The following is a 53,534-nucleotide window of genomic DNA, read 5'->3' as shown; positions in this document are numbered from 1 at the left end:
ACTGCCCCTTGGCGATTGAATCTCAGGAGGGATAGGCCATGACGGCAATCGAAACGCCCTCTCCGGGAACGTATCCCGGTCGCTACTGGCATTTCCTGGACGACGGCCGCATGCAGTGCGACCTGTGTCCGCGCCACTGCCGCCTGCATGACGAGCAGCGTGGCGCCTGCTTCGTGCGTCAGCGGCTTGGCGACCGGATGCTGCTGACCGCCTATGGCCGCTCATCCGGCTTCTGCATCGACCCGATCGAAAAGAAGCCGCTCAACCACTTCTACCCGGGCAGCGCCGTCCTGTCGTTCGGCACCGCAGGCTGCAACCTGGCCTGCAAGTTCTGCCAGAACTGGGACATCAGCAAGTCGCGTGAAATGGAAACACTTGCCGTGGCAGCCATGCCCGAAGCCATTGCCGAAGCGGCTGCGGCCCACCACTGCAAGAGCGTGGCTTTCACTTATAACGACCCGGTGATTTTCGCCGAATACGCGATGGACGTTGCCGATGCCTGCCGCGAACTGGGCATCCTGGCGGTGGCGGTGACGGCCGGGTATATGGGCGAGCAGGCAAGACGAGATTTCTATAGCAGGATGGACGCGGCAAACGTCGACCTGAAGGGCTTTACCGACGCGTTCTATGTTGCATTCACCGGCGCGCATCTGCAGCCGGTGCTGGATACGCTCCTGTACCTGAAGCACGCAACCAAAGTCTGGTTCGAGATCACGACGCTGCTGATTCCCGGCAAGAACGACAGCGATGAGGAGATCCGCGCAGAGGCACAGTGGATCGCGAGGGAACTTGGCACCGACATCCCGCTGCACCTTACAGGGTTTCATCCCGACTACAAGATGCGCGACGTGCCGCCGACGCCGTTCTCCACGCTCGCGCATGCCCGCAAGCTCGCGATCGATGAGGGGCTGCGTTACGTGTACACCGGCAACGTCCACGACACCGAAGGCGCAACCACCTACTGCCCCGGCTGTGGTGCACCACTGATCGTGCGCGACTGGCATGCGATCGAGAGCTATCGCCTCACGCCTACCGGAACCTGCCCCGACTGCTTTGAACCGGTTGCCGGCTGCTTCGGGCATTTCGAGCAACACTTCGGGCGGCGCCGGATTCCTGTGCACATCGGAACGTAAGCCAATGGTGCAGCGCTGACGCGCCCATGCCAGCAAACCTCACTCCCGAGTACAAGCAGGCCGAACAAGCCTATCGGCTGGCACGCCAGCCGCACGAGCAGCTCGAATGCCTGAAGGAGATGCTCCGTGTCATCCCCAAGCACAAGGGGACGGAGCGCCTGCAAGCCGATATCAAGTCGCGGATCAGGGAACTGACCCAGGAATCTGCGGGCCACGCGAAGGCCGCTCACAGGGGGCCGCCACATGCAGTGCATCCCGAAGGCGCGGCCCAGCTCTGCCTGATCGGCCCGTCCGGCGCGGGAAAATCTAGCCTGCACGCGCGGCTGACAGGATCGGGCAATGAGGTCGGGCCCTACCCCCACCCGACCCAGTCACCGGTTCCCGGCATGTTGCCGTTCGAGGACATTGCATTTCAGCTGGTGGATCTGCCACCTGTCTCAGCCGAGTTCATGCAACCCGGGCTCACCGACATCGTGCGGGTGACAGACGGCGTACTGCTCGTGGTCGATCTGAGCGCGCCGGACTGTACAGAACAGCTGGCGCTGATTCTCCGGCGACTCGCCGAAGCAAGGATTAACCTGTCGGAGCGCTGGCCGGGTCAGGCCGACAGCCCTGCGGCATCGGCAGCATCGGCGGCGGCTGACCCGTTCAGTGTTCACCTCCCTGCCCTGCTGCTGGCCAACAAGGCCGATCTCGCCAACCCGGAGGACGCGGCCGTGCTCGAAGAGCTGCTCGGTGTACATTTTCCGGTGCTCGCGACCTCGGCAACCCGCGGACAAGGACTGGCCGAGATCGGTCCGTTTCTTTTCAGGGCCCTGAGCATCGTGCGTGTCTACACCAAGGCACCCGGGAAGCCCGTCGACCAGAGTCGGCCTTTTACACTGCGCCGCGGCGATACCGTACTGGATGTCGCATTGCGGGTGCACCCGGATCTCGCGCGTACGTTCAAATTCGCCCGCATTTGGGGGAGCGGCAAGTTCAGCGGGCAGCAGGTGGGCGCCGATCATCCGGTAGCCGATCGAGACGTGGTGGAACTGCATGTGTAGACGCATCGCTGGCCAGCGAGCACCGATGACATAGACTAAATGACCGTCTGTCGCGTGCCCGGTGCCGCTTTGAAACCATGCAACGTCCCTGACAACCGTTGACGCAGGCGAATGGCGATGGCAGACGCGCCACTACGCTTCTGCATAACGCGCGGCGGTTGCTCCTGCATGACTGCGGTGCGGGATTGCAGAGCAATTTCTTGCACGGAGGTATGCCATGACTACGTACGTCATCCTCAGCCGTCTCGCTCCTGACGCATTCACGGATCCCAAGGACATGAAGAAACTCGCCGCCACGGTGGCCGAGAAAGTCAAGACCGAATGCCCTGCCGTCACCTGGAAAGGCAGCTATCTGACACTCGGGCGCTTTGACGTGGTGGACATTGTCGAGACGGACGACCTGAAACAACTGGAGCGTGCGGCATTGATCATCCGAGGTTACGGACACGCCGCGACCGAGACGCTGCAAGCGACGCCGTGGGACGAGTTCATCGCGTCCCTGTAGCGGAGATCGATGGATCAGGCTGCTTGCGCGGCAGGCGGCACAGCCCCGGATTCAGGTTGACCTGCTCGTCGGCCGCCCTATAATCAAAGTGCTGGCTGAGACACGCTCTAGTAAAGCGAAGGTAGGTCAGCGAAACGATCATGTTTCCCAGACGGTTTACTGGTTGAAGCGTGACCGTGCAGGCGACATATGCCTGCAAGTCCGAGCCGGATCATGAGTTGCTGACCCGGTTCGGACGCCCCCGATGGCTGGAAGCACTGAGCACCTGTAGCAGGTGCTTTTTTGTTGGGTGCCCACTAGATATCGGGAGCGAGCAGGAGTCCGCTTTTCACTGTGTGGATCAGCGCAAGGCGATCTTCGACCGCCTTGCGCAAGACTTCTCGTCCCCTGAACGGATCCGTCAGGTAACTGGCGTACTGGCTTGCCCGGATCTGCACCTTGAGGCTCATCATCGTCGATCCGCTCTCCGGCCATGTCACCATGAACGCCGGATGGCTGTCTGCGCATTCCACGAAAGCCGTGTCAGGCGACGCAAAACAGGAGTCAGCGCCCTGGGCCAGGAACTGGAGATCCTTGTCCTTGAACTCGTAAGTTGCCATGTCTTTCTCCCATCGCGCGGAAGATCGTGGCGCGGGCGTCATCAGCGCGGTTGGCAGCCCGCATCTGCTCATTCCCATGTTAGCCGTTGGAAGGACACGAAGCTGGCGTCAGCAGATCGCCAATGCAACATGCCACACGGGCTTCCGTGCGGCATCTTGGGTTACCTGCGTGCGCTGGCCGCGGCGGCGCGGGATCAGTCGGCCTCGACCTTCATCGTCTTCAGCAGCGGCTGCCACTTGTCGCTTTCGGCCTTGAGCCAGGTCTTCAGTCCCTCCGGCGTCTGCTTGTCGGCGGGCACAATCTCCGCGCCCAGGTCATCGAGGCGCCTGGCCACTACCGGATCCTTCAGCGCCTGCTGCAATGCCTTGGTCAGCCGTGCCACCACCGCCGTGGGCGTGCCCTTAGGCGCGTAGACGCCATGCCAGACCTTCATCGAAAAGCCCTTCAGCCCGCCTTCCTGCAGCGTCGGCGCATTGGGCAGAGCCTTGATGCGATTGGGGGTGGTCACGCCATACAGCTTGACGCGGCTGGCGTTGATATGCGGCAACGTCGAGGTGGTCTGGTCGCACAGCAGGTCGACCTGGCCGCCCAGCAGAGCCGTCATCGCGGGACCCGTTCCCTGATATGGGACAGAGGTCATCTTGACGTTCACCGCTTCCTCGAACAAGAGACCGCACAACTGCGACACCGCGCCGAGTCCGGCATTGGCCAGCGACACCTTGTCCTTGTTCTGCGATACGTACTTCACCAGTTCAGCCGCATTGGCCGGCGGCAGATCCTTGCGGCCAAGCAACGTCATCGGCACATCGGCAACCTGGCCGATATACTCATAATCCGTCAGCGGGCTGTACGACAGCTTCTTGTACAGCGCCGGCGCGGTGGCCATGCCGTTGTGATGGATCAGGATGGTGTAGCCATCGGGCTGCGCGCGCGCCACGAACGCCGCCGCGACGGTCCCGCCGGCGCCCAGGCGGTTTTCCACCACCACGCTCTGGCCCAGGTCTTTGGCCATCGCCTGGCCGAGTGCGCGCGACACGACATCGGTGGGCCCGCCCGCCGAGAACGGCACCACCAGCGTGACTGGCTTGGACGGATAGGCATCCGCAGCCTGCGCCCCGCCGGCGAGCGCCAGGCCCAGCGCTCCGACCACCATCCATTGCCAACCCTTGCCCTGCACTGCTTGCGTCACCATCGTTGCCGGTCTCCATGATGCCGGCACCTGTGCGCCGGTCTGTTATCGATCGGCGCCAGATTGCAGGACAAGGATACGGCTGGCTATCCGGATTTCCCGAACGGAGCGTACGGCAAAACTGAATGCCCGGCGGAGATCGAGAGGACTGGCAGGGCATGCCGCGGCGGCAAGCCGTGCATGGCAAGGCGTCACCGGCAGGCGCGAGTCTCTTTCGCGCGGATGCGCCCGAGCGCCTTGAGGAAACGGTAACCCTGGAGCGTGACCTGCGGCCGGCTGACGCTGGGCCCGACCCGTTCCAGCGTAATCAGCTGGTGCGCGAGCAGCGCTTCCACATCAGTCCGGTCCAGCTCGGGTGGGTCGCTGCTGTCGTTGACAAGGACCAGGGTGGCAAACTCGTGATGACTCAGCACAGGCGTCTCCTCGGCAAACATGGGTAGTGTGTTGCAACGGGACTGCGCTAGCGCCCTCTGAGGTGCGGCAGGTCTGGTGGTGCAGACCCTGTTGTCTGGGGCGCTTAAGATTGGCTGGCGGCGCTTACCGGTTGCGCCGCGAAAGTCCATCTTAGTCGGTCACCCGGGACTGTTCAATGCGGAAGGAAGAGCCGCTGCATTATCCTCACATTGCCCTGCCAGGCCGGCGCTCGCGCGTCGCGGTGCAACATGGAGATGCGGCGGCAATGTCCGACCGGTTGGTCGGTATGCTTCCCTGCCGCACCCGCAGAGCGCCGGCGGCCAGGGCTCATGACAGACAGCAGCTCAGGCGGGCTTGAGGTGCCCGGCGTGAGGGAACCCGGTTACTGGGACTTCCTGTATTTCAGTTTCACGCCGGGCATGAATTTCCAGACGTCGGACATCACCATCCACGGCGCGCATATGCGCAAAGTGGTGCTGGCGCACTGCATGGCTGCGTTCCTGTTCAACATGGGGATCCTGGCGTTCACCGTTAACGCCCTCGGCGGCTTGTAGCACGGAGCACGGGCCGGCCAACCTTCATCTGTCTGACATATACGCCCGCCAGAATTCGTGACGTCATTCAAGCCACGGAGTCGACATGACCCACACAATTGAAGTCCGCGGGCTTTCCAAATCGTTCCGCGCGGACCGCAAGGCGCTTGACGAGGTCACGCTGAGCGTTGCCCCCGGCGAAATGGTTGCACTGCTGGGTGCCTCGGGATCGGGCAAGTCAACGCTCCTGCGCCATATGGCCGGCTTCGTCACCGCCGATGCCGGCGAGATCCTGGTCAACGGCCGCCCGGTGCAGCGCAATGGCCGCCTCGCCCGCAACGTACGCCATGTGCGCGGCGAGATCGGCTTCGTCTTCCAGCAATTCAACCTGGTGGGCCGGCTGCCGGTCATCACCAATGTCCTGGTCGGCATGCTGGCCCGCATCCCGAAATGGCGCAGCCTGTTCCGCATCTTCAAGGCCGATGAGCTGCGCGCCGGTATCGATGCGCTTGCCCAGGTTGGTATAGACGACTATGCGTTTCAGCGCGCCTCGACGCTGTCGGGCGGCCAGCAGCAGCGTGCGGCGATCGCCCGCACGCTGGTACAGAACGCGCGCGTGATCCTCGCCGACGAGCCGATCGCCTCGCTCGACCCGGAGTCGTCGCGCCGCGTGATGTCGCTGCTCACTCAGATCAACCGCACGCGCAAAGTGGCGGTGGTGGTGTCGCTGCACCAGGTGGACGTGGCCATGCGCTATTGCCCGCGCGTGGTGGCGCTGCGCCACGGCAAAGTCGTCTATGACGGCCCTTCGGCGGCGCTGACGCCTGCCATGCTGCGCGACCTGTACGGCACCGAGGCCGACGAGCTGCTGCACGATGCCGCAACAGATGCGGACGAACCCGCCGCGACAATGCCCGCGCCGGTGATGGTCACGATGAACCTGGCGGCGGCCTGAGCGCGCCACCCCTCCCGCAGTCTCCTCCCACGCTTTCCCAATCGGAGTTATCCATGCTTCGCAGAACCTTTGTCGCCGTCGTCGTCGCTTCAGGCCTCGCCGTCCTGCCGGCACTTCCCGCTTTTGCCCAGGACGCCAAGAGCCTGAGCATCGGCTTTATCTCGACGGAATCGTCGTCGAACCTGAAGACCGCCTGGCAGCCGCTGATCGACGATCTCAGCAAGACGCTGGGCGTGACGGTCAAGCCGTTCTTCGCCTCGGACTATGCCGGCATCATCGAAGGCATGCGCTTCAACAAGGTCCAGATCGCCTGGTTCGGCAACAAGTCCGCAATGGAAGCAGTGGACCGTGCCAACGGCGAAGTGTTCGCCTCGGTGATCGACAAGGACGGCAACCCGGGCTACTGGTCGCTGCTGATCGTCAACAAGGACAGCGACCTGAAGAGCGTCGAGGACGTGATCAAGCGCGGCAAGGAGCTGAGCTACGGCGCCGGCGACCCCAACTCGACCTCGGGCACCGCGGTGCCGGGTTACTACCTGTGGACCGCCAACAAGGTCGAGCCGAAGACGCTGTTCAAGGCCGTGCGCATCGGCAACCATGAAACCAATCTGCTGTCGGTGCTGAACAAGCAGGTGGACGTGGCGGTGAACAACACCGAAAACATGGAGCGCTACCGCATCAACACGGGCAAGAATCCGTTTGACCAGGTGCGCGTGCTGTGGAAATCGCCGCTGATCCCGGCCGACCCGATGGTCTACCGCAAGGACCTGTCGCCCGAGCTGAAGAAGAAGATCCAGACCTTCTTCGTCAACTACGGCAAGGGCGCCGACGCCGCACGCGAGAAGCAGGTGCTGGCCGGGCTGACCTACCAGGGCTTCCGCCCTTCCAGCGACGCGCAGCTGGTGCCGATCCGCCAGATCGAGCTGGCCCGCGAGAAGGCCAAGATCGAGACCGACACGACGCTGGCTGCTGCCGACAAGGACAAGCGCCTGGCCGACGTCTCGCGCCGCCTGGCCGAACTGGACAAGGCCGCCGCGGCCACCAGCGCGCAATAAGGCGCGCATTGCAGGGGCCGGCCTGTCGCCGGTCCCCTGCCGTTCCCTCACACCCTGCTTCAAACCGGATTGCCCATGACCGTCACCGCCACGCCCGGCCTGCCCCCGTCGTCTCAAAACCCTGTCCGGCCGCCGCGCACGTCCCTCGCCATGATGCTGACCTGGGCGGTCGTGCTGGCGTTGCTCGGCCTGTCCTGGCAAGGCGCCGACATGCGCCCCCTGGACCTGCTGCGCGATTCCGACAACATGGCGAAATTCGCCGCCGAATTCTTCCCGCCTGATTTCCGCGACTGGCGTCACTACCTGGACGAGATGCTGGTCACCGTGCAGATCGCGCTGTGGGGCACCGCCATGGCGGTCGCGATGGCGGTGCCGCTGGGCTTGCTGTGCTCGGCCAATATCGTGCCCGCGTGGGTCTACCAGCCGGCGCGTCGCATCATGGATGCCTGTCGCGCCATCAATGAGATGGTATTTGCGATGCTGTTTATCGTCGCCGTCGGACTGGGGCCGTTCGCGGGTGTGCTGGCAATCTGGATCCACACTACCGGCGTGCTGGCCAAGCTGTTTGCCGAAGCGGTCGAGGCGATCGACCCGCGGCCGGTTGAAGGCGTGCGGGCCACGGGTGCGGGTCCGATCGACGAGATCGTCTATGGCGTGATTCCGCAGGTGCTGCCGTTGTGGTTATCGTTTGCGCTGTATCGCTTCGAGTCGAATGTGCGATCGGCGTCGGTGGTGGGCATTGTCGGCGCCGGGGGTATCGGCACCGTGTTGTGGGAAATCATTCGCAGTTTCCAGTATGGGCAGACCTGTGCGGTGATGATCATCATCATTCTGTTTGTGTCGGCCATCGATATTATTTCTGCCCAGATTCGCAAGGTGCTGGTGTGACACTATGCTGATGCGTTCCCGCACTGAAGGCGGCTCCACCGCTCCTGCCCTTGCCTTGCGCGAAGTACGCGGTTCCGATGCGGAGTTGCGGCATCTTTCCGCCCTGCTTGCCGCCATGGATGGCGAGACGCCCTTGTCGCTGGAGACGATGCGCGAGCGGTATGCGACCATGCGGCGCTATCCGGACTATCGTTGCTACATGATGGTCGATGCTGATGAGATACCGCTGGGCACGTTCAGCCTGCTGGTGTTTCCTGTGATGGTTCATGATGGGCGGCCCGAGGCCATCGTCGAGGCCGTCGTGGTCGCGCCGCACGCGCGCGGCATGGGCGTTGGCAAGGCGATGATGCGGGAGGCCATGCGGCTGGCGCGGGAGGCTGGGGCGGGGAAGCTGGCGTTGTCGTCAAATGCGCGGAGGCTGCAGGCCCATCGGTTTTATCGGGGGCTTGGGTTTATTGAGCATGGGGTTAGTTTTAGTATCGGGCTTTGAAGTGCCGTTGTCGCTGTGGGTGACATGCTGTCGGCCGTTGAAGCGCCGTTATCGCTGTGGGTGACATGCTGTCGGCCGTTGAAGCGCCGTTATCGCTGTGCTGTCGGCCGTTGAAGCGCCTGGTTCCGCCCTCCTGGGCGGGTCACTTTTTGGCCGAGCGCCAAAAAGTAACCAAAAAGCGCGTCGCCTGAGCGGCTGGCTATCAATTTCGTGGCGGCAGTGGATCGGGCGGCTTTGGTCTCCAATTCGTGTGGGTGCCCGTTCGACCCTGCTACGCTCCCGGGAGGGTGCCTGCGTCGAAGGGTTGTTGAACGAACCCGAAGCAGGGTGGTGGCCGCCTGCTAACGACCGCATCGGTGGGACGCCTTCGGCTGCGCTACGCGCCGGCCCTAACGTGGCAGAGCTGCCGCCCAAGTCCGGGCTCCCGCTTCGGGCCCAACGTCGCACGCGATAACGCTGTGCGAGCGCAGCGACGCACTCCGTGCCTGGGCACCCGACCTACGATACTGAGCGCGCGCAGCGCAGCCGAAGGCGTCCCACCGATAACGCGCTTAGCAGGCTGCCAATCCCCTGCTTCGGGTTCGTTCAACAGTCCGTGGAAGCAGGCACAGACAGGGTGCGTAGCAGGCCCGAACCACCATCCCGATCAAACGGAAATCACCACCGCCCGAACCACCCACGCCGCCAAATTGATAGCCAGCCGCTCAGGCGACGCGTTTTTTGGTTACTTTTTGCCGCTCGGGCAAAAAGTGACCCGCCCAGGAGGGCGGAACCAGGCGGTTCAAGGGCCGATAGCATGTCACCAACAGCGACCACAACGCTTCAAAGGCCGACAGCATGCCATCAACAGCGACCACCGCGGCGAAGGCTCAGCTATCCACCCCCACCCCCACCCCCACCACCCGCGCCAAATCATCCGCCGATACCTGTAGCGCCCCACTGTTGTCGATCTCCACCAACAAACACCCATCCGGAACATCAAACGCCTGCCCCGCCCGCGCCAGCCGCCGCGCGATCGCCTCCTCTGACTCACGCCCACGCTGACGCAGGCGCGCCGCCAGCACCTCTGGCTTGACCCGTACGTGGATAGCGCAAAGCTTCGGATAGCGCGCCACTGCCTGCGGCAGGTACTCCCGCGAGCCATTGACGATCACCGTCAACCCTGCAGCCAGCCACTGCTCGATCTCGACGCCAATGCCATAGTGCAGCCCATGGCTGTGCCAGTTCAGCGCCAGGCACCCAAGCGCCTGGCGGCGCTGGAACTCATCGGGTGTCAGGGCCACCGACGCTTCGTTGGCATCGGCCTCGCGCGTGATATAGCGATGCGCCACCACCACGCGATCGTCGGGCCTCAATCGCTCGCGCAGCGCGCGCAGCAGCGAATCCTTCCCGCTGCCGGACGGCCCCATTACATAAAACAGGCCGCTGCCGTCCGTCTTGATCTGCGTGCTCATGCGTCCAGGTACGCCGCACCGGCGCCATCGTTGATACTGCCATCGAAGCCATAGTGGCGCCCGACGATAAAGTCGTCGCCAGCCTGCGGCTGCACGAATACGCTGATGCCATCGACATGCAGCGGCGTTTCCAGCAGCTTGCCGCCATCCGCCGACAGCCGTGCCAGCGCTGCCGCCTCGCTGGCGGCATCGAGCATGCCGGTCAGCGTGATATGGAAGACAAAGGTCTCGAACACATACGGATAGCCCCAGGCATCGAGCATATGGCGCTGTGCAGCGCTCAGCTGCTCAAGCCTGCGTCGTGCCAGTTCGGCCGCGGCCGGCGCCGCCCGGAAGCGCTCGAATGCCACCACGCTGGCATCGGCCAACGCCTGCATCGGCGGTGACGCTTCGGCCAGGCACCATGCGACAAAGCCCCGCAGCGAACGCAAAGCCAGCGGCGGGTCGAAAGCTTTGCGGCCCCGCGCAAACTCTCGGGCCGCGGCGTCGAGTTGCGCGCCGTCCGTGCCCTCGGCAAGCCGGAACGGCGGCTTCAGCGTGGCATGCAGGCCATAGTGGGCCGGCGCCCGCACCCACTCGGAGGGCGGCGCGGTGAACTCGGACGGCATGGGCGCGGCCGCGCCGGTATCGGCATTGCGGCCAAGCCACTGGTTGCCGAAGGTACGGAACGGCTCGGCCGGAGCCAGGTAGATCGCGTAACGGTGAGCATGCATGGTCATGCAGCCAGTGTACCGGCGTCGGCAAGATCGACCAACGGCGGCATCGCCGCGGCATGCTTCAGTTCGCCATTGACGATGGTGGCGCAGACGCGCGGCGCACCCGGCCGTCTGTCGTCGACCAGGATGGCGTCGGCGCGCAGGCCCGCGGCCAGCGTGCCGCGGTCGCGCAGTCCGGCCGCACGCGCGGGATTGCGCGACACGAGGTGCCACGCACCCTGCAAATCGAGCACGCCCAACTGCGCCAGGCGCAGCGCCGCCTGCAGTGGCGCGGGGTAGTAGTAGTCGGAAGCGAGCACCGTGCACAGGCCGGCGGCCACCATCTCGGTCGCGTTGGGCGCGCCGGTGTGGCTGGTGCCGCGCACCACGTTGGGCGCGCCGAACACGATGTCGTCGCCCAGCTGGCGCGCCAGCGTCGCGGCGTCGATGGTCAGCGGAAACTCGGCGATACGGCAGCCGCGGCGGTGGTAGTGCTGGCGCGTGGCAACGTCGGGGTCGTCATGCGAAGCCACCGGCAGCCCGGCCGCGCGCGCCGCGGCAATCAGACGCGCCATCGCCTCCGGCACTTCCTGCGCATTGGCGCTGGCCGCGCGCAGGCGCCGGCGGAAGGTCTCGACGTCGCACTCGGCGCGTTCGGCGTATTGCCGCAGCTTGCCTTCGTCGGCCATGCGGCGTGCCATCATCGGCAAGTGGTCGTTGATGGCAAGCAGGCCAATACGCCCATCGGCGATCCAGGCCAGTGCGGTATCGACGCCGGCGAGGTGGAATGCCTCGAAGCGCAGATGCACCTTGTGCTCGGCGCCAAGCATGGGGCTCAGTTGCGCGAGCGCTTCGAACATGCGCAGCGCATACGCTTCGCCGCGCAGCCCGCCCTCCCATGACAGGGTCACGCCATGGAACTCGGTGGTGATGCCGTTTGCCAGCAGCTGGCGGTCCACGTCGAGCAGCGCACCCGCGTACGGGAAACTGACGCCCGGACGCGGCATGACAGCGCGCTCGAATGCGTCGCCATGGATATCGACGATGCCGGGCAGCACCAGCAGGTCGCCCGCGTCCAGCCACAAGCCGGATGCTGGCGCATGCTGGACCAGAGTGCCGTCGCGCCAGCCCAGCGTAGCCGGCCCCAAGCCCGCCGCGCCAAGCACGCGGCGCCCCGTGATGCCGCTCAGCTGCGGCGCTTGGGTAGGAATGATCGTATGCATGGACAGGACGTTAGCGCCGGCAAATGACAAGCAGATGTCTAGACCAATACGCGCGGCGTCCGCGCAACGTCAGTCGCTGTCCGAAACCGTCAGCTGCACCCAATCCCCGGCAAAGCGCGTCACGCTGTACTGCACCGGCTCGCCGTCGATATCGACGTTGAGCGCCTCCACCTGCAGCACCGGGCGCGTCTTGGGCTGGTTCAGCAGCCGTGCCACCGGGGCGCTCGGCATCGCGGCGGTAATGCGCGACCACTTGCGGGTGTAGTCCGCGATGCCGAACTGCGCGAGCGCGCGCGACACCGATTGCTGCGCGCGAATCGCCTCGTCGATGCCGGGGAAGCGTTTCGGATCAAAATAATGCTCGGCAACGTCGATGGTGCGTGCCTCGGCCCGCCCGCGCATCTGCACATGCAGCACCGGCGCCGTGCGCGCCAGGCCCAGGTGGCGTGCGATTTCCGGCGCACGCAGTTCCTGGCAGCCGATGATCTCGGTATGCCCGCGCATGCCCTGCGCGGCCAGGTTCTGCGAAAAGCGCGTGCGCCGTCCGATCGCGTAGTCGATCGCGTGCTCCTGCACGAAGGTGCCGCGGCCCTGCTCGATACGCACCAGTCCGCTCAGTTCCAGTTCGCCCATGGCGCGCCGGATGGTGTGCCGGTTCACGGCGAAGCGTGTCGCCAGTTCCGGCTCCGGCGGCAGCTGCTCGCCGGGCTGGTACAGCTTGTTGCGGATGTCATCCGCCAGCGCCTCGCCGATCTGGCGCCAAACCGCCACGCCGGAACCCCGTTCTACTTCCCGATCAGACATCCTGCCCTCTTGTCATCAAGCGTTCATTGGTGCCATGCGATTGTGCCCGAGTTATGCCGACATGGCAGGGTGCCCGACTAATGCCGGGCAGCGTCACGAAACGTTCATCTGCCTGTGGTCTAGTAGCGGCGTGTTCACCTTGTGACATCTAAACGTATAGACGTATAGGGGTAATGATGCAAAGCGAAACCGCCGGTCCGGCAACGACCGATGCGAACCCGGCCCGCGCTGCCTGGCTGCGGGTATTGGCAATGGCGCCAACCGAGGTGCTCGATGCTGCCTATGCCAAACTGGGCCAGGCAGCGGCCCTGCCCGCGTGGCGCCTGCTGCGCAAGCCGGAGTCCGGCATGGCGATGGTGCGCGCGCGTGCCGGCGGCACCGGAGCGCAGTTCAACCTCGGCGAAATCACGGTCACGCGTTGCGCGGTCGTGCTGGAGGACGGCGATGCCGGCGGCACAGTAGGCGTTGCCTATGTGCAGGGCCGCAGCGCGCAACACGCGCAACAGGCGGCGGTGCTGGACGCGCTGCTGCAGCGACCGGCCTGGCACCAGCGCGTGCACGACGCCGTGCTGGTGCCCCTGGCCGATGCCCATGCCGCACGCGCGGCCCAGCAGGCAGCTACCGCCGCGCAAACGCGCGTGGAGTTCTTCACCATGGTCCGGGGAGAGGACTGACATGATTGCCAACCAACCGATGCTGTCCACCGCCACGTCGCTGGTGCCAGGCTTCGACAACCCGGTCGACGACGCCCAGCAGGTATTCCGCGCCACGCTGCATGCCTTTGCCCATCCCGGGCAAGTCCAGTCCCTGCCGGCGACCACCGGCCTGCCTGACGGCCTGTCGCCGGCGCTTGCCGCGCTGCTGCTGACGCTGGCCGATCCCGACACCCCGGTGTGGCTGCCGGCGGGCGTGCCCGCCGCCGCGCGCGCTTTCCTGCGCTTCCATTGCGGCTGCCCGCTGACCGACGACCTCCGCGCCGCCACCTTTGTGTGCGTGCCCGCCGGCCACGCCATGCCGGCACTGGCCGACTGCGCGCAGGGCGAGCCCGCGTTCCCGGACCGTTCGGCCACGCTGCTGGTGGAAGTCGACTCGCTCGACGACGGCGACATCTTCACGCTGCGCGGCCCCGGTATCGAGCGCACGCAAACGCTGCGCGTGGCCGGCCTGCCGGCCGGCTTCCGCGGCGCCTGGCACGCCAACAACGCCGGCTTTCCGCTGGGCGTCGACCTGCTGCTCGCCAGCGGCGACCGGTTCTGCGCGCTGACGCGCACCACGCAGATGGAGGCCTGACATGTACGTAGCTGTCAAAGGTGGCGAACGCGCCATCCTGAATTCTTACCAGATGCTCGACGCCTACCGCCGCGGCGACACGACGTTGCCCGAACTGACGCTGGCGCAGATCCGCGAGCAGATGCCGCTGGCCGTCTCGCGTGTGATGGCCGAGGGCTCGCTGTACGACCCGCACCTGGCCGCGCTGGCGCTGAAGCAGGCCGCCGGCGACCAGATCGAGGCGGTGTTCCTGCTGCGCGCTTACCGGACCACGCTGGCGCGCTTTGGCTATACCGTACCGGTCGATACCGGCGCAATGCGCCTGCAGCGCCGGATTTCATCGACCTTCAAGGACGTGCCCGGCGGGCAGGTACTCGGGCCGACCTACGACTACACGCAGCGCCTGCTGGACTTTTCTCTCGAAGCCGGCCGCGATCCCGCACCGCTGCCGCCTTCGGCGGAGCCGCTGCCCGCCAGCATGCCGCGCGTGACCGGCCTGCTGGAGGCGGAACAACTGGTCGAAGCCGACCAGATCCCCGCCGACGACCCCGCCCCGCCCGACCTGACGCGCGAGCCGCTGACCTTCCCCGCCAGCCGCGCCGCGCGCCTGCAGAACCTGGCGCGCGCCGATGAAGGCTTCCTGCTGTCGATGGGCTATTCCACGCAGCGCGGCTATGGCAACTCGCACCCGTTCGCGGCGGAAATCCGTTATGGCACCGTTGAGGTCGAACTGTTCGCCGAAGAACTCGGCTTCGCGGTGACGATCGGCGAAGTCGAGCTGACCGAATGCCAGATGGTCAGCCAGTTCACCGGCAACGCCGACGAAGCGCCGCGCTTCACGCGTGGCTACGGGCTGGTGTTCGGCTACAACGAGCGCAAAGCCATGTCGATGGCGCTGACCGACCGCGCCATGCGCGCCGCCGAACTGGGCGAGGCCGCCGACGCCCCGGCCAACGATATCGAATTCATGCTGTACCACAGCGACAACGTCGAGGCCTCCGGCTTCGTGCAGCACCTGAAGCTGCCGCACTACGTGGACTTCCAGGCCAACCTGGAACTGCTGCGCCGCCTGCGCGGCGAACAGGAAGGCACGAACGCCGCAGCGCCGGCCCAACCCAAGCAACCCGCGCAACCCGAATCGCATCCACAGCCCCAGCCGCAAGAGGAGACGCTGGCATGACCGCCGCGAACGCATCCGCCGCCACGGGCATCGCCCGCGACGAGCACTACAACTTCGGTTACCTCGACGAATCGACCAAGCGCATGCTGCGCCGCGCCCTGCTCAAGGCCGTGGCGATCCCCGGCTACCAGGTCCCGTTCGGCAGCCGCGAAATGCCGCTGCCCTACGGCTGGGGCACGGGCGGCATCCAGGTCACCGCCGCCATCATCGGCAAGCCCGACACGCTGAAGGTGATCGACCAGGGTTCCGACGACACCACCAACGCCATCAATATCCGCCGCTTTTTCGGCCGCGTGACCGGCGTCCAGACCACCGAGCGCACCGCCGAGGCGTCCATCATCCAGACCCGCCACCGCATTCCGGAAACGCCGCTGCACGCGGGCCAGACCATCGTGTTCCAGGTGCCGATCCCCGAGCCGCTGCGCTGGCTGGAGCCAAGCGAGACCGAGACCCGCACCATGCACGCGCTGTCGGAGTATGGCGCGATGCATGTGAAGCTCTATGAAGACATTGCCCATCACGGGCATATCGCCACCACCTACGACTATCCCGTGATCGTCAACCAGCGCTACATGATGCGGCCCTCGCCGATTCCCAAGTTCGACAACCCCAAGCTCGACCGCAGCCCCGCGCTGATGCTGTTCGGCGCCGGGCGCGAGAAGCGCGTCTATGCCGTGCCGCCGTATACCTCGGTAAAGAGCCTGGATTTCGCCGACCATCCGTTCACGGTCGAGAAATGGACGAGCTGCTGCGCGCAATGCGGCGCCACCGACAGCTACCTGGACGAAATCATCACCGACGATGCCGGCACGCGCATGTTCGTCTGCTCCGACACAGAGTACTGCGCCGATCGCCAGGCCGGGCAAGCGGTCAAGCACGCCGCGGGAGGTGCCCAATGAGCACGACCCCGCTGCTGTCGGTGCGCAACCTGACGCGCACCTGGGACGGCCTGCATGGCTGCCATGACGTCAGCTTCGACCTCTATCCCGGCGAAGTGCTGTGCGTGGTCGGCGAATCCGGCTCGGGCAAGAGCACGCTGCTGCAGGCCTTGTCGATGCAGGCGCCGCCGCAGCGCGGCAGCGTCAGCTACGACATGCGCGAATCCGGCCTGACCGACCTGGCCACGCTATCCAGCGCACGCATGCGGCTGCTGGCGCGCACCGACTGGGGCTTCGTGCGCCAGCATGCCCGCGACGGCCTGCGCATGCAGGTCAGCGCCGGCGCCAATATCGCCGAACGCTTGATGGCGGTGGGCGAACGCCACTACGGCAACCTGCGCGAAGTCGCCGGAAGCTGGCTGGAGAAAATGGAGATCGACCTGGCCCGCCTCGACGATGTCCCCGGCACGTTCTCCGGCGGCATGCAGCAGCGCCTGCAGATCGCGCGCAACCTGGTCACGCATCCGCGGCTGGTGTTCATGGACGAGCCCACCGCCTCGCTCGATGTCTCGGTGCAGGCGCGCCTGCTCGACCTGTTGCGCCGCCTGGTCTCCGATCTCGGCCTGGCCGCCGTGCTGGTCACGCACGACCTCGCCGTCGCGCGCCTGCTGGCGCACCGCACGCTGGTGATGCAGGGCGGCCGCGTGGTCGAGCAAGGCCTGACCGACCAGATCCTCGATGACCCGCAGCACCCCTACACGCAGCTGCTGGTCTCCTCCATCCTGCAAGGCTGACGACGATGCAAGCAGACAATGCACAGAAGCTGAAGAAGCTGGTTGAGGTCCGCGGCCTCGGCAAGATGTTTACGCTGCACAACCAGGGCGGCATCCGCCTGCCAGTGCTGAATGCAATCGACTTCGACGCCGCGCGCGGCGAATGCCTGGTGCTGTCGGGACCTTCGGGCACCGGCAAAAGCACGCTGCTGCGCTGCCTCTACGGCAATTACCTCGCCACCGAAGGCAGCATCCGCCTGCGCGACACCAGCGCCGACGGCGAGCCGTGGGTCGAGCTGAACAACGCCCCCGAACAGCGCGTGCTGAAGCTGCGCCGCGACGTGATCGGCTACGTCAGCCAGTTCCTGCGCGCGATCCCGCGCGTGTCGGCGCTGGACGTGGTGGCCGATCCGCTGCAACAACGCGGCACCAGTCATGACGAAGCGCGCGCCCGTGCCGAGGTGTTGCTGGAACGCCTGAACCTGCCGCGCCGGCTGTGGGAACTGCCGCCGGCCACCTTCTCGGGCGGCGAGCAGCAGCGCGTCAACATTGCCCGCGGGCTGATCGGCGGCCACCCGATCCTGCTGCTCGACGAGCCCACCGCCTCGCTCGATGCCGACAACCGCGCAGTGGTGGTCGATCTGATTCGCGAGGCACTGGCCGAAGGCCGCGCCCTGATCGGCATCTTCCACGACGAGGCGGTGCGCGACGCCGTGGCTACGCGCCTGCTGCCGCTGCAGCCCGCCACTGCTCCTGCCCTCGCCCCCCAATTGCCAGTGACTGGCCAGTAACTGTCCAGAACAACGGAGCCGGACATGACCGCAACCTACCTGACGCACGCCACCCTGGTGCTGCCCGACCGCGTGCTGCATGACAGCGCGCTGCTGATCGAGGACGGCCATATTGCCGCCATCGAGCCAGCCGCCGCGCCGGCGCACGCCGACGTGATCGACCTGCGCGGCCACACCGTAATGCCGGGACTGGTCGACGTGCATTGCGATGCCATCGAGAAAGAGGTGGAACCGCGCGCCAACGTGCTGTTCCCGCTGGATTTCGCCGTGGCCCAGGTCGACCGCCGCAACGCCGCTGCCGGCATCACTACGCCGTACCATGCGCTCTCCTTTGCCGGCAATCACTTCGGCGTGCGCAACGTCGACACCGCGGCCACGCTGGTGCGCACCGTGGCCGCGTTCCGCAGCCACAGCCTGGTCGACAACCGCATCCATTGCCGCTATGAAGTGACCGATGCCGGCGCCGTGCCGGTGCTGGAAATGCTGATGGCCGAGGGCGTGGTTGACCTGCTGTCGGTGATGGACCATTCGCCGGGCCAGGGCCAGTTCAAGACGCTGGACGCCTACCTCGCCTACATGATGGGCAACCACGGCATGACCCGCGACGAAGCCACCGACGCCGCCGACAAGAAAGCTGCCGCGCTGGACGGCGCGCATGAGCGCGTGAACCGGCTGGTGGCGCAGGCGCACCGGCTCGGCATCCCCACGGCCAGCCACGATGACGATTCCCCGCAGCGCATCGCCGCCATGCAGGCGCTGGGCGTGCGCATGAGCGAGTTCCCGATCAACCTGGAGACCGCGCAAGCCGCCTGCGCGCAGGAGTTGCCGACCATCCTGGGCGCGCCCAACGTGCTGCGCGGCAAGAGCCAGAGCGGCTCGATGCGCGCGATCGACGCCATCCACGCCGGTGTCGGCACTATCCTGTGCTCGGACTACCAGCCGTCAACGCTGATCGCCGCGGCCTATGCCGCCGCCCGGCAGGCGGAGCTGCCGCTGAACGAAGCGCTGGCGCTGGTGACGGCAAACCCCGCGGAAGCCTGCCTGCTGCGCGACCGGGGCCGGCTGACGCCGGGGCTGCGTGCCGACGTGATCGCCGTGGCCAGCGTGGCCGGCCAGCCGATGGTCACCCATACGTGGTCGGGGGGGCGGATGGTATTCGCAGCGGGGTATCGTGGCGGCAAGCCGGAAACAAGCGCTACGTCCCGCCAGGAGGCAATACAGGCGGTAGCCTGATCGACGGCTTGCGCTTCATCTGACGGCAAAAGCCTGAAGCATCGGTGTCTCTGCATGCCGGACGACGCCGGACTTGTCGGCCACCCACGCCGCCACGGGGTGGCCGGACGGCAGCGGGTCGCTCAGCGACGTTTCATCCGCAGCGCCGATGCGGTACATCTTTGTCGCGGCGGACCAGGGACTCCTCCTCTTGCCGGGCGCCGACAATGCGGTTGCCTTCGCGCAGGGTGGTCAACTTCTGGCAGAGCTTGCCCAAGCCTGCTTTCTGAGCCGCGATGGAAGCGAGCCCTAAGGCAACGGATCCGCCGGCAACACGCTCAACCCCGACGCGCTGGTCGACATGGTCCTGCGCTGGCTCCTGAGCACACCGTTCTCGTCGAACTCAAACAGCACCGTCGACGACCGGATGGAGCCGCCGGCGAACAGCGGCCCGATGAAGGGAATAAAGCTCTCGGGATGCGGCCGGGAACTCGCGAAGGAATAGACCAGGATGGTCGAGCCGTTGCTGAGCGTCGTCTCCGAGGTCGGCTTGCCGAGTTGCGCGGTCACGTCGTCAAGCGTGGAGAAGTCGAGCAGGAAATTTTCCAGATGCTCCTGCCGGACGTCGACGCCCGTCGAAACGCAGGCAGCCAGCATCGCGCTGGCTGCGATCAGGGCGTGAACACGCTTCATGTTGTCACCGCCGTACCGTTGTGCGTGGCTAGTGTCATGAGTTGGAAGTTCGTTGCAACGAACTTGCGATTCATGGCACTAGGGCCGTGATGCCAGCGTAGCCCCGCATTGCGTCCGGCATGCCCGTTCCCAAAGCATAGTCTCTCCACGCCGCGTTGGTCCGGGTCTTCCGCAGTGCGCCGTCCGGCCGGACTGACCCTGCGTCGCAGGTGTCCCCGACGCCATTTGCGGCGTGCATCCTGTCGTACACTAGGCACTGGCCCCCGCACTCCGGCTTGCGGTACAGATTTGTACTGCCCGCCTTGACTCTGCTCAAGCCTTTATCCGCCGAGAGCTAGCAAACTGGCATCCATGACTTTTCCTACTTCGCCATCCGGCACGCCCCGCGCTGCCGATGCTGGTCAATCCAGCGCATCCTTCGGGTCCCATCGCACCCTGCCCTTGCCACGCGGCCGCTTTGGGTGGATCACCGGCATCGTCAGCTGGATCGTGCTGGTTGCCAGCACCCTGTTCTGGTGTGCACTGTTGTTCCCGCTGGCGCTTCTGAGGCTGGTGCTGCCTTTTGCCGCGGTCCGCCGGCGCGTCGATCCCGTGCTGAATGGCATTGCCGCGGCGTGGATTTCCTGGACTTCCGGCTGGTTCGCGCGCATCCAGCAGGCGCCGTGGGATGTCCAGGGCAATACCGGGCTGCGCTACGCGGACTGGTACCTGGTCAACTGCAACCACCAGTCGTGGGCCGATATCTTTGTGCTGCAGCGTACGCTGAACCGGCGCATCCCGTTGCTGAAGTTTTTCCTGAAGCAGCAGCTGATCTATGTGCCGGTGATCGGGCTGGCCTGGTGGGCGCTGGACTTTCCGTTCATGAAGCGCCATGGCAAGGCGGAACTGCGCCGCAACCCGGCGCTGCGGCGCCAGGACCAGGAAACGGCGCGGCGCGCGTGCGAAAAATTCTCGCTGGTGCCGACCAGCGTGATGGTGTTTGCCGAAGGCACACGCTTTACCGAGGCCAAGCGTGCTTCCCAGGCCTCGCCATACCGCCACCTGCTCAAGCCCAAGGCGGGCGGGCTGGCGGTGGCGCTGAATGCGATGGGAACGCGCTTCCGCTCGATGATCGACGTGACCATCGCCTATCCCGACGGCGTGCCGAGCTTCTGGGACCTGGCTTGCGGCCGCGCCGGCATGGTGGTGGTGCGCATGCACCAGTTGCCGGTGCCGCCGGCGTTCTGCGAGGCCGACTACGCCACCGACAAGGCGTTCCGCACCGAATTCCACCAATGGCTGGCACGGCAGTGGCAGGACAAGGACGATGAGATCGAGGCCTTGACTACCCCGCGCGCCAGCTGACCGCGCACACATTGCCCGGCTGCCGCCCTGCTACCCCGGCAGCCGCTCCACCGCCCGCTTGCCCTGGCTGACCGCCGCCGTCACCGATGGACTGCCGGCGTTGTCGCTGTTGGCAATGCTGACATTGCCGACCCCGGCCAGGTTCGGCCAGGCCGCGTCGGCTGCGACGTTCTCCCCAGCCACGCTGTCCGGCATATAGCTGTAGCCGTGCGCCCAGCGATTCACCGTGATGCCGCGGATGACTTTGCTGGCGCTGAAGCCGGCATGCCCCAGCATCCGGTCAAGCTGCGCGCGGATGTCCCGCTCGAGCGCGTCGAACGGGGTCCCGAGCAGGAAGGCACGGCCAGCGCGGAAACGGTCGCGGGCGCGCATGCCGCTGTCGGGCACGGTTGGCACATAAAGCATGTGCAGCACCGCAGGGTCGGACGGGCGAGATCCCGCGGGCGGCTCCAGCCACAGGTCGGTGTACGTCATGGCCGGCGCGTGAATGCGCCGCGCGCGCAGCGCGGCGAAGGCCTGCCAGTTGTCGAGCGCCACCTTGGTGTAGACCAGCGGGGCCTTGGCCTCATCGCGCAGCACCGACTTCTGTGCCGCCGGCAGCGACGGCAGCAAGTACGGGATCATCATGTTGTAGCCTGCCAGCACCACGTGGCGCGCTTCGACACGGTGCAGGTTGCCGTTCCAGCCGTAGGTCACGCGAGTGATGTTGCCATCGGGCTCGACCGCGATCGCGGTGCTGTTCAGCCGCAGCCGCACCGGCGCGCCGTCGCGGTCCAGCCGGCTGTAGTCGAAAGCGGCGGCAGCCACGTCGGCCGGGGTGGCAATCGACGCCACGCCGGGAATCAGGCTGTGCACCATCAGCCGCGCCAGCGAGGCGTTGCCATCGGGGAACCACAGGCGCGAGGCCGGAGACTTGCCCAGCCGGCTGTTCGGCGCCGGCGCGGGCATGTTGGCACCGGCGGGCAGCCCGATCGCGATGGCGTCGGCCACCGATATGCCGTCGGCATCGAGCGCATAGGCATCATTGCTGCGGCTGCGCAGAAAGCGCAGCGCCGGCAGGCCGAGGCCGGCCTTGTCGCGCAGGAAGGCGGCGTAGCGCATGGTACGTAGCGCGGCGGCGCGTGCAGTGCCTTCCAGACCGGGCAAGTAGTCGGTGGTGCCGGCCGCCAGACGGGCCAGCGCGGCGCGGTCCGCTGCGGGCAGCGGCGCCAGATTGAGGAAGCGCTGCAAGGCCGCGGCGTCAGGGCCCTGCGCGCGCAGGCCATTGCGTGCATCAACCAGCTCGCCGAAGGGATCGCCGCCGACCCACTGGTCGCGGCCGAAATGCTCGGCGTCGAAGAACACGGCGCGGCCCATGCCCAGCGCGGCATATGGGTCTGACGGCGGCGCGGCTGGCATGCGCGCGGGATCGAGGCCAATGCCGGCCAGCAACTCCCGCATGGCAGCGTCGCTGGCCGCGCCGGGCGGCATCTCGGCGCTGCCGCCATAGGTGACCAGACGCTGGCCACGGACGGTGAATTCGTTGCGCTTGGCATGGCCGCCGAAGTCGTCGTGGTTGTCGAGAATCAGGATGCGCCGGGCGGCGCCGAAACGGCGCCGGTAGAACCACGCCGCCGCCAGTCCGCTCAGCCCGCCGCCGACCACGACCAGGTCAAAGGCCTCGCGAGCCAGCACCAGGGGATATTTGGCACCCTCGCGCGCCAGACCGTGGGCCAGCGTATACGTGCCGGCATGGTTGCCGCGCAGCCCGGTCAGGGCCGGCGGATAGCCGGCGTTTGCCGCACCGCCCTGCTGCGCGTGCAGCCATTGCACCGGCGTCAGCCCGGCGGCAATGGTCAGCGCCGTGCCATTGAGGAAGTCTCTGCGCGTGATCGTCATCGGATGCTCTTCGGAAAGCGGTGTGTGCCGGAGCGCTGTACTTCAGCGCTGTACTTCAGCGCTGTGCCGCCAGCGCCTTGCGCCGCGCGGCCACGTCGGCTTCAGTCACCGGCCCGGCGCGGTTGCCCCAGCCGCGCCGGATAAAAGTCAGCACACTGGCCAGTTCCTGGTCGTCCAGCGTCCAGCCATAACCGGGCATGTGGTAGTCAGTGGCGGCGGTGCCGACGCGCGCAGTGACGGCGCCATCGAGCAGCAGGTTGACCAGCGACGCCGGATCGGGATCGGCCACGGTAGGGTTGCCTGCCAGCGGCGGGAACACGCGCGCAAATCCCTTGCCGTCGGCGCCATGGCACGGCATGCAGTACACCGCGTACTGGCGTGCGCCCGGCAGGTCGAAGCGGCCCTGGTGCAGTTGCTGCATGGTGGCCGGATCGGGGCGGAACGGCTTGTCCTCGCCGCGCGCGCCAGGCAACGACTTGAGGTAGGCCGCCACGGCATTGAGGTCGCCCGGACTCATGTGTTGCGTGGCGGTGGAGATAACGGTGGACATTGGCCCGAACGAGGTCGCGTGCGCATTGCGCCCGGTGCGCAGGAACTCGGCAATGTCCGCGCGCGACCATGCGCCAAGGCCGGTGACCTGGTCGCCGGTCAGGTTGGTCGCGGACCAGCCTTCCACGCTGGCGCCTGACAGGAAGTGGCGGCTACGCTCGTCCAGGCCTTTCTCGGCGAACAACCGGCCGCGAGGCGTGTGGCAGGCACCGCAGTGGGCCACTGCCTGCACCAGGTAGGCGCCGCGGTTCCAGGCGTCGCCGCGCGCGGGCTCGGTGCGCACCGGATCATCGTCGAGAAACAGCAGGTTCCACACCGATAGCAGCGAACGCATGCCATACGGAAAGCGCAGCTGCGGCGCGGGGTTGCGCTGCGCCACCGGCACGACATCCGCGCGCAGATAGGCATACAGCGCGGCCACGTCGTCGGCACGCATGCGGGCATAGGACGGGTAAGGCATGGCCGGATACAGGCGCTTGCCGTCGCGCGCCAGGCCCTTGCGCAGTGCGCGGTCAAACTCGGCCAGCGTATAGGCGCCGATGCCGGTGGCCGCGTCGGGGGTGATATTGGTCGAGTGGAGCGTGCCGACGGCGGTGCGGATCGGCAACCCGCCGGCAAACGGCTTGCCGCCTTCGCGGGTATGGCATGCCGCGCAGTTGGCGATGCGCGCGAGATAGCGGCCGCGCTCGACCTGCTGCGCCTCGGTGGCGCCTGCGGCCAGTGCCGGACGGGCCTGGCAGGCAACCAGCAGCGCCAGGGAAAGCCACAGCCAGGGCAACCATCGCGCCGGCAGCAAAGCGGCGGCGCAATGCCGCCCCGTCGGGCGAGACATGGGTCGATCAGCTTGTTGTTGTGATGGGAATGTAACGCGACGCAACTGCTCAGGCTGTCGTCACGGCCGGCACGGTCCTTGCCGCTGCCGACGCGCTCGAGACCGCCCAGTTGGCGGCCAGCACCAGGCAGACCACCAGCCCCGCGGCCACGGCCACGCCGGTCAGGATCAGCGGCACCGGACGCAGGTTTTCCAGGTCGCGCTGGTGCTCCTGGCCCTTGCGCAGGCCAAAAAAGCCCCACAGCACGGTCCGCAATAGCCTCAACGGGTTCATTGTCTCTCCTTGCACGAAAGCCGATGGCGACGACAACCGATTATGGCCGCCGGCCGCCAGCCATAACAGCATCAGATACCGGGAATATTTACGTATCAGTTGCCCGGCCGGGGCGATAATGCCACCTCGCACCCCGCCCCCGACAGCGCCCCATGAAACGGTACGAAGCCCTGGCCGAAACCCTGGCCGCCGATATCCGCAACGGCAGCCTGCCGCCCGGCACCCGCCTGCCGTCGATCCGCAAGACCGTGGCGCAATACGGCGTCAGTCCCTCCACCGCGTTCCAGGCCTACTACCGGCTGGAAGAGCGCGGCCTGGTGCGCGCGCGCGAGCGTTCCGGCTACTACGTGGCGGGGCCGGCGCGGCGCGACCTGCCGCAGCCGCAGGCTCGGCCGGCGCGGCAAGTCTCGACCCAGGTCGACATCTCCAAGCTGGTGTTCGCGGTGCTGGAGAGCGCGCGCGACCGCAAGCTGGTGCAGTTTGGCTCAGCCTTTCCGTCGCCCGAACTGTTCCCGTGGGAGCGGCTGGGCAAGTCGCTGGCGCGGGCCGGCCGTGCGCTGGATCCGTGGCATTCGGTCAACGACCTGCCGCCCGGCAACGCGGCGCTGCGGCGGCAGATTGCGCTGCGCTACCTCGGCGCGGGGGCGCCGCAGCCGGCCGAGGAACTGGTCGTCACCAACGGCGCGCTGGAGGCGCTGAACCTGTGCCTGATGGCCGTGACCCAGCCGGGCGACGTGGTCGCGATCGAGTCGCCGGGGTTCTATGCCGCGCTGCAGGCGCTGGAACGGCTGCGCCTCAAGGCGCTGGAGATCCCGGTCGATCCGGCGCAGGGCATTGACCTGGGCGCGCTCGACCACGCGCTGTCGCGCCACCCGGTCAAGGCCTGCTGGTTCATGACGCAGTTCCAGAATCCGCTCGGCGCCAGCATGTCGGAGGACAAGAAGAAGGCGCTGGTGGCCCTGCTCGCACGTCATCAGGTGCCGCTGATCGAAGACGATGTCTACGGCGAGCTTTATTTCGGCAACCGCTGCCCGCTGCCGGCCAAGGCCTTCGATACGCAGGGGCTGGTGATGCATTGCAGTTCGTTCTCGAAAACGCTGTCGCCGGGCTTTCGCATCGGCTGGGTGGCGCCGGGCCGCTTCGGCGAGGCGATCCAGCGGCTCAAGCTGATGACCACGCTGTCGGCCGGCGTGCCTGCCCAGGTCGCGCTGGCCGAGTACCTGCAGCACGGCGGCTACGACAAGCACCTGCGCCGCCTGCGCCATGTCCTGGAAATGCAGCAGGGCCAGATGCTCGACGCCATCGGACGGCATTTCCCGGAGGGCGTGCGCGTATCGCGGCCGGATGGCGGTTACTTCCTGTGGGTCGAGTTCGCGCCGGGCTTTGACGCGCTGGCGCTGCACCATGCCGCGCTGGAGGCCGGAATCGGGCTGGCGCCGGGGCCGATCTTCTCGGCGCGGCAGGGCTACCGCAACTGCATCCGGCTCAACTACGGGCATTTGTGGAACGACGAGGCGGAGGCGGCAATCGCCACGCTCGGCCGACTGATCGCGCAACAGACAGCCTGAGCGGTCTCAGCGGTCTCAGCGGTCTCAGCGCGCATCGCGGCGGCGGCGCAGCGCCCATTCCAGCGTCTCGAACGCGGCCTGCACGGCGAGCGCCAGCACCGCGGCCGGGATCGCGCCGGCCAGCAGCAGCGTGGTGTCGTTGAGCGCCAGCCCGGTGGCGATGCGCTCGCCAAAGCCGCCGGCGCCGACGAACGCGGCGATCGTGGCCGTGCCCACGCTGATGATGGCGGCGGTCTTGACGCCGGCCAGCAGCACCGGCAGCGCCAGCGGCAGTTCGACGTAGCGCAGTACCTGGCCGCCGCGCAACCCGAGCGCGCGGGCCGCGTCGCGCATGCCCGTTGGCACCTGCTCCAGTCCGGTAGCGGTGTTGCGCACGATCGGCAGCAGCGCATACAGGAACAGTGCCACCAGCGCCGGCCACACGCCGATGCGGCCCAGCAGCGGGATCAGCATCGCCAGCAAGGCCAGCGACGGCACGGTCTGCAGCACGCTGACGGCGCCCAGCACCACCTGGCCGGTGCGCCGGCGGCGCGCGGCCAGGATGCCCAGCGGCACGCCGGCCAGCGTGGCAGCGCCGACCGCGCCGGCCACCAGTCCGACATGGCGCCGCGCCAGCCGGTTGGTATCGGGGCCAAGCAGCGCGCCGAGCAGGCCGCGACCGCTGGTACCTGCCGCAGCGGCCTCGGATGCCGGCGCTGCTGCCGTTTCGGTGCCGGGGTTCGGGCCATGGGCCAGGAACTCTCGCGCGACGAGATCGAACGGCTTGCGGTCAATCTCCGCCGCGGCGTTCATCGCCACCATGTCGGCCGCGCTGATGCGGCCCGACAAGCGCTGCAGCGCCTGCCACGCCTGAGGGAAGCGCTGCGGCACGTCCAGCCGGTACACCACCACGGCGTCATAGCGCGGGAAATAGCGGCGGTCATCTTCGAGCACGCGCAGCCGGTACTTGAGGATCTTGGCGTCGGTCGAATAAATGTCGATGGCATCCACCTGCCCCGCTGCCAGCGCCTCATAGGCAACGCCGTGGTCCAGCCCGGCCGGCTGCTGCGGCAGGCGATAGCGGCTGGCAAGACCGGGCCAGCCGTCCGCCCGGCCGAGGAATTCATGCGACAGGCCCAGCCGCAGCCGTGGCTGCGCTGCCAGGTCGCTGAGCCGGCGCAGGTGGGGCGGGCGGGTATCGGAGACGGCCAGTGCGTAGGTATTTTCGAAGCCGAGCGGGATCGTGGCTCCCAGCCCCAGCGGGGCCAGCGCCCGCTGGATGGCCTCCAGGCCAGCGCCAGTCGGCAGCTTCAGGATCTCGGCGGCGAGCGTGCCGGTGTACTCGGGATAGAGGTCGATGCTGCCGGCCTTGAGCGCCTCGAACACGATCGCGGTATTGCCCAGCCCTTGCTGGTGCTGCGCGGTGCCAGGCGGGCCGGCGGCCTGCGTCAGCAGTTCGCCAAGGATGTAGGACTCGGTAAAGCGCTTCGAGCCGACGCGCAGCGGGTCGGCGGCCTGCGCGGGCTCCGCAACCAAAAGTGCTGTTGCCAGCACCCAAAGTGCCACGCGCCACAGCGTGGGCTTTTCATTGTTCTGTCGATTGCCACGGAGCCAGGCAAACACATCCGTCCTTTTGGTGGGCCGGTGTGCGTCCGGCATCTCTACATCATAGCTGCGGCATAGCCTTATCCCGAAATAGTATTTGCCATCTGCATGATGGACGCGTCAAAATCCGGATTACACATACATCGCCTACGCCCAACGCCCATCGCCAATGGAAATCCGGCAACTGGAAGCCTTCGCCGCCGTCGTGACCACCGGCAGCGTCACCGCCGCGGGCCGCCTGCTCGGCCGCTCGCAGCCGGCTATCACCCGCCTGATCCAGGAGCTGGAGGCCGAACTCGGCTTTGCACTGTTTACCCGTAGCGGCCCGCGCGTCAGTCCGACGGAACAGGGTTTCCTCCTCTACGACGAAGTCGAGCAGACGCTGGCCGGCATGCAGCAGATCCGCAACCGGGCCGCGGCGCTGGCGCGCGGCGACGGCCGGCCACTGCGCATCGCGGCCACGCCGGCACTGGCCGCCGGCCTGCTGCCGCCCGCGCTGGCGCTGGCGTTCGAGCGCGGCCTGTGCGCGCCGGAACGCGTGGCCGTGCAAGGCGTATCGCCTGAACAGGTGGTCCATGCCGTGCTGACCGGCGCCGCCGACATCGGGCTGAACAGCCTGCCGCTGGAACACCGCGGCGTGACCGTGCACTGGATCGGCCAGTCGGCATGCGTGGCGGCGGTTCGCGACGACGATCCGCTCGCGGCACAGGCAGCGATTTCATTGCAGGATTGCCGCGCGCGCCGCATCGTCACCATGTTGAACCCCTACCGGTTGCGCCGCCGCGTGGACCGGGCGCTGGCCAGTGCGGGCGTGCCGGCTGCCGGCGTGATCGACACCAACACCTCGATCAACGCGCTGACGCTGGTCCGCGCCGGCCTTGGCGTTGCGCTGCTGGAGCCCGTGACCGCGCGCGGGCTGCCTTTGACCGACATCGCGGTGCGCCCGATCGACGCGGATATCCCGTTCTACTTCGGCGTCATTACGCCGCAGGCGCGCCCGGCCAGCACCGCCGTGCTGGCGCTGGTGCAAGCGGTGGCCGACGCCGCCGCGGCGCTGCTGCCAGACCTGCTGCTGCGCGACCCGACCGAGCACGGCGCGCTGCTGCAATCGCTGTACGGCGACACCGGCGCTGGCACCGACTTGTTTTCACCGGACACCGACCTTCCCAGCCATGACTGACCTCACCGATTCCACCCCCGCCGGCCTGCCCGCCCTCGAGGCACGCCTGCGCCAGGATCTGTCCTGGCTGGAACTGCCCGCCAAGCCGTGGACCATGCCGAGAACCCACGACGGCCGTGACGTGCTTGACGTCGCCGTGATCGGCGGCGGCATGGCCGGCCTGGCGGCCAGCGCCACGCTGGCGCAGCTTGGCATCCGCGTGCGCGCCTTCGACCGCGCGCCGGCAGGCTTCGAAGGCCCATGGGCCACCACGGCGCGCATGGAAACGCTGCGCTCTCCCAAGCAGCTGATCGGCCCCGCGCTGGGCTTGCCGGCGCTGACCTTCCGCGCCTGGTTCGAGGCGCAGTTCGGTGAAGACGCGTGGCAGGTGCTGGACAAGATCCCGAGGCTGCAATGGATGGACTACCTGCGCTGGTACCGGAAGGTGCTGGACCTCGATATCCGCAACGAGCACCGCGTCGAACAGATCGTGCCGCGCGCCGATGGCCTGGTGTCGCTGTCCATGCAGTCCCCCGAGGGCCCGCTGACTGTCCTCGCGCGCCGCGTGGTGCTGGCGACCGGCCGCGACGGCCTCGGCGGCGCCTACGTGCCGCCGCTGGCGGAGGCGCTGCCGCGCCACCTGTGGGCGCACTCGTCCGACGAGATGGATTACGCCACCCTGCGCGGCAAGCGCGTGGGCGTGGTCGGCGCCGGTGCATCGGCGATGGACAGCGCCGCCACCGCGCTCGAAGCCGGCGCGGCCAGCGTGGAGATGCTGGTGCGGCGCGAGGACATCCCGCGCGTCAACAAGAGCAAGGGTGCCGGCAACCCGGGGCTGACGCACGGCCACTATGGCCTGCCGGATGCCTGGAAATGGCGGCTGCGCCATTACATCAACGCGGAGCAGGTGCCGCCGCCGCGCGGCAGCACGCTGCGGGTGTCGCGCCACGACAATGCGCATTTCAATCTGGGCGTGGCGCTGGAATCGGTCGAAATCCGTGGCGACGCGCTGCATATCGGTACGCAGCGGGGCACCTTCGAGCTGGATTTCCTCATCTTCTCGACTGGGTTCCGGATCGACCTGGAAACTCGGGCGGAATTTTCCGCCTTTGCCCCGCATATCCGCTACTGGCGAGACCGCTATGTGCCACCGGCGGGCCAGGAAGATCGCGAGCTGTCCGATTCGCCGGATCTGGGCGAATCGTTTGAGTTCCAGGAAAAATCCCCGGGCGCGTGCCCGGGCCTGTCGCGCATCCACTGCTTCTGCTACCCGGCAGCGCTGTCCCACGGCACCATTTCCGGCGATATCCCGGCGATCAGCGACGGCGCACGCCGGCTCGGGCAGGGCATCGCCGCGCTGCTGTACCAGGAAGACGTCGAGCTGCACTACGCCGCGCTGCAGGCCTTTGCCGAACCGGAAATCTTCGGCGACGAATGGACCCCGGCGCTGCTGCCGGCACAGCGCATCGCGCAAGCCTGACCGTAATCCTTTGAACCGACACCCGAACCAAGAGAGTCCGATGACCCAGACCTCCGCCCCCGCGGTCGACCTGATCGACCAGCTCACTGGCCTGGCGCCCCACAGCGCCACCCATGCGCTGCGCCACCGGCGCGACAAGGTCGTGGCCGCTACCCAGGGCAGCCATGACGCCCTGTTCGACCCGGCCCTGCCCGGCCTGTCGCTCGAAGAGCGCCTGCTGGTCGCGCTGTACGCGGCGCGCCTGACGCCGTCCGCGGCGCTGGCGGCGCACTATCGCGCGCGGCTGGAACAACTCGGCGCCGATGCCGCGCACGTGCGCGCCGCCGCCGAAGGCCAGCCTCAGGACATCGCCGAGCCGCGCCTGCGCGCGATGCTGGTGTTCACCCGCACGCTGATCGAAAAGCCTGTCGAAGGCGACAAGGCCGCGCTGCAGGCGCTGCCCGCAGCGGGCCTGAGCACGCCCGCCGTGGTCACGCTGGCGCAGCTGATTGCCTTCCTGTCGTACCAGGTTCGGCTGGTAGCCGGCCTGGACGCCTTGAAAGCATTGAACGACACCGCAGGAGCCCAGGCATGAGCGAGATCATCCAATCCCACGGCTTTACCAACGAAGTGCTGGACTGGAAGGCCTGGCTCGATATCGTCGAACTGGACCAGGCCACGCCCGAGCAGATCGCCGTGCTGGAAGAAAGTCATCCCAAGGCCAAGGTGCAGGACTATTACCGCTTCCTGGTGCACCAACCCGAGATCCTGCGCCAGCGCTCCACTGCCTTCAACGCCATCATGTACGCGCCCGGCGGCATGCCGCGCGCCGAGCGCGAGCTGGCCACCACGGTGGTGTCGCGCATCAATGGCTGCGTGTATTGCGCATCGGTGCATGCGCAGCGGTTCGAGCAGCTGGCCAAGCGCAACGACGTGATCAAGGAAGTGTTCGAGGATCCGCGCACTGCCGGCACTACCGACCGGGAAAAGGCGATCGCGCAGTTCTCGATCGCGCTGACGGAGCGGCCGGCGGCGGTGACCGCGGCGCAGCTCAAGCCGCTGCGCGATGCGGGGGTGACGGATGCCGAGATCCTCGACCTGATCCACTCAGTCGCAATCTTTGCGTGGGCGAACCGGTTGATGTTGAATCTTGGGGAGCCGGTGTTTCCGGATCAGGCTGAGAGCTGAGCGCTGAGCGCTGAGAGCTGAGAGCTGAGAGCCGAGAGCCGAGAGCCGAGAGCCGAGAGCCGAGGGCTCTGGCGCACAGTATACGCACGGGGCAAACCGAGTGTTCCTCCCCTCTCCCGCTTGCGGGAGAGGGGCCGGGGGAGAGGGCCGGCGGTGGCAGTACTGATCCGGTTCACTCCGTGGAGACTCCCGCCCTCTCCCCTGCCCCTCTCCCGCGCGCGGGAGAGGGGAGCCACAGCTTAGTTGCCGACGCCCTCGTAATGCACCGCCAACCAGACCGTCGGCTGCCCTTCGTCAGTCCACGCCACGCGATGCCGGCATTGCGCAGGCAAGTGCAGCCAGTCGCCGGGCCGCATCACATGCCGGCCTTCTTTACCCTCGATTTCCAGCGCAGCACTGCCGCTGACCAGCAGCACCCACTCGGCTTCCGCGCTGTCGTACCAGAACCCTTCCGGGCTGGCCTGCCCGTTGGAGACGATCCGCTCGATCTTCAGGCCAGGCCGCGCCAGCAGCGGCTGGAACACTTCTTCCGCCAGGTTCACCGGCACGTCGGCCAGCAAGCTTCCATGCTCGAGCACCATCACCGCCTCCCGAAGGTAACGTTGCGTTATTCCGCCGGCCCCGGCGCCAGCACGTCGCGCGCACCGTTGCGACCCATCGGCGATACCAGCCCGGCGACTTCCATCTGCTCGATCAAACGCGCCGCGCGGTTGTAGCCGATACGCAGCTGCCGCTGCACCGCCGAGATCGAGGCACGCCGGCTGGTCAGCACGAAGGACGCGGCTTCGTCGTACAGCGGGTCGGCTTCGCCATCGCCGCCGCCTTCGCCGAGCAGGTCGGCGCTGCTGGCCTCGGCCGGGTCGCCGGCCAGGATGGCTTCATCGTAGTCCGGCTCGCCAAACTGTTTCCAGTGCTCCACCACACGGTGCACTTCCTCGTCGGCGACGAAGGCGCCATGCACGCGCTGCGGGTAGCCGGTGCCCGGCGGCAGGAACAACATGTCGCCCTGCCCCAGCAGGCTTTCGGCGCCCATCTGGTCGAGGATGGTGCGCGAATCGATCTTCGACGAAACCTGGAACGCGACGCGCGTCGGGATATTGGCCTTGATCAGCCCGGTGATCACGTCTACCGACGGGCGCTGTGTCGCCAGGATCAAATGGATACCGGCGGCGCGGGCCTTCTGGGCCAGGCGTGCGATCAATTCTTCGATCTTCTTGCCGGCGACCATCATCAGGTCAGCCAGCTCGTCGATCACCACCACGATCATCGGCAGCCGCGACAGCGGCTCGGGCGCGTCCGGCGTCAGAGAGAACGGGTTGGGCACCTTGCGCTCCGCAGCTTCGGCAGCGCGGATCTTCTGGTTGTAGCCGGCCAGGTTACGCACGCCCAGTGCCGACATCAGCTTGTAGCGCTTTTCCATCTCGCCGACGCACCAGTTGAGCGCGTGCGCGGCCTGCTTCATGTCGGTGACCACCGGCGAGAGCAGGTGCGGGATGCCCTCGTAGACCGACAACTCGAGCATCTTGGGGTCGATCATGATCAGGCGCACGTCTTCCGGCGTGGCCTTGTACAGCATCGACAAGATCATTGCGTTGACCGCGACCGACTTGCCCGAGCCGGTGGTACCGGCCACCAGCAGGTGCGGCGCGCGCGCCAGGTCGGTGACCACCGGGTTGCCGGTGATGTCCTTGCCCATCGCCAGCACCAGGCGCGAGTGGTGCGCCTGGAACGAGGCGGCCTGGACGATCTCGGACAGCCGGATCATCTGCCGGCGCGCGTTGGGCAGCTCCAGGCCCATGCAGGTCTTGCCCGGGATGGTCTCGACCACACGGATCGAGGTCACGCCGAGCGCGCGGGCCAGGTCCTTCATCAGGCCCACGACTTGTGCGCCGCGCACGCCCATGGCGGGCTCTACCTCGAAGCGCGTGATGACCGGGCCGGCATCGGCGCCGACCACCGCGACGGGTACCTTGAACTCGGCCAGGCGCTGCGCGATCAGTTCACCAGTTTCACAAAGGCGCTCTTCCGACACCTGTTCGCCGCTGTCGAGCTGGTTTTCCAGCAGGTCGGCGGGCGGCAGGCGGTAGTCGACCGGCGGGCGGGGCGCTGGCGGCTCGGGAACCGGTGCGGGAGCGGGAGCGGGCTGGCTCATGGCCAGCGGCACCGTGCGGCCGACCACGGCCGGCAGGACGATGCGGGGCTTGGCCACGGGCGCGGCGATCGCGGGCGCGGTGATCTCGGGTGTTGCGGACTCGGGCGTTGCGAGCTCGGATGCAGACGTTGCTTCCGCAGGTTCTGCTGCCACCTCGACCGCGGCGGCCGCTGCGTCTTCCTCAGGCTCGATAGCCTCAGTTAACTCGATTGCTTCTACCGCTTCTACCGCTTCTACCGCTTCTACTGCCTCTACTGCCTCTACTGCCTCTACTGCCTCTACTGCCTCTACTACCTCTACTACCTCTACTGCCTCTACTGCCTCTACCGCCTCTACCGCCTCAACTGCCGCCTCTACCGTTTTAGCTGGCTCAACCTCAGCCAACTCGACAAAGTCAGCCGACTCCAGAACCGCGGCGGCTTCAACGGCCTCGACGACCTCCGCCTCGGCAGCAGGTTCGCCTGTTTCTCTATCGACTACGGCTTCGCCGACCAGGCCGTTACCGTCCATCAGCGTTTCCGTGTCCCGGTCGGCGGCAGGTTCGGTTGAAGCCGGTGCAGCTCCGCTCCCCTCCTCCATCGCCGAGGTAGCGACGGCCTGTGCCACGGCACCGGCATCGTGAGTGTCGTCAGCTTGCAGTGCGCCCACTGGCTGGCTTTCCGGCTGTGTTTCGTCTGGTTGGACCAGGCCGTCTGCTTCAGCCTTCGGCGCAGCATCGATTTCGGCCGCCGCAGCCGTCGCGACGGCAACGCCGCCTAATGCCGGCGGGGTTGCATGGCTTCCAGCGGCCTCGGCGATTTCCGGGATGGACGCGGGCTGCGCGCTAGCCTTGCCCGCCAGCGCCTGCAATTCGGCCAACAGGTCCAGCGCTTCCTGCCGGATCGCTGCCAGCGTGAAGGCATCGGTTTCGGCAATGTCCTTGTTGATGATTGGCAGCGCAGCCGTCTCCTCCGGCGCCGCAAGCGGCACCGAAGCGTCGGGCTCGATCACAACCGCGTCAGCTGCGACAGTCGTGTCGACCTCGGCCACCGGGGTGTCCGGCACCGCCGGCTCGGCGATGGCAATCGCAATCGCCGGTTCGACCGCTGCCTGGACGACGATGGCCGCAGCGCCAGGCGCAGCCACGCCGGCAGGCGCGAGGGCCGCCGACGGCGCCGATGGCGTCGTCGGCGCCGCCTTGGCCTGCGAATCCGGTAATGTCGTGATTGACGAGCGCACCAGAGGCTGGGGTTGCCGGAACGGGCTGCTGACCACGGTCGCGCGCGGAGGGTGCGCAGGACGTGCAGCCGCTGCAGCCGCTGCAGCCGCTGCTGCCGCTGCTGCCGGTGCTGCGGCCGCTGCGGGCTTGCGTGGCGCCGCAGCCTGCGCCGGTGCGGGCCTTGGCACCGGCGCCGCCTGCGCAACGGCCTGGGCCGCACCCGCCGCAGCGGAGGGTCCCGCGGCGCGCACGGTCTTGCCCGCCGCAGGCGCATCGGCAGCTTGCAGCCAGATCTCACCCGGCTGCGGCGGCGATTCACGGGTACGCCGCGGCGGCTGCCAGGCGGGCTGGCGCCGCGCCGAAACCGCTTCGAAACTGCGGTGGCGCTGGGGCGGCGCGCTCCAGTTGCCCTGGGCGCCGGTGGCGGCCTCGCGGCGCTCCGCGTCGCGCGGCGCCTGCGGCGTGGAGGTATTGGCGAAGGGGTTGGTGAACGCAGGTGCCGGGTCGTCTACCGGGGTATCAGAGGCCGCTGCGCGGCGAGGCTTGCGCGCGAACAGGCTGCGCCACGTTTCGCCGAACACCATCGGCGCCACCAGCGCCAGCACGCCCAGCATCAGCAGCAAGGCACCGGTCCAGCCGAGCAGGTTGCCGAACATGCCGGCAAGCGCGCGGCCGGCGGAACCGCCCGCGGTGGACTCCGGGTCGGCCCCTCCGGTGAGCGCCTCGAGGCAGGCGCTGGCACATAGCACGGCCAACGTACCGAGCCAGGTACGCAGCGAGCCCGGCCCGGCCAGCCGGCGATCGCCGGCAAGCCAGCGCCCAGCCATGCGCCAGACCAGCGGCACCACCCAGAAAGTCGAGAATCCGAACCAGCCCAAACCCATTATCGACATGCCATGTTCAAAACTACGGGCAGCGATTGTAGCGGGTATGGCAACGGGTCATTGAATCGGAAAGCGCAAATATTCGTAACGCAGCGCGTTTCGCCGGTTCTTGTCGCTGCTTTCGCTGCGTCATGGCGACAAATCCGCAGCGCTGGCCGTCATGCTCGCCCCACTGCTGGCCGGCGCACTGATGCCGCGCTACCATGCCCCGATGCGCTCGCCGCTCCCTCCCCTCCCATGCCGATCCGTTACGCTGCCCTGCGCATCCTTGTTGTCGAAGACCATCCGTTCCAGCGGCTCGCGGCCGAGCGACTGCTGCTGCAATTGGGGGTGCAGACCGTGGTGTCGGCAGAGAGCGGCATGCAGGCCGCCGAGTTGCTCGGGCGCCAGCCGTTCGACGCCGTGCTGTGCGACATCGAGATGCCCGGCGGCAATGGGCCGGAACTGATCGCCGAACTGCATCGCCGCGGCGCGCAGGCGTTTGCCGCGGCACCGCCGGTCTGGGTCTGGGTGACCGCGCTGGCCGAAGACATCCTGGAATCGAACCGGAGCCTGGCGCATGCCGCGGGCATTGCGCGCGTGCATGCATTGCGCAAGCCGCTCTCGCGCGATGCCGTGGAAGAAATCCTGGCCGCCGCTCTGGTGCCCGGCCCGGACGATGACGCAAACGATGGCGCACCCACGCCCCCCTGGTTGCCCGGCGATGCGGAGCTGATGGCGGCGGCGCGCTCGGGCGACGGCCTGCTGGTGATGCTGCAGCCGCAGCACGATCTTGCCAGCGGCCGGCTGGCCGGCGCCGAGGCGCTGGTGCGCTGGCGCCATCCGCTCCACGGGCTGCTGCGGCCCGATGCCTTTATCCCGCGCCTGGAAGCGCTGGATGCCGCCGACACGGTGCTTGAATTCGTCGTGCGCCAGTGCCTGGCGGCACAGCAGCGGCTGCAAGCCGCAGGCATCGACATCACGCTGGGCATCAACGCCTCGGCGCAGACCCTGTGCCGGCCGGGCGTGCTGGAGCAGCTGGATACGCTGGTGGCGGCCAGCGGCGTGTCGCCGCGCGCATTGACGGTGGAACTGACCGAAGGCTATCCCGTGCCCGATATGGTGGCGCTGTCGGTCGCGCTGAACCGGCTGCGACTGATGGGCTACGGCGTGGCGATCGACGATTTCGGCATCGGCATCGCCACGCTCAAGCTGCTGGCGGATTTGCCCTTCACCCAGCTCAAGCTCGACCGCTATTTCGTCGCGCAGATCGACGGCCATGGCCAGCGCGAAGCCATTTGCCGCCACATGATCGCGATGGCGCGCGACCTGGGGCTGGAATGTGTGGCCGAAGGGGTGGAAACGGAGGCGCAGCGCGCAGCGCTGAGCGCGCTGCGCTGCCCGCTTGGCCAGGGCTACCTGTGGTCGGCGCCCAAGCCCATTGACGCCTTTATCGCCGAGGCGATCGAGCGCGCGCCGCGCCCCGGCTAGCGCGGGCTATTGCCCCGCGCGGAACGGGTATTTGGCAAAGATCTGCCCCACGACCTTGTCAATCCGCTGCTGCGCATCGGCCTTGTCGCCGGTATCCACGCTGCCCACCGCCACGCCTTCCCACACCAGCTTCTTCTCGCGGGCATCGATCAGGTCGATATTGAGCGTGCCTTCGGTGTAGGTATAGACGTCGTTGTAGAAACCATAGCCGGGCCACGGCGCATAGAGGCCGCCGCGATAGCCGTAATAGCCCATCATCGGGGCCGGCGCCGGGCTGACCTGGACCTTTTCCTGCAACCGCGCGTTGAAGTTGACCAGCAGGTCCGGCGACTGCTGCGCGTAGCGGTAGCCGCGCGCGGTCATCTCGCGCTGTACCGCGCCCTTCAGGTACTGGGTGGTCAGGCTCTCGTATCCCTGCCGGTCGGTGCCCGGATGCTCGACGAAGCCGAAGCTGCGGTAGGCGCTGAAGTTGGCCGAGCGGTTGTAGTCGGTCTTGATGTCGGGAGCGCTGGCGCAGCCTGCCACGGTCAGCGCCACCGCCACCAGCGGAAAGGACAGCCGGAAGATTTTCACGATACGTCTCCAGAGGCCACGGTCACGCGTCCGCGCAGCACCCTTGCCCATCCACGGCACCGGAACGCGACAGTGCTGCCCGGCGCCAGACCCGCGGAAGCTAGTTGAGCTTACCGTTAATGCCGCCCACGCTGAACCTGCCGGCGCCCAGCAACGCCACCGCCAGCGCGGCCGCCAGGAACATCCCCTGCAACTCCAGCGCCCAGCCGCCGGTCTTGGATAGCATGCCGAACTCGTTGCTGTGCACCAGGAACAGCGCAAACAGCATGTTGATGGCGATGACGATCGCCGCCAGCCGGCTCCACAACCCGACGATCAGCAGGACCGGCGCCACCAGTTCGCCGATATAGACACCATAGGCGACCCAGGCCGGCAATCCCGCATCCGCGACCACCTTCGACACGAAACCGATGCCGGATGCGCCGGTCACCTTGGCGATGCCGTGCAGCAGGATCAGCACGCCAAGCACGATGCGCAGCAGCGCCTTGCCCAAATCCTGGGAACCCTGAGAGCCACCCATGGCCATTCTCCTTGCCGAGTTAAACGGGAACGGTCCGGCTCCCATGCGCCTTTACCCTCACGCGCGGGTGCCGCCCCTGTACCTTAGTGCGAGCCGGCGTGAAGGTAAAGCCGCAATTGTCAAACTTGCCCGTGGCGCGCCGATGCCCGCGCGGTCACCATCCGTGCCGCGTCTGCCCGCTCGCCGATCGCGCCACACGTACCCCAGGCGGGTCGGTGGCTAGACCACCCTGTGCATGGCCGGCTGCCTTGGTTCGACCATGCCGACCTTGCGCGCGCACTCAGGAAGGATTTCGCCCAGGAAATCGAGAAAGCGGCGGGTCGCCGGGGTGACGCCCTTGCGCGACGGGAATACCGCGTGCAGCGTGCCGACCGGCATCTCATATTGGGGCAGCAGCAGTTCAAGCTGGCCACTGTCGATGGCATCGCGGCAGTACATGCGCGGCAGCATGGCCACGCCCACGCCGGCGATCGCGGCCTCGCGCAGCAACGCGAATTCATCGGTGACCAGGCGCGGGTCGTAGGCGATCTGGATGGTCTCGCCGGGCTTGCAGCGCAGCGTCCAGACATGCTTGCCATCGTGCGGGTGCTGGCCCACGCCGGGCATGCCGTCGAGCGCCTGCGGCGTGCGCGGCCGGCCGATGCTGTCGAGCAGCCCGGGGCTGGCCACCAGCATCAGCTGGCTCTCGCCGAAGGTGCGCACGGCCAGGCTCGAGTCTTCCATCACCTCGCGCACGCGCAGCGCCAGGTCGAAACCCTCCGCGATCACGTCAACACGCCGGTTGGTCGCCTCCAGTTCGATCCGCACCGCAGGGTTGGCCCGCATGAAATGCCCAATAGCCGGCGCCAGCAGGATCTGCGCGATCGCCACCGGGCAGCTCACGCGCAGCGTGCCGCCGGGCTGCTCGCGCGCCTGCTCGATCACTTCGCGCGCGGCCTCGGCTTCGTTCAGCATGGCACGGCAACGTTCGTAGAACGACTCGCCGAGCGGCGTCACGCGCACCTGCCGCGTGGTCCGGCGCAGCAGCTGCACACCCAGGTCGCGCTCCAGCTGCGCAATGCGCCGGCTCAGGCGCGACTTGGGCACGCCGGTGGCACGGCTGGCCGCCGAGAAGCTGCCGTGTTCCACCACCTGCGCGAACAGGGACAGGTCGTTGAGATCTTGCATGACGGTTTGGCGTGGCGTTGCATCGATAGAACAATCATTTGCATTTTGCCTCACTACCGATACCAATGGCCAGCCAGTATCTTTCCTCCATCGCAACCGCACCTTCGTGGAGAAAGACATGAACATCCTGCAGATCGATTCCAGCGTCCTCGGCGACAACTCCGTTTCCCGCAACCTGACCGCCAGCGTGGTGGCCGACCTGGTCGCTGCCAACCCTGATGCCCAGGTCACCGTGCGCGACCTGGACCAGGATGCGCCGGCGCACCTGTCGGGCAACCTGCTGCCGGTGCTGGGCGGCCCCAAGGATGGCCTGAGCGCCGTGCAGCAAGCCGAGTTGGAGCGCACCGAGCAGTTCCTGGCCGAATTCCTCGCCGCTGACGTGCTGGTGCTGGGCGTGCCGCAGTACAACTTCGGCATCCCGAGCCAGCTCAAGGCCTGGTTCGACCGCATTGCGCAGGCTGGCCGCACCTTCAAGTACACCGAGAACGGCCCGGTCGGCCTGGCCGGCGGCAAGCGCGTGATCGTGGTGTCGTCGCGCGGCGGCGTGCGCCAGGATGCGAATACGCTGGACCTGCACGAAGTCACCGTCGACGTGGTGCTGCGCTTCCTCGGCATCACCGACATCACCTACGTGCGCGCCCACGGCCTGGCCATGGGTCCGCAGTTCCGCGAAGCCGGGCTGGCCAACGCCCGCACCGAAGTCGCGGCGCTGAACGACGCCACCCGACTGGCCGCCTGAATGGCTGACTGGGGAATGGCTCACTGAAGCCAGCGGGCCGCAGCGCACCGTGTAGGACGGCGCCTGCTCGCCCCGGCAACGGATCGGGTCTATGATGGATCGGGGCGCTACGGCGCCCCGCGTGCCATTGGCGGCACGCTGGCGCAGACAGCTGGAAGCGCCGGCCAGCCGCCTGCAGTCATCGATCGATCCATCCCCGGGAGCCCGCATGACTTCAGCCCTGTTGCCCGCCGCCGCCCTCCATCCCCCGCACGAACCCGCCCTGCTTTCGCAGTATCGCCACGTCCGCGCCAGCACCGAGACGCTGGTGGCCGACCTGTCCGATGCCGATGCCACCGTGCAGTCGATGGACGACGCCAGCCCGGCGAAATGGCACCTGGCGCACACCACCTGGTTCTTCGAGGAATTTGTGCTGGCCGCGCGCATCCCCGACTATGAACCGGTAGACCCGGACTACCGCTACCTGTTCAACTCCTATTACGAGGCAGCCGGCCAGCGCCATCCGCGCCCGCAGCGCGGGCTGCTGACGCGCCCGTCGCTGGACGAGGTACTGGCCTACCGAGAGGCCGTGGACGAATCGATGATGGCGCTGCTCGGCAGTGCCCAGACCGACGCCGAGGCCGCGCTGATCACGCTCGGCCTGCAGCACGAGCAGCAGCACCAGGAACTGTTGCTGACCGACATCCTGCACCTGTTTGCGCAGAATCCGCTGCGGCCGGCCTTTGCGCCGGAGCTGCCCGAGCCGGTGATCGCGGATCCGCGCCCGGCGCCCGAGTGGATCGGCTTCGACGGCGGCGTGGTCGAGATCGGCCATCGCGGCGAGAGCTTTGCCTTTGACTCCGAGGGGCCGTGCCATAAGGTCTACCTGCAGCCGTTCACGCTGTGCTCGCACCCGGTCAGCAACCGCCAGTGGTTCGAGTTCATCGACGACGGCGGCTACCAGACCGCCGGCCTGTGGCTGTCCGACGGCTGGCGCTGGGTCTGCGAGCAAGGCATCCAGGAGCCGCTGTACTGGGAAGCGCGCGAAGGCACGTGGTGGCAGATGACGCTGCGCGGCATGCATCCGGTCGATCCGGACAGCCCAGTCACCCATATCAGCTTCTACGAGGCGGACGCGTTCGCGCGCTGGGCCGAACGCCGGCTGCCGACCGAGGCGGAATGGGAGCACGCCGCGCGCAGCCTGCCGGCGACGGGGAATTTTGTCGAAGGGCGCGCGCTGCGTCCGCTGCCGGACCGGCAGAACACCTCGGGCGTGCTGCGCCAGATGTTCGGCGATGTCTGGGAATGGACCGGCAGCGCCTTCCTGCCTTACCCCGGCTTCCGCCCGAACGCCGGCGCCGTCGGCGAGTACAACGGCAAGTTCATGAGCGGCCAGATGGTGTTGCGCGGCGGGTCGTGCGTCACGCCCGAATCGCATATCCGGGCTACTTACCGCAACTTCTTCTACCCGCACCAGCGCTGGCAGTTCACGGGCGTGCGGCTGGCGGACGACGTCTAGGCGCTGTCCCCGGTGTTAGTTCAGCGTTAGCGCCGTGTTAGCGCGGCGTCAGCCAGCGCCAGGCCAGCCACGCCAGCAAGCCCCACAGCAGCACGATGACCACGGCGGCCGCGCGATGGCGCGGCCGTTGCGCATGGGTGGCCTGCCAGGCCTCGGCGCGGCCGCGGCATTCCTCCGTGACCGTGGGCGGAATCATCCGCAAAGCGAGCCAGATGCCCAGCGGCACCAGCACGACATCGTCGAGGTAGCCCAGCACCGGGATGAAATCGGGAATCAGGTCGATCGGGCTAAAGGCATAGCCGACCACCAGCACCCCCAACAGCCGCGCGCCCCGCGGCGTGCCGGGGTGGCGGCTGCAGAACCACAGCGTCAGCAGGCTGGCCTTGAGCCGCCGTGCCCACTGGCGCAGTCGGCCCGGCGCGGCCGGAGCGGGCGTAGCATCCATGCCGGGGCGCCTTACCAGCCCTTGGTCTGCGGCGCAGCCGGCGCATTGGCGGGACGCTGGCCGCCCGGCGTTCCGGTGGGCGCCTTCAGCGGCGGCGCCGGCACGATCGGCGTCTGCGGATACATCTTCTGCCAGCGCGACTTCAGGCCATTGGCGATCTCGGCCTGGTTGTAGCGCTCGGCAAAGTCGATCACGGTCATGCCCTGCTGGTTCTTCAGGCGCATGTCGGCGCCTTCGTCCAGCAGCAGCTTGACGGTCTCGATATGGCCGGCGCGCGCGGCCATCATCAGTGGCGTGGTGCCGTTGGGCGACTCGGCGTCGATATACGCGGCATGGTCGAGCAGGTACTTGACCACGTTGTTATGGCCGTTGGTGGCGGCGTAGTGCAGCGGGGTCCAGCCGGTCTTGTTGATCTCGGCCTCCATCTCGTCGACCATCAGCTTGACCATGTCGAGCTGTCCCTGCAGCGCAGCCATCATCAGCGGAGTCTCCCCCGCGGGGTTGGCCTTGTCGAAATCGATGTCCTTGGCGCGGATCAGCACCGTTGCCACCTTGAGCGACTTCTCGCGCAACGCCAGCACCAGCGCCGGGTTGCCGCGGCTGTCGACAATATTGGGATCGACGCCCTTGGCCAGCAGCTTCTTGACGGTATTGGCGTCGTCGAACTCGACCGCCTTGCGCATATCGTCGGCGGGCGCCGCCTGCGCCAGCGTGGCCGCTACCAGCACAACGGCGCCGGCAGCACGACGGACAAATTTCAGGTCAAACATGAGCATTCCTGTCGATATGCTTGAATAGGTTGAAGAAATTTTCCGTGGTCTGCTCAGCCACCTGCTCCACCGGCACCCCTCTCAGTTGCGCAATGAACTCGCCCACGTGGCGCACCCAGGCCGGCTCGTTGGTCTTGCCGCGGTACGGCACGGGCGCCAGGTAGGGTGAATCGGTCTCGATCAGCATGCGGTCGAGCGGCACCTTGCGCGCGGTCTCCTGCAGATCGGCGGCGCTCTTGAAGGTGACGATGCCGGAAAACGAGATATGGAAGCCCTGGTCCAGCGCCTGACGGGCAACCTCCCAGGTCTCGGTAAAGCAGTGCATCACGCCGCCCGTCTCGCCCGCGTTCTCTTCACGCATCAGCCGCAGCGTGTCGTCGGCGGACGAACGGGTATGGATGATCAGCGGCTTGCCGGTCTGGCGCGCGGCACGGATATGGTTGCGGAAGCGTTCGCGCTGCCATTCCATGTCGGCGATGCTGCGGCCGTTGAGGCGGTAGTAGTCCAGCCCGGTCTCGCCGGTGCCGACCACGCGCGGGTGCGCCGACAACTCGACCAGACGCTCGACGGATGGGTCCTCCCCCTCTTCATAGTCGGGATGCACGCCGACCGAGGCATACAGGTTGGGATGCTGCTCGGCCAGCGCCAGCACGCGCGGAAAATCCTCCAGCGTCACCGAGATGCACAGCGCATGCGTGACCTGGTTGGCGCGCATGTTTTCCAGCAGTTCGGGCAGGCGCGCGGCAAGCTCGGGGAAATCGATATGGCAGTGGGAATCGACAAACATGGGAAATCTCTTTTTTACTCGGCCACTCGGCCGCTCAGGCCTGCTGCTCGCCATCCACGCGGCGGCCGACGATGATCAGGTCGCGCTCGACGCCGTCCAGCACTGCTACGCGTGGGAGGTCGCCCCAGCGACTAAAGCCCATTGTGGCGAACAGGCCCAGGGCCTGGCGCGAGGCCACGGTGACAGGATCGGTGTCGGCGGTGACCATGCGCGACGGCACGGTGCTGTTGTAGATCGCCACAACGCCCGACAGGTCGCCGGGCTCGGCAATGTGCAGGGAAAAAGTGAGGAATTCATTAACAATCAATGGATTGCAAAACCATCTTCGCAATCTTCATAAGGTTTGCGTGGGGCGCCCGGACTCCAGCAGCTTGCCCAGGATCTCCTCCACCGCGCGGCGCAGGTTGCGCCCGTTGTCGTCATCGGGAAAGTGCACGCCGACGCCGGGGGTCTTCATCGGCGTGCCCGCCGGGGTTATCCAGGCCACCTGGCCCGCGATCTGATACTTCTGCGGCCGGTCCAGCAACGACAGCACCAGGAACACCTGCTCGCCCAGCCGGAACGGCCGGTTCGACGGCACGAAAATGCCGCCGCGTGCCAGGAATGGCATATAGGCCGCGTACAGCCCGGCCTGGTCCTTGATGGACAACGACAGCACATTGGGGCGCGAAGCCGCCCCGCTGCCTGTCGGTGCGCCCAGCGGGGCGCCCGGTGGTGCCCCGGTCACTGCAGTGTTCATGGTTGCCCCCCTGAATGACGATGCTGCTTGTTGTTATGGCTTTGCCTTGCAACGGCGCTGCATTATCGGAACAGCTGCCGGTACTCCAGGAATACTGCCTCCATCACCAGCCTTGCCGCCAGCGGATGGTTCTCGCTGCGGCGATGCGCGGTCAGCCGCGTCGCAAAGGCTTGCAGTTGGTGGGCGTCGGTGGCCCCGGCGCAGCGCGCCAGTGCGGCGCGCTCCTTTGGGAAGTAGCGCGGCGCGGTGCTGCCGGCGGCATCCAGCCGCAGCTTCAGCAGATCGTACGTCCAGCGCTGCAGGATGCCAAGCACGGCGGGCACCGGCAGCTTCTGCAGCTGTTCGGCGGCGGCAGAGGCGTCGAACGCGGCGCCCGCACCCAGCTGGCTGACCAGCAAGCGCTGCAGCGGCTGCTCCTCGGCCTCGGCCGCGTGCAGCGCGGTCAACGGCGAACCGCCGGCCTGCGCCAGCTGGGCCTCGGCATCGGCAACCCCCTGGCCTTGCAGCCACGCGAGCGCGGCCTCCGGCGTCGGGCGTTGCGCCGAGAACTGGCGGCAGCGGGACAGGATGGTCGGCAGGATACGGTCGAGCCGGTCGGTCACCAGCAGGAATACGGTCGAGGGGGGCGGTTCCTCCAGCGTCTTCAGCAGCGCGTTGGCGCCCTCGGTCTGCAGCGCATCGAGCGGATACACGACCACCACGCGCAGGCCTGCGCGGTGCGTGCCGACGCCCACCGCATCGATCAGCGCGCGCACCTGCTCCATGCGGATGATCTTGCTCGGCGCCTTTTTCTTGCCGCCTTCGTCGGTATCAGGCTCGGCCGAGGCGTCCAGTGCCTCGGGGCGCACCACGGTGAAATCGGGGTGGTTGCCCTGGCTGAACCAGTGGCACGCCGGGCACTGGCCGCAGGGCTGGCCGTCGGACAGCGGCGCCTCGCACAACAAGCCTTGCGCGAAATGCAGCGCCAGGTCGCGCTTGCCGATGCCTTGCTGGCCATGGATCAGCAACGCATGCGGGAGCCGTTCGCGCAGGATGCCGAGCCGTTGCCAGTCTTCCTTCTGCCAGGGATAGAGCATGTAAATCAGTGGGTTAGCTGCGGTATTTGACGTTGTAGCTTGGCAAGTCTGGGTATTGTGAATCGCGCAACCTTGCGCAGGCGTCCTCCATCATCGCCCGAATATAGCCCTGCCAAATCAGAGACTTGCGACGATTTTCTCGAGTTCCTCGCGAATCGCCTCGATGCTGCGCGTGGCGTCGATCACGCGGAAGCGCCCCGGCGCTGCCGCGGCACGGCGCAGGTATTCGTCGCGGGTGCGCTGGAAGAACGCACGCGATTCGGCCTCGAACTTGTCCGGCGCACGCGCCCCGGCCAACCGCTCGCTGGCGGTTTCCAGCGGCACATCGAACAGCAGCGTCAGGTCCGGCTGCAGGCCGTCCTGCACCCAGTCTTCCAGCACTTCGAGCCGATGCGTGGACAGGCCCCTGCCCCCGCCCTGGTAGGCAAAGGTGGCATCGGTAAAGCGGTCCGAGATGACCCATTCGCCGCGCGCCAGCGCAGGAGCGATGACCTCGGCGATATGCTCGCGCCGCGCCGCGAACATCAGCAGCGCCTCGGTCTCGAGGTGCATTTTCCGGTGCAGCAGCAGTTGGCGCAGGTCTTCGCCCAGGGGTGTGCCGCCCGGCTCGCGGGTCGTGACCACGGCGGGAATGCCGGCGCGCGCGCGCAGCCGCGCTGCCACCCAGTCGATATGGGTGCTCTTGCCGGCGCCGTCGATACCTTCGAAGGTGATGAATTTTCCGCGCATGGAATGCCTATTTGCCGCGCTGGTACTTGTCGACCGCGCGGTTGTGTTCGGGTAGCGAGTTGGAGAAATGGCTGCTGCCGTCGCCGCGGGCGACGAAGTACAGCGCATCGGACGGTGCCGGCGCCGTGGCCGCCGCCAGCGAGGCCAGGCCCGGCAGCGCGATCGGCGTGGGCGGCAGGCCGGTGCGGGTGTATGTATTGTACGGGGTGTCGGCCTGCAGGTCGCGCTTGCGCAGGTCCCCGTCGAAGGCCTGGCCCAGTCCGTAGATCACGGTCGGGTCGGTCTGCAGCATCATGTTCCTGCGCAGCCGGTTGATAAACACCGCGGCGATCATCGGGCGCTCCGTGGCCTGCCCGGTTTCTTTTTCGACGATCGATGCCATCACCAGCGCTTCATACTGGGACTTGTACGGCAGGTCGGGCGCGCGTGCGTTCCAGGCTTCATTGAGGCGGCGCTGCATGGCGCGATAGGCGTGCTTGTACAAGTCGATATCGCTGCTGCCGCGCGCAAACAGGTAGGTGTCCGGGAAGAACAGCCCTTCGGGCGAAGTCTCGGCGGCGCCGATCGCCTTCATCAGCTCCGCGTCGGACATGTCGCGCGTATCGTGGCGCAGCGCCGGGCTGGCATCGACCGCCGCGCGCATCTTGCGGAATTCCCAGCCCTCGATCACGGTGACCACGTAGTGCGTGACTTCGCCGCGCACCAGCTTGCCCATCACCGACAGCGGCGTGGCGCCGGCCTCGAATTCATAGCCGCCGGCCTTGAGGTCGGGCCCGTGGCCAGTCAGGCGCACCAGCAGCGCGAACAGCCGCGGATCCATGCCGACGCCGCCGCGCTGGATCTGGCGACCGACGCTGGCCACGCCGGAATTGGGCTTGATCACCACTTCGACCGGCGAACGGTTCAGCGCCAGCGGGTGATTGGCCCACCACGCAAAGCCGCCGGCTGCCGCCAGCGCGAGTACCAGGACCGCCAGGCCCAGGCGAAGGAAAAAACGTTTCATGTATCAGGATCGGGGTGAGACTGCGGCGCCCCGGCCGAAAATCTCGTAGCCCCATATAATAACCGGCAGCCTCGCACCGACCATGCGCGGCGGCTCCGGCGCCTCTTGCGCACCCCGGCCGCGCGCGCCGCCAACGGTGCCTTTCCAACCCGATTTGTCCCCGACGATCGCCACGATTTCGCAATGCCAGTGATGAATGCCCAAGCCCCGGAACTCGCCGCCAGCCTTGAATCCTTGCACGCCGGCGGCATTGCCTGTGCCCCCGCCGGGCTCGGACTGATCCGCGTGGCCGGCGACGATGCCGCCAGCTTCCTGCACACCCAGCTCACCAATGCGGTCGAGGACCTGAAGCCGGGTACCGCGCGCCTGGCCGGCTACTGTTCGCCCAAGGGGCGCCTGCTCGCCTCCTTCCTGATGTGGCGCGATGCCGGAGGCATCGTGCTGCAGCTGTCCGCCGATATCCAGGCCATGGTGCAAAAGCGGCTGTCGATGTTCGTGCTGCGCACCAAGGCCAAGCTGGCCGATATCACGCCCGCCAGCGCCATCGTCGGCGTCGCCGGGGCCGGTGCCGCCGCAGCATTGGCCGCCGCGAACCTGCCGGCGCCGGAAGCGGCCTTTGCCGTGGCCGAGGCCGACGGCATCACCGTGATCCGCCTGCCGGACGCCGCCGGGCAGCCGCGCTGGCAACTGGTGCTGCCCGCCGAGCGCGCCGACGCCGTGCGCGCGGCGCTGGCCGGCAAGCTGCAAGAGTCGCCGCAGGCGCTGTGGGACTGGCTGGAAGTGCAATCCGGCCTGCCCCGCATCGTCGCCGCGACGCAGGAGCAGTTCGTGCCGCAGATGATCAATTTCGAACTGGTCGGCGGCGTGAATTTCCGCAAGGGCTGCTACCCGGGGCAGGAAATCGTGGCGCGCAGCCAGTACCGCGGCACGCTCAAGCGCCGCATGTGGCTGGTGCAGGGCGACGGCGAGGTGCCGGCGCCCGCCGCGGAGATCTACCGGCCGGAGGATCCCGGCCAGCCGTGCGGCATGATCGTCAACGCCGCGCCCGCGCCGCAGGGCGGATGGGCGGGGCTGGCCGAGCTCAAGATCGACGCCGCCGGCAGCGCGTTGCGCCTGGGTAGCGCCGAAGGCCCGGTGCTGGCGACCGCCACCCTGCCCTACGACGTGCCGCTGGGCGAAGCTGCCCAGGCGGCGGGCTGACTTTTCAGAAGCGGAGCCATGCCATGAGCGACCACCTGTTCGTCTATTTCCGCGTGCCCGAGGCCGTTGCCGCCGAAGCGCTGCCGCTCTGGCACCGGTGGATGGAGACGGTTGCCGAGGCGACCGGAATTGGTGGTACGCTGATGCGCAGGCCCGAGACCCGAGCCGGCGTGCAGACCTGGATGGAATGCTACGCCGACGTGCCGCCCGCCTTCGATGTCACGCTGGCCGGCCTGTGGCGCCAGAGCGGGCTGGACCAGTGGGTGGACGGCGAGCGGCAAGCCGAACACTTTATCGACCTGGACGTGCTGTAGCGCCCCGGGACTGCCGAAACGCGAAGTACGCCGGAATCACGCCCCCAGCGCCGCCGGCGGCAAAGGAAGTCGAACGATGTGCCTGATCCTGGTTGCCTGGCAATCCCACCCGGACTATGCCCTGGTCGTCGCCGGCAATCGCGATGAATTCTATGTTCGTCCAGCGGCGGCCGTGCACTGGTGGCAAGACGCGCCGCAGGTGCTGGCCGGACGCGACCTGGCGGAAGTCATCGGCGAGCCCGGCACCTGGATGGGCGTCAACGCCGACGGGCGCTTTGCCGCGCTGACCAATTACCGCGCCCCTTCCGAAAAACGCACCGACGCGCGCTCGCGCGGCGAGCTGGTGGCCGGCTTCCTGCGCGGCCATGACGCGCCGTTCGATTATCTCGACGGGCTGACCGGGGAGGACGGCTGCTACAACGGCTTCAACCTGCTTGCCTGCGACCTGCGCGAGCTCTGGTGGTACAGCAACCGCTCGGCCACGCGCCAGCCGCAGAAGCTGCGACCGGGCCTGTACGGGTTGTCCAATGCACTGCTGGACACCCCCTGGCCCAAGGTGCGCAGCCGCGTGGGCGCACTTGCCGAGGTGCTGGCGGCCGACAGCGGGCGGGCCGATGCCAGCGCCGGGCCCTACCTGCAGATGCTGGCCGACGAACGGCAGGCGGCGGATTTCGAGCTGCCTTCCACCGGCGTCGCGCCGGAGTGGGAGAAACTGCTGTCGTCGGCGTTTATCCGCTCGCCGTCATACGGCACCCGCGCGAGCACGGTGCTGCGCGTGCGGCACGACGGCCGCTTCGACCTGAGCGAACGCAGCTTCGATGCCAATGGCCGCATCGGCGACGTGTCCTACCACGGCAAGCTGAACCTGCCGCGCGATACCCGCATCATGCAGGCACCGCGGTAATGGTGGCAGCGGGGTGGCAGCAGGCGCTCAGCCCGCCAGCCGCTTGCGCATCTCGATATGCGGGATGCCGGCTTCTTCGAACGCCTCCCCCGACTGGGCAAACCCGGCGCGCACATAGAACGGCGCGGCATGGGTCTGGGCATTGAGCACCAGTTCCGGGTAGCCGAGCTGCGCGGCCTTCTCCATCAGCGCCTGCAGCACCTGCGCGCCGACACCGGTGCCGCGCGCCCCTTTCAGCACCGCCATGCGGCCGATATGGCCGTCGGGCAGCAGCCGGCCCGTGGCCACAGGGGTACCATCCGCGGCCAGCGCCAGCGCGTGCCAGCTGGGCTCGTCCCATTCGTCCCATTCCAGCTCCACCGGTACGTTCTGCTCTTCGACGAACACGGTGTAGCGGATGGCGCGGGCACGTTCGCGCGCTTCGGACCAGGGGCAGATCAGGACGGTGACTGGCATGGTGGTTGGGGTCTGGCTTGGGTAGATATTGGTGTCCCGGTTTTCCAAACCCGGACGGGCGCCCATGATACGCCAGCCCGGGACAAGCGGCGAAGCACCAAAGTGGAGCATTGGCAACTGCCATCGCACCATACTAGGGTTTCCCCGGGATCGGCATCTTCCTAGCAAATTTGTATGATGACCTTATTACCGAATAACCAGGGGAGTTTGCACGTGTTCCAGAAAGTCCCTGCCCGTGCCCTGACCGACAACGTCGCCGAACAACTGCTGGACAAGATCCAGAGCGGCGCCTTTGCCCGCGGCGACAAGCTGCCCACCGAAGCGGTGCTGTCCGAAGAGTTCGGCGTCAGCCGCACCGTGGTGCGTGAGGCGATTTCCCGGCTGAAGTACGAAGGCGTGGTCGAATCGCGCCAGGGCAGCGGCGTATTCGTGACGCTGCAGGCCGGCATCCGGCCGCTGCGCATCGACTACACCGACACCGGCACGCTGGAATCGGTGCTGCAGATTGTCGAGCTGCGCCGCGCGATCGAGGCCGAAGTGGCCGCACAGGCCGCCCGTCGCCGCACCGATGCGTCGATGGCCGCCATCGATGCCGCACTGGCCCGCATCGACGAGGAAGTCGAGCAAGGCGGCGACGGCGTGGCCGCGGACGTGGCCTTCCATCGCGCCATTGCCGGCGCCACCGGCAACCCCTACTTCCTGAAGACACTGGAATTCCTCAGCCAGTATCTGGAAACGGCCACCCGCGTGACCCGAACCAATGAGGCGCGCCGCGCCGATTTCTCGCGCCAGGTGCGCGAGGAACACCAGGCCATCGTCGCGGCGATCCGCGCCGGCGACCCGCTGGCCGCGCGCAATGCCGCGCAGAACCACATGTACAACGCCGCCCGCCGGCTGGCCCAGCTGGGTGCCGATGAGGGTGCCGATGGCAGCGGCGCCGCAGACGATGAAGCCGCCGGCACGCGGGGCGCGTCGAACTGACGCCATCCGCACCTTTCAAGCTTTTCCCGTATCAGATTCAGGAGTCCCTCTATGTCCAGGAATATCGGCGTCATCGGCCTTGGTGCCATGGGCTTTGGTGTCGCGCAGTCGCTGCTGCGTGCCGGTTTCAACGTGCACGCCTGCGACCTGCGCCCCGAAGTGCTGCAGCGCTTTGCCGATGAAGGCGGCGTGCCGTGCGCGTCGCCCGCCGATCTGGGCAGCCGCTGCGACGTGGTGCTGACGCTGGTCGTCAACGCGCAGCAGACCGAGGCCGTGCTGTTCGGCGCCAACGGCGCGGTGGCCGATATGCAGCCGGGCAAGCTGGTGATCGCCAGTGCCACGGTGCCGCCGGGCTTTGCCGAGACGCTGGGCCGCCGCCTCGCTGAAAAGGGCTTGCTGATGCTGGACGCGCCGGTCTCCGGCGGTGCCGCGCGCGCCGCCAGCGGCGAAATGACCATGATGACTTCGGGCCCCGCCGAAGCCTACGCACTGGCCGAGGACGTGCTGGCTGCCATCGCCGGCAAGGTTTACCGCCTGGGCGCCGCGCATGGTGCGGGCTCCAAGGTCAAGATCATCAACCAGTTGCTGGCCGGCGTGCATATCGCCGCCGCGGCCGAGGCGATGGCGCTCGGCATGCGCGAAGGCGTGGACCCGGGTGCGCTCTACGACGTGATCACGCACAGCGCGGGCAACTCGTGGATGTTCGAAAACCGCGTGCCCCATATCCTGAAGGGCGACTACACGCCGCTGTCGGCGGTCGATATCTTCGTCAAGGACCTCGGCATGGTGCTCGACACCGCGCGCACCAGCAAATTCCCGCTGCCGCTGTCGGCCGCCGCGCACCAGATGTTCATGATGGCTTCCACCGCCGGCCATGGCGGCGAAGACGATTCAGCCGTGATCAAGATCTTTCCGGGCATCGAACTGCCGGGCAAAGCTGAGTAAGGAGCATTGACGATGACCGCGCTCCTTGGCTGTATCGCCGACGACTTTACCGGCGCCACCGACCTCGCCAACACGCTGGTGCGCAACGGCATGCGCACCGTGCAAACCATCGGCGTGCCTGAATCCGTGGCCGATATCGGCGAAGCGGATGCGCTGGTGGTCGCGCTGAAATCGCGCACCATCCCCGCCGCCGAGGCCGTGGCGCAGTCGCTGGCCGCGCTGGAATGGCTGCGCGCGCAGGGCTGCCGCCAGTTCGTATTCAAGTACTGTTCGACCTTCGATTCGACCGATGCCGGCAACATCGGCCCGGTCGCCGAAGCGCTGCTGAATGCGCTGGACAGCGATTTCACCATCGCCTGCCCCGCCTTCCCCGAGAATGGCCGCACCATCTTCCGCGGCCACCTGTTCGTGGGCGATGCGCTGCTCAATGAATCGGGCATGGAGCACCATCCGCTGACGCCGATGACCGATGCCAGCCTGGTGCGCGTGCTGCAGCGCCAGAGCCAAGGCAAGGTCGGCCTGCTGCGCTACGACGCCGTGGCGCGCGGCGCGCAGGCCACGGCCGACCGCATCGCGGCGCTGCGCCACGACGGCGTGCGGCTGGCGATTGCCGATGCGGTATCTGACGCCGACCTGTTCACGCTGGGCGAAGCCTGCGCCGGCCTGCCGCTGATCACCGGCGGCTCCGGCATCGCGCTGGGCCTGCCCGAGAATTTCCGCCGCGCCGGCCTGCTGCCGCAGCGCGGCGATGCCGACGCGGTCCCTGCCGTCGACGGCCCGGGCGTGGTGCTGGCAGGCAGCGCTTCGCGCGCGACCAACGGGCAAGTGGCACGCTGGCTGGAGCAAGGCCGCCCGGCGCTGCGCATCGACCCGCTGGCGCTGGCGCGCGGCGAAGCCGTGGCCGACGCCGCGCTGGACTTCGCCGCCTCGCATGACGAGCCGGTGCTGGTCTACGCCACTTCCAGCCCCGACGAAGTCAAGGCCGTACAGGCCGAACTGGGGGTGGAGCGCGCCGGCCACCTGGTCGAGCAATGCCTGGCCACCGTCGCCGCCGGCCTGCTCGCACGTGGCACGCGCCGCTTTGTCGTCGCCGGCGGCGAGACCTCCGGCGCCGTGGTGCAGGCGCTGAACGTACGAGCACTGCGCATCGGCGCGCAGATCGCCCCCGGCGTGCCGGCCACGGTCACGCTCGGCGCCACGCCGCTGGCACTGGCGCTCAAGTCGGGCAATTTCGGCGGCCCGGACTTCTTTGACGAAGCGCTGCGACAACCGGGAGGTCAGCAATGACCACCGAAAGCAAGCTGCGCGAAGAGATCTGCCGCATCGGCGCCAGTCTCTACCAGCGCGGCTATACCGTCGGCTCGGCCGG

At 67.4% G+C, this 53,534-nt stretch carries 58 protein-coding genes (1 of these 58 running past the window's edge); 31 read left to right on the top strand and 27 right to left on the bottom strand.

Translation table 11 applies throughout. The features are described from left to right. Positions 1-38: 38 nt before the first annotated feature. The 3 genes from amrS to ACIP1U_RS20240 all read left to right on the top strand — a co-directional run bounded on the left by amrS (position 39) and on the right by ACIP1U_RS20240 (position 2,684). The gene (gene amrS, locus ACIP1U_RS20250) at positions 39-1,133 is read left to right on the top strand and encodes an AmmeMemoRadiSam system radical SAM enzyme (RefSeq protein WP_400318404.1); all 1,095 of its coding nucleotides are present in this window, start codon (positions 39-41) and stop codon (positions 1,131-1,133) included. 26 nt (positions 1,134-1,159) lie between these two features. After that, positions 1,160-2,179: a TGS domain-containing protein gene (locus ACIP1U_RS20245; RefSeq protein ID WP_400318401.1), complete on the top strand. Its 1,020-nt coding sequence runs from the start codon at positions 1,160-1,162 to the stop codon at positions 2,177-2,179. A 217-nt stretch (positions 2,180-2,396) separates the two neighbouring features. Then, positions 2,397-2,684, top strand: coding sequence for a GYD domain-containing protein (locus ACIP1U_RS20240; RefSeq protein ID WP_400318398.1), 288 nt, complete (start codon positions 2,397-2,399; stop codon positions 2,682-2,684). Between the two features lie 296 nt (positions 2,685-2,980). Here the strand turns inward: ACIP1U_RS20240 and ACIP1U_RS20235 are convergent, their stop codons facing one another. The 3 genes from ACIP1U_RS20235 to ACIP1U_RS20225 all read right to left on the bottom strand — a co-directional run bounded on the left by ACIP1U_RS20235 (position 2,981) and on the right by ACIP1U_RS20225 (position 4,886). Beyond that, the gene (locus ACIP1U_RS20235) at positions 2,981-3,283 is read right to left on the bottom strand and encodes a hypothetical protein (RefSeq protein ID WP_400318395.1); all 303 of its coding nucleotides are present in this window, start codon (positions 3,281-3,283) and stop codon (positions 2,981-2,983) included. A gap of 194 nt (positions 3,284-3,477) precedes the next feature. Continuing rightward, complete coding sequence (locus ACIP1U_RS20230) at positions 3,478-4,476, bottom strand: tripartite tricarboxylate transporter substrate-binding protein (RefSeq protein WP_400318392.1); 999 nt, start codon at positions 4,474-4,476, stop codon at positions 3,478-3,480. Between the two features lie 188 nt (positions 4,477-4,664). Then, a complete protein-coding gene (locus ACIP1U_RS20225) occupies positions 4,665-4,886 on the bottom strand; it encodes a hypothetical protein (protein ID WP_209764433.1) in 222 nt (73 codons plus the stop codon). A 330-nt stretch (positions 4,887-5,216) separates the two neighbouring features. On the opposite strand from ACIP1U_RS20225, the gene ACIP1U_RS20220 reads away from it, so the two are divergent. From ACIP1U_RS20220 to ACIP1U_RS20200, 5 genes are all read left to right on the top strand, one after another. Beyond that, the gene (locus tag ACIP1U_RS20220) at positions 5,217-5,441 is read left to right on the top strand and encodes a DUF1345 domain-containing protein (RefSeq protein ID WP_400318389.1); all 225 of its coding nucleotides are present in this window, start codon (positions 5,217-5,219) and stop codon (positions 5,439-5,441) included. An 85-nt stretch (positions 5,442-5,526) separates the two neighbouring features. Then, on the top strand, positions 5,527-6,375 hold the full coding sequence (gene phnC / locus ACIP1U_RS20215) for a phosphonate ABC transporter ATP-binding protein (protein ID WP_400318387.1): 849 nt from the start codon (positions 5,527-5,529) through the stop codon (positions 6,373-6,375). A 53-nt stretch (positions 6,376-6,428) separates the two neighbouring features. Then, entirely contained in the window at positions 6,429-7,430 is a 1,002-nt protein-coding gene (phnD, locus tag ACIP1U_RS20210) for a phosphonate ABC transporter substrate-binding protein (protein WP_400318384.1), read from the top strand. A 75-nt stretch (positions 7,431-7,505) separates the two neighbouring features. Then, entirely contained in the window at positions 7,506-8,318 is an 813-nt protein-coding gene (gene phnE / locus ACIP1U_RS20205) for a phosphonate ABC transporter, permease protein PhnE (protein WP_400318382.1), read from the top strand. A gap of 4 nt (positions 8,319-8,322) precedes the next feature. Then, positions 8,323-8,808: a GNAT family N-acetyltransferase gene (locus ACIP1U_RS20200; RefSeq protein WP_400318379.1), complete on the top strand. Its 486-nt coding sequence runs from the start codon at positions 8,323-8,325 to the stop codon at positions 8,806-8,808. Positions 8,809-9,677: 869 nt separating this feature from the next. Here the strand turns inward: ACIP1U_RS20200 and phnN are convergent. From phnN to phnF, 4 genes are all read right to left on the bottom strand, one after another. Next, on the bottom strand, positions 9,678-10,262 hold the full coding sequence (gene phnN, locus ACIP1U_RS20195) for a phosphonate metabolism protein/1,5-bisphosphokinase (PRPP-forming) PhnN (RefSeq protein WP_400318376.1): 585 nt from the start codon (positions 10,260-10,262) through the stop codon (positions 9,678-9,680). Continuing rightward, complete coding sequence (locus tag ACIP1U_RS20190; protein ID WP_400318373.1) at positions 10,259-10,981, bottom strand: DUF1045 domain-containing protein; 723 nt, start codon at positions 10,979-10,981, stop codon at positions 10,259-10,261. Before ACIP1U_RS20190 ends, phnN begins: the two co-directional genes overlap by 4 nt. Further along, complete coding sequence (locus tag ACIP1U_RS20185; protein WP_400318370.1) at positions 10,978-12,180, bottom strand: alpha-D-ribose 1-methylphosphonate 5-triphosphate diphosphatase; 1,203 nt, start codon at positions 12,178-12,180, stop codon at positions 10,978-10,980. The genes ACIP1U_RS20190 and ACIP1U_RS20185 overlap by 4 nt, the downstream gene beginning before the upstream one ends. A 69-nt stretch (positions 12,181-12,249) precedes the next feature. Then, positions 12,250-12,984, bottom strand: coding sequence for a phosphonate metabolism transcriptional regulator PhnF (gene phnF / locus ACIP1U_RS20180; RefSeq protein WP_400318367.1), 735 nt, complete (start codon positions 12,982-12,984; stop codon positions 12,250-12,252). A 173-nt stretch (positions 12,985-13,157) separates the two neighbouring features. Here phnF and phnG point away from each other — a divergent pair, with 173 nt between their 5' ends. The 7 genes from phnG to ACIP1U_RS20145 are packed head-to-tail and all read left to right on the top strand — an operon-like array spanning position 13,158 to position 19,108. Continuing rightward, on the top strand, positions 13,158-13,658 hold the full coding sequence (gene phnG / locus ACIP1U_RS20175; RefSeq protein WP_400318364.1) for a phosphonate C-P lyase system protein PhnG: 501 nt from the start codon (positions 13,158-13,160) through the stop codon (positions 13,656-13,658). A 1-nt stretch (position 13,659) separates the two neighbouring features. Beyond that, on the top strand, positions 13,660-14,274 hold the full coding sequence (gene phnH, locus ACIP1U_RS20170; protein WP_400318361.1) for a phosphonate C-P lyase system protein PhnH: 615 nt from the start codon (positions 13,660-13,662) through the stop codon (positions 14,272-14,274). Between the two features lies 1 nt (position 14,275). Next, positions 14,276-15,433: a carbon-phosphorus lyase complex subunit PhnI gene (locus ACIP1U_RS20165; protein WP_400318358.1), complete on the top strand. Its 1,158-nt coding sequence runs from the start codon at positions 14,276-14,278 to the stop codon at positions 15,431-15,433. Continuing rightward, the gene (locus tag ACIP1U_RS20160) at positions 15,430-16,332 is read left to right on the top strand and encodes an alpha-D-ribose 1-methylphosphonate 5-phosphate C-P-lyase PhnJ (RefSeq protein ID WP_400318356.1); all 903 of its coding nucleotides are present in this window, start codon (positions 15,430-15,432) and stop codon (positions 16,330-16,332) included. Before ACIP1U_RS20165 ends, ACIP1U_RS20160 begins: the two co-directional genes overlap by 4 nt. After that, complete coding sequence (gene phnK, locus ACIP1U_RS20155; RefSeq protein ID WP_209776013.1) at positions 16,329-17,105, top strand: phosphonate C-P lyase system protein PhnK; 777 nt, start codon at positions 16,329-16,331, stop codon at positions 17,103-17,105. The genes ACIP1U_RS20160 and phnK overlap by 4 nt, the downstream gene beginning before the upstream one ends. A gap of 5 nt (positions 17,106-17,110) precedes the next feature. Continuing rightward, positions 17,111-17,875 carry a phosphonate C-P lyase system protein PhnL gene (phnL, locus tag ACIP1U_RS20150; protein WP_400318352.1) on the top strand — a complete coding sequence of 255 codons (765 nt, stop codon included), beginning with the start codon at positions 17,111-17,113 and terminating at the stop codon, positions 17,873-17,875. Between the two features lie 24 nt (positions 17,876-17,899). Then, entirely contained in the window at positions 17,900-19,108 is a 1,209-nt protein-coding gene (locus ACIP1U_RS20145; RefSeq protein ID WP_400318349.1) for an alpha-D-ribose 1-methylphosphonate 5-triphosphate diphosphatase, read from the top strand. Positions 19,109-19,123: 15 nt separating this feature from the next. Here the strand turns inward: ACIP1U_RS20145 and ACIP1U_RS20140 are convergent, their stop codons facing one another. Both ACIP1U_RS20140 and ACIP1U_RS20135 read right to left on the bottom strand, forming a co-directional pair. Next, positions 19,124-19,267 (bottom strand): hypothetical protein, encoded by a 144-nt coding sequence (locus ACIP1U_RS20140; RefSeq protein WP_400318347.1) that lies wholly within the window; start codon positions 19,265-19,267, stop codon positions 19,124-19,126. Between the two features lie 129 nt (positions 19,268-19,396). Next, positions 19,397-19,780 (bottom strand): hypothetical protein, encoded by a 384-nt coding sequence (locus tag ACIP1U_RS20135; RefSeq protein WP_400318344.1) that lies wholly within the window; start codon positions 19,778-19,780, stop codon positions 19,397-19,399. Positions 19,781-20,221: 441 nt separating this feature from the next. Here ACIP1U_RS20135 and ACIP1U_RS20130 point away from each other — a divergent pair, with 441 nt between their 5' ends. After that, positions 20,222-21,124, top strand: a complete 903-nt coding sequence (locus ACIP1U_RS20130; RefSeq protein WP_400318471.1) for an acyltransferase — start codon at positions 20,222-20,224, stop codon at positions 21,122-21,124. A gap of 30 nt (positions 21,125-21,154) precedes the next feature. Here the strand turns inward: ACIP1U_RS20130 and ACIP1U_RS20125 are convergent, their stop codons facing one another. The 3 genes from ACIP1U_RS20125 to ACIP1U_RS20115 are packed head-to-tail and all read right to left on the bottom strand — an operon-like array spanning position 21,155 to position 24,657. Then, positions 21,155-23,002, bottom strand: a complete 1,848-nt coding sequence (locus ACIP1U_RS20125) for an NAD(P)-binding protein (protein ID WP_400318342.1) — start codon at positions 23,000-23,002, stop codon at positions 21,155-21,157. A 55-nt stretch (positions 23,003-23,057) separates the two neighbouring features. Continuing rightward, a complete protein-coding gene (locus tag ACIP1U_RS20120; protein ID WP_400318339.1) occupies positions 23,058-24,383 on the bottom strand; it encodes a c-type cytochrome in 1,326 nt (441 codons plus the stop codon). A gap of 49 nt (positions 24,384-24,432) precedes the next feature. Continuing rightward, a complete protein-coding gene (locus tag ACIP1U_RS20115) occupies positions 24,433-24,657 on the bottom strand; it encodes a DUF2970 domain-containing protein (protein ID WP_400318337.1) in 225 nt (74 codons plus the stop codon). A gap of 152 nt (positions 24,658-24,809) precedes the next feature. On the opposite strand from ACIP1U_RS20115, the gene ACIP1U_RS20110 reads away from it, so the two are divergent. Next, a complete protein-coding gene (locus tag ACIP1U_RS20110; protein ID WP_400318335.1) occupies positions 24,810-26,225 on the top strand; it encodes a PLP-dependent aminotransferase family protein in 1,416 nt (471 codons plus the stop codon). Positions 26,226-26,249: 24 nt separating this feature from the next. Here ACIP1U_RS20110 and ACIP1U_RS20105 read toward each other — a convergent pair whose 3' ends face one another. Then, complete coding sequence (locus ACIP1U_RS20105; protein WP_400318469.1) at positions 26,250-27,758, bottom strand: glycine betaine ABC transporter substrate-binding protein; 1,509 nt, start codon at positions 27,756-27,758, stop codon at positions 26,250-26,252. A 220-nt stretch (positions 27,759-27,978) separates the two neighbouring features. Between ACIP1U_RS20105 and ACIP1U_RS20100 the strand changes: the two genes are divergently transcribed. Genes ACIP1U_RS20100 through ACIP1U_RS20085 form a run of 4 tightly spaced genes read left to right on the top strand, consistent with a single transcriptional unit; the run spans position 27,979 to position 31,615 of the window. After that, on the top strand, positions 27,979-28,989 hold the full coding sequence (locus ACIP1U_RS20100; RefSeq protein ID WP_400318334.1) for a LysR family transcriptional regulator: 1,011 nt from the start codon (positions 27,979-27,981) through the stop codon (positions 28,987-28,989). Continuing rightward, positions 28,982-30,448, top strand: coding sequence for an FAD-dependent oxidoreductase (locus ACIP1U_RS20095; RefSeq protein WP_400318332.1), 1,467 nt, complete (start codon positions 28,982-28,984; stop codon positions 30,446-30,448). The genes ACIP1U_RS20100 and ACIP1U_RS20095 overlap by 8 nt, the downstream gene beginning before the upstream one ends. Positions 30,449-30,488: 40 nt before the next feature. Continuing rightward, positions 30,489-31,022, top strand: coding sequence for a CMD domain protein (locus ACIP1U_RS20090; RefSeq protein ID WP_400318330.1), 534 nt, complete (start codon positions 30,489-30,491; stop codon positions 31,020-31,022). Next, positions 31,019-31,615 (top strand): peroxidase-related enzyme, encoded by a 597-nt coding sequence (locus ACIP1U_RS20085; protein WP_400318327.1) that lies wholly within the window; start codon positions 31,019-31,021, stop codon positions 31,613-31,615. Before ACIP1U_RS20090 ends, ACIP1U_RS20085 begins: the two co-directional genes overlap by 4 nt. 239 nt (positions 31,616-31,854) lie before the next feature. On the opposite strand, the gene ACIP1U_RS20080 is transcribed toward ACIP1U_RS20085, so the two are convergent. Both ACIP1U_RS20080 and ACIP1U_RS20075 read right to left on the bottom strand, forming a co-directional pair. Further along, positions 31,855-32,196 carry a cupin domain-containing protein gene (locus tag ACIP1U_RS20080; RefSeq protein ID WP_400318325.1) on the bottom strand — a complete coding sequence of 114 codons (342 nt, stop codon included), beginning with the start codon at positions 32,194-32,196 and terminating at the stop codon, positions 31,855-31,857. A gap of 26 nt (positions 32,197-32,222) precedes the next feature. Beyond that, complete coding sequence (locus ACIP1U_RS20075; protein WP_400318466.1) at positions 32,223-35,849, bottom strand: DNA translocase FtsK 4TM domain-containing protein; 3,627 nt, start codon at positions 35,847-35,849, stop codon at positions 32,223-32,225. Between the two features lie 237 nt (positions 35,850-36,086). Here ACIP1U_RS20075 and ACIP1U_RS20070 point away from each other — a divergent pair, with 237 nt between their 5' ends. Further along, the gene (locus tag ACIP1U_RS20070; protein ID WP_400318323.1) at positions 36,087-37,319 is read left to right on the top strand and encodes an EAL domain-containing protein; all 1,233 of its coding nucleotides are present in this window, start codon (positions 36,087-36,089) and stop codon (positions 37,317-37,319) included. 6 nt (positions 37,320-37,325) lie between these two features. Here the strand turns inward: ACIP1U_RS20070 and ACIP1U_RS20065 are convergent, their stop codons facing one another. From ACIP1U_RS20065 to ACIP1U_RS20055, 3 genes are all read right to left on the bottom strand, one after another. After that, complete coding sequence (locus tag ACIP1U_RS20065) at positions 37,326-37,943, bottom strand: DUF4136 domain-containing protein (RefSeq protein WP_400318320.1); 618 nt, start codon at positions 37,941-37,943, stop codon at positions 37,326-37,328. Between the two features lie 49 nt (positions 37,944-37,992). Beyond that, on the bottom strand, positions 37,993-38,412 hold the full coding sequence (locus tag ACIP1U_RS20060; RefSeq protein ID WP_400318317.1) for a DoxX family protein: 420 nt from the start codon (positions 38,410-38,412) through the stop codon (positions 37,993-37,995). A 219-nt stretch (positions 38,413-38,631) separates the two neighbouring features. After that, positions 38,632-39,579: a LysR family transcriptional regulator gene (locus ACIP1U_RS20055; RefSeq protein WP_400318315.1), complete on the bottom strand. Its 948-nt coding sequence runs from the start codon at positions 39,577-39,579 to the stop codon at positions 38,632-38,634. A 118-nt stretch (positions 39,580-39,697) separates the two neighbouring features. On the opposite strand from ACIP1U_RS20055, the gene ACIP1U_RS20050 reads away from it, so the two are divergent. Together ACIP1U_RS20050 and egtB are read left to right on the top strand one after the other, a co-directional pair. Continuing rightward, positions 39,698-40,318, top strand: coding sequence for an FMN-dependent NADH-azoreductase (locus tag ACIP1U_RS20050; RefSeq protein ID WP_400318312.1), 621 nt, complete (start codon positions 39,698-39,700; stop codon positions 40,316-40,318). A gap of 208 nt (positions 40,319-40,526) precedes the next feature. After that, positions 40,527-41,816, top strand: coding sequence for an ergothioneine biosynthesis protein EgtB (egtB, locus tag ACIP1U_RS20045; RefSeq protein ID WP_400318309.1), 1,290 nt, complete (start codon positions 40,527-40,529; stop codon positions 41,814-41,816). A 37-nt stretch (positions 41,817-41,853) separates the two neighbouring features. Here egtB and ACIP1U_RS20040 read toward each other — a convergent pair whose 3' ends face one another. The 8 genes from ACIP1U_RS20040 to mltG form a co-directional block, all read right to left on the bottom strand. Further along, the gene (locus tag ACIP1U_RS20040) at positions 41,854-42,261 is read right to left on the bottom strand and encodes a YkvA family protein (RefSeq protein ID WP_400318306.1); all 408 of its coding nucleotides are present in this window, start codon (positions 42,259-42,261) and stop codon (positions 41,854-41,856) included. Positions 42,262-42,272: 11 nt separating this feature from the next. After that, on the bottom strand, positions 42,273-43,031 hold the full coding sequence (locus ACIP1U_RS20035; RefSeq protein ID WP_400318303.1) for an ankyrin repeat domain-containing protein: 759 nt from the start codon (positions 43,029-43,031) through the stop codon (positions 42,273-42,275). Continuing rightward, positions 43,024-43,818, bottom strand: coding sequence for a TatD family hydrolase (locus ACIP1U_RS20030; protein ID WP_400318300.1), 795 nt, complete (start codon positions 43,816-43,818; stop codon positions 43,024-43,026). Before ACIP1U_RS20030 ends, ACIP1U_RS20035 begins: the two co-directional genes overlap by 8 nt. Positions 43,819-43,852: 34 nt before the next feature. Further along, the gene (locus ACIP1U_RS20025; protein WP_400318297.1) at positions 43,853-44,125 is read right to left on the bottom strand and encodes a hypothetical protein; all 273 of its coding nucleotides are present in this window, start codon (positions 44,123-44,125) and stop codon (positions 43,853-43,855) included. Positions 44,126-44,152: 27 nt separating this feature from the next. Further along, positions 44,153-44,557 carry a PilZ domain-containing protein gene (locus ACIP1U_RS20020; protein ID WP_400318295.1) on the bottom strand — a complete coding sequence of 135 codons (405 nt, stop codon included), beginning with the start codon at positions 44,555-44,557 and terminating at the stop codon, positions 44,153-44,155. A gap of 62 nt (positions 44,558-44,619) precedes the next feature. Further along, positions 44,620-45,633 carry a DNA polymerase III subunit delta' gene (locus ACIP1U_RS20015; protein WP_400318292.1) on the bottom strand — a complete coding sequence of 338 codons (1,014 nt, stop codon included), beginning with the start codon at positions 45,631-45,633 and terminating at the stop codon, positions 44,620-44,622. Between the two features lie 117 nt (positions 45,634-45,750). Then, positions 45,751-46,362: a dTMP kinase gene (gene tmk / locus ACIP1U_RS20010; RefSeq protein WP_400318289.1), complete on the bottom strand. Its 612-nt coding sequence runs from the start codon at positions 46,360-46,362 to the stop codon at positions 45,751-45,753. A gap of 7 nt (positions 46,363-46,369) precedes the next feature. Beyond that, on the bottom strand, positions 46,370-47,365 hold the full coding sequence (gene mltG, locus ACIP1U_RS20005; RefSeq protein WP_400318287.1) for an endolytic transglycosylase MltG: 996 nt from the start codon (positions 47,363-47,365) through the stop codon (positions 46,370-46,372). A gap of 183 nt (positions 47,366-47,548) precedes the next feature. On the opposite strand from mltG, the gene ACIP1U_RS20000 reads away from it, so the two are divergent. The 3 genes from ACIP1U_RS20000 (at position 47,549) to ACIP1U_RS19990 (ending at position 49,783) form a co-directional block, all read left to right on the top strand. Continuing rightward, positions 47,549-48,565: a YgfZ/GcvT domain-containing protein gene (locus tag ACIP1U_RS20000; protein ID WP_400318284.1), complete on the top strand. Its 1,017-nt coding sequence runs from the start codon at positions 47,549-47,551 to the stop codon at positions 48,563-48,565. Between the two features lie 23 nt (positions 48,566-48,588). Further along, on the top strand, positions 48,589-48,879 hold the full coding sequence (locus tag ACIP1U_RS19995) for a DUF4936 family protein (protein WP_029048215.1): 291 nt from the start codon (positions 48,589-48,591) through the stop codon (positions 48,877-48,879). Between the two features lie 76 nt (positions 48,880-48,955). Next, positions 48,956-49,783, top strand: a complete 828-nt coding sequence (locus ACIP1U_RS19990; RefSeq protein WP_400318283.1) for an NRDE family protein — start codon at positions 48,956-48,958, stop codon at positions 49,781-49,783. Positions 49,784-49,810: 27 nt separating this feature from the next. Here the strand turns inward: ACIP1U_RS19990 and ACIP1U_RS19985 are convergent, their stop codons facing one another. Then, positions 49,811-50,239: a GNAT family N-acetyltransferase gene (locus tag ACIP1U_RS19985; RefSeq protein ID WP_400318280.1), complete on the bottom strand. Its 429-nt coding sequence runs from the start codon at positions 50,237-50,239 to the stop codon at positions 49,811-49,813. 213 nt (positions 50,240-50,452) lie between these two features. Here ACIP1U_RS19985 and ACIP1U_RS19980 point away from each other — a divergent pair, with 213 nt between their 5' ends. The 4 genes in view from ACIP1U_RS19980 to ACIP1U_RS19965 are tightly spaced (at most 51 nt apart) and all read left to right on the top strand, a layout consistent with a single transcriptional unit that may run on beyond the window. After that, entirely contained in the window at positions 50,453-51,220 is a 768-nt protein-coding gene (locus tag ACIP1U_RS19980) for a FadR/GntR family transcriptional regulator (RefSeq protein WP_400318277.1), read from the top strand. Positions 51,221-51,271: 51 nt separating this feature from the next. Then, the gene (gene ltnD / locus ACIP1U_RS19975; RefSeq protein WP_400318274.1) at positions 51,272-52,165 is read left to right on the top strand and encodes an L-threonate dehydrogenase; all 894 of its coding nucleotides are present in this window, start codon (positions 51,272-51,274) and stop codon (positions 52,163-52,165) included. 12 nt (positions 52,166-52,177) lie between these two features. Beyond that, on the top strand, positions 52,178-53,452 hold the full coding sequence (otnK, locus tag ACIP1U_RS19970; protein WP_400318271.1) for a 3-oxo-tetronate kinase: 1,275 nt from the start codon (positions 52,178-52,180) through the stop codon (positions 53,450-53,452). After that, on the top strand, positions 53,449-53,534 hold the 5' portion of the coding sequence (locus ACIP1U_RS19965) for an aldolase (protein ID WP_400318269.1). The gene runs 568 nt beyond the window's last position; only the first 86 of its 654 coding nucleotides appear in the window; its start codon is at positions 53,449-53,451; the stop codon falls past the right edge of the window. The genes otnK and ACIP1U_RS19965 overlap by 4 nt, the downstream gene beginning before the upstream one ends.

This window comes from Cupriavidus sp. NPDC089707 (genome assembly GCF_044748965.1).
In the GTDB taxonomy this organism is placed as follows: domain Bacteria; phylum Pseudomonadota; class Gammaproteobacteria; order Burkholderiales; family Burkholderiaceae; genus Cupriavidus.
This window is presented reverse-complemented; position numbering and strand designations above follow the sequence as displayed.

Excerpts from the sequence above, each read along its gene's own strand:
- ACIP1U_RS20120 (WP_400318339.1), bottom strand. The coding sequence starts at position 24,383 with ATGTCTCGCCCGACGGGGCGGCATTGCGCCGCCGCTTTGCTGCCGGCG.
- phnN (WP_400318376.1), bottom strand. The coding sequence starts at position 10,262 with ATGAGCACGCAGATCAAGACGGACGGCAGCGGCCTGTTTTATGTAATG.
- ACIP1U_RS20220 (WP_400318389.1), top strand. The coding sequence starts at position 5,217 with ATGACAGACAGCAGCTCAGGCGGGCTTGAGGTGCCCGGCGTGAGGGAA.
- ACIP1U_RS20030 (WP_400318300.1), bottom strand. The coding sequence starts at position 43,818 with ATGTTTGTCGATTCCCACTGCCATATCGATTTCCCCGAGCTTGCCGCG.
- ACIP1U_RS20240 (WP_400318398.1), top strand. The coding sequence starts at position 2,397 with ATGACTACGTACGTCATCCTCAGCCGTCTCGCTCCTGACGCATTCACG.
- ACIP1U_RS20110 (WP_400318335.1), top strand. The coding sequence starts at position 24,810 with ATGAAACGGTACGAAGCCCTGGCCGAAACCCTGGCCGCCGATATCCGC.
- ACIP1U_RS20125 (WP_400318342.1), bottom strand. The coding sequence starts at position 23,002 with ATGACGATCACGCGCAGAGACTTCCTCAATGGCACGGCGCTGACCATT.
- ACIP1U_RS20055 (WP_400318315.1), bottom strand. The coding sequence starts at position 39,579 with ATGCAAGATCTCAACGACCTGTCCCTGTTCGCGCAGGTGGTGGAACAC.
- ACIP1U_RS20000 (WP_400318284.1), top strand. The coding sequence starts at position 47,549 with ATGCCAGTGATGAATGCCCAAGCCCCGGAACTCGCCGCCAGCCTTGAA.
- ACIP1U_RS20095 (WP_400318332.1), top strand. The coding sequence starts at position 28,982 with ATGACTGACCTCACCGATTCCACCCCCGCCGGCCTGCCCGCCCTCGAG.
- ACIP1U_RS20090 (WP_400318330.1), top strand. The coding sequence starts at position 30,489 with ATGACCCAGACCTCCGCCCCCGCGGTCGACCTGATCGACCAGCTCACT.
- phnG (WP_400318364.1), top strand. The coding sequence starts at position 13,158 with ATGATGCAAAGCGAAACCGCCGGTCCGGCAACGACCGATGCGAACCCG.
- ACIP1U_RS20190 (WP_400318373.1), bottom strand. The coding sequence starts at position 10,981 with ATGACCATGCATGCTCACCGTTACGCGATCTACCTGGCTCCGGCCGAG.
- ACIP1U_RS20140 (WP_400318347.1), bottom strand. The coding sequence starts at position 19,267 with ATGTACCGCATCGGCGCTGCGGATGAAACGTCGCTGAGCGACCCGCTG.
- ACIP1U_RS20185 (WP_400318370.1), bottom strand. The coding sequence starts at position 12,180 with ATGCATACGATCATTCCTACCCAAGCGCCGCAGCTGAGCGGCATCACG.
- ACIP1U_RS20020 (WP_400318295.1), bottom strand. The coding sequence starts at position 44,557 with ATGAACACTGCAGTGACCGGGGCACCACCGGGCGCCCCGCTGGGCGCA.
- ltnD (WP_400318274.1), top strand. The coding sequence starts at position 51,272 with ATGTCCAGGAATATCGGCGTCATCGGCCTTGGTGCCATGGGCTTTGGT.
- ACIP1U_RS20050 (WP_400318312.1), top strand. The coding sequence starts at position 39,698 with ATGAACATCCTGCAGATCGATTCCAGCGTCCTCGGCGACAACTCCGTT.
- phnC (WP_400318387.1), top strand. The coding sequence starts at position 5,527 with ATGACCCACACAATTGAAGTCCGCGGGCTTTCCAAATCGTTCCGCGCG.
- phnE (WP_400318382.1), top strand. The coding sequence starts at position 7,506 with ATGACCGTCACCGCCACGCCCGGCCTGCCCCCGTCGTCTCAAAACCCT.
- ACIP1U_RS19995 (WP_029048215.1), top strand. The coding sequence starts at position 48,589 with ATGAGCGACCACCTGTTCGTCTATTTCCGCGTGCCCGAGGCCGTTGCC.
- mltG (WP_400318287.1), bottom strand. The coding sequence starts at position 47,365 with ATGAAACGTTTTTTCCTTCGCCTGGGCCTGGCGGTCCTGGTACTCGCG.
- ACIP1U_RS20015 (WP_400318292.1), bottom strand. The coding sequence starts at position 45,633 with ATGCTCTATCCCTGGCAGAAGGAAGACTGGCAACGGCTCGGCATCCTG.
- ACIP1U_RS20135 (WP_400318344.1), bottom strand. The coding sequence starts at position 19,780 with ATGAAGCGTGTTCACGCCCTGATCGCAGCCAGCGCGATGCTGGCTGCC.
- ACIP1U_RS19990 (WP_400318283.1), top strand. The coding sequence starts at position 48,956 with ATGTGCCTGATCCTGGTTGCCTGGCAATCCCACCCGGACTATGCCCTG.
- ACIP1U_RS20060 (WP_400318317.1), bottom strand. The coding sequence starts at position 38,412 with ATGGGTGGCTCTCAGGGTTCCCAGGATTTGGGCAAGGCGCTGCTGCGC.
- phnK (WP_209776013.1), top strand. The coding sequence starts at position 16,329 with ATGAGCACGACCCCGCTGCTGTCGGTGCGCAACCTGACGCGCACCTGG.
- phnD (WP_400318384.1), top strand. The coding sequence starts at position 6,429 with ATGCTTCGCAGAACCTTTGTCGCCGTCGTCGTCGCTTCAGGCCTCGCC.
- ACIP1U_RS20070 (WP_400318323.1), top strand. The coding sequence starts at position 36,087 with ATGCCGATCCGTTACGCTGCCCTGCGCATCCTTGTTGTCGAAGACCAT.
- tmk (WP_400318289.1), bottom strand. The coding sequence starts at position 46,362 with ATGCGCGGAAAATTCATCACCTTCGAAGGTATCGACGGCGCCGGCAAG.
- phnL (WP_400318352.1), top strand. The coding sequence starts at position 17,111 with ATGCAAGCAGACAATGCACAGAAGCTGAAGAAGCTGGTTGAGGTCCGC.
- ACIP1U_RS20200 (WP_400318379.1), top strand. The coding sequence starts at position 8,323 with ATGCTGATGCGTTCCCGCACTGAAGGCGGCTCCACCGCTCCTGCCCTT.
- ACIP1U_RS20245 (WP_400318401.1), top strand. The coding sequence starts at position 1,160 with ATGCCAGCAAACCTCACTCCCGAGTACAAGCAGGCCGAACAAGCCTAT.
- amrS (WP_400318404.1), top strand. The coding sequence starts at position 39 with ATGACGGCAATCGAAACGCCCTCTCCGGGAACGTATCCCGGTCGCTAC.
- ACIP1U_RS20065 (WP_400318320.1), bottom strand. The coding sequence starts at position 37,943 with ATGGGCAAGGGTGCTGCGCGGACGCGTGACCGTGGCCTCTGGAGACGT.
- egtB (WP_400318309.1), top strand. The coding sequence starts at position 40,527 with ATGACTTCAGCCCTGTTGCCCGCCGCCGCCCTCCATCCCCCGCACGAA.
- otnK (WP_400318271.1), top strand. The coding sequence starts at position 52,178 with ATGACCGCGCTCCTTGGCTGTATCGCCGACGACTTTACCGGCGCCACC.
- ACIP1U_RS20085 (WP_400318327.1), top strand. The coding sequence starts at position 31,019 with ATGAGCGAGATCATCCAATCCCACGGCTTTACCAACGAAGTGCTGGAC.
- phnH (WP_400318361.1), top strand. The coding sequence starts at position 13,660 with ATGATTGCCAACCAACCGATGCTGTCCACCGCCACGTCGCTGGTGCCA.
- ACIP1U_RS20235 (WP_400318395.1), bottom strand. The coding sequence starts at position 3,283 with ATGGCAACTTACGAGTTCAAGGACAAGGATCTCCAGTTCCTGGCCCAG.
- ACIP1U_RS20115 (WP_400318337.1), bottom strand. The coding sequence starts at position 24,657 with ATGAACCCGTTGAGGCTATTGCGGACCGTGCTGTGGGGCTTTTTTGGC.
- ACIP1U_RS20145 (WP_400318349.1), top strand. The coding sequence starts at position 17,900 with ATGACCGCAACCTACCTGACGCACGCCACCCTGGTGCTGCCCGACCGC.
- ACIP1U_RS20075 (WP_400318466.1), bottom strand. The coding sequence starts at position 35,849 with ATGGGTTTGGGCTGGTTCGGATTCTCGACTTTCTGGGTGGTGCCGCTG.
- ACIP1U_RS20080 (WP_400318325.1), bottom strand. The coding sequence starts at position 32,196 with ATGGTGCTCGAGCATGGAAGCTTGCTGGCCGACGTGCCGGTGAACCTG.
- ACIP1U_RS20160 (WP_400318356.1), top strand. The coding sequence starts at position 15,430 with ATGACCGCCGCGAACGCATCCGCCGCCACGGGCATCGCCCGCGACGAG.
- ACIP1U_RS20165 (WP_400318358.1), top strand. The coding sequence starts at position 14,276 with ATGTACGTAGCTGTCAAAGGTGGCGAACGCGCCATCCTGAATTCTTAC.
- ACIP1U_RS20040 (WP_400318306.1), bottom strand. The coding sequence starts at position 42,261 with ATGGATGCTACGCCCGCTCCGGCCGCGCCGGGCCGACTGCGCCAGTGG.
- ACIP1U_RS20035 (WP_400318303.1), bottom strand. The coding sequence starts at position 43,031 with ATGTTTGACCTGAAATTTGTCCGTCGTGCTGCCGGCGCCGTTGTGCTG.
- ACIP1U_RS19985 (WP_400318280.1), bottom strand. The coding sequence starts at position 50,239 with ATGCCAGTCACCGTCCTGATCTGCCCCTGGTCCGAAGCGCGCGAACGT.
- phnF (WP_400318367.1), bottom strand. The coding sequence starts at position 12,984 with ATGTCTGATCGGGAAGTAGAACGGGGTTCCGGCGTGGCGGTTTGGCGC.
- ACIP1U_RS20230 (WP_400318392.1), bottom strand. The coding sequence starts at position 4,476 with ATGGTGACGCAAGCAGTGCAGGGCAAGGGTTGGCAATGGATGGTGGTC.
- ACIP1U_RS20100 (WP_400318334.1), top strand. The coding sequence starts at position 27,979 with ATGGAAATCCGGCAACTGGAAGCCTTCGCCGCCGTCGTGACCACCGGC.